Source organism: Streptomyces arenae (assembly GCF_022343545.1).
Classification (GTDB): domain Bacteria; phylum Actinomycetota; class Actinomycetes; order Streptomycetales; family Streptomycetaceae; genus Streptomyces; species Streptomyces humi.
In genome coordinates this window covers 1-57,183 of sequence record NZ_JAKQYH010000066.1, presented here as the reverse complement: position 1 = coordinate 57,183, position 57,183 = coordinate 1, and the positions used below count along the sequence as shown (strand labels likewise).

At 72.6% G+C, this 57,183-nt stretch carries 47 protein-coding genes, 1 pseudogene and 1 riboswitch; of the genes and pseudogenes, 24 read left to right on the top strand and 24 right to left on the bottom strand.

The features are described from left to right. Window positions 1-175 precede the first annotated feature (175 nt). Window positions 176-559, top strand: coding sequence for a BlaI/MecI/CopY family transcriptional regulator (locus MB828_RS30645; protein ID WP_301651009.1), 384 nt, complete (start codon window positions 176-178; stop codon window positions 557-559). Continuing rightward, entirely contained in the window at window positions 556-1,449 is an 894-nt protein-coding gene (locus MB828_RS30640) for a M56 family metallopeptidase (protein WP_301651008.1), read from the top strand. Before MB828_RS30645 ends, MB828_RS30640 begins: the two co-directional genes overlap by 4 nt. A 169-nt stretch (window positions 1,450-1,618) precedes the next feature. Here MB828_RS30640 and MB828_RS30635 read toward each other — a convergent pair. Together MB828_RS30635 and MB828_RS30630 are read right to left on the bottom strand one after the other, a co-directional pair. Then, window positions 1,619-3,962 (bottom strand): annotated as a pseudogene (locus MB828_RS30635) (glycoside hydrolase family 65 protein). Continuing rightward, window positions 3,959-4,693: a beta-phosphoglucomutase family hydrolase gene (locus MB828_RS30630; protein ID WP_301651007.1), complete on the bottom strand. Its 735-nt coding sequence runs from the start codon at window positions 4,691-4,693 to the stop codon at window positions 3,959-3,961. The pseudogene MB828_RS30635 and the gene MB828_RS30630 overlap by 4 nt, the downstream one beginning before the upstream one ends. A gap of 76 nt (window positions 4,694-4,769) precedes the next feature. Between MB828_RS30630 and MB828_RS30625 the strand changes: the two genes are divergently transcribed. Beyond that, on the top strand, window positions 4,770-5,420 hold the full coding sequence (locus MB828_RS30625; protein WP_301651006.1) for a nucleoside/nucleotide kinase family protein: 651 nt from the start codon (window positions 4,770-4,772) through the stop codon (window positions 5,418-5,420). Window positions 5,421-5,495: 75 nt separating this feature from the next. After that, on the top strand, window positions 5,496-5,864 hold the full coding sequence (locus tag MB828_RS30620; protein WP_301651005.1) for an antibiotic biosynthesis monooxygenase family protein: 369 nt from the start codon (window positions 5,496-5,498) through the stop codon (window positions 5,862-5,864). Here the strand turns inward: MB828_RS30620 and MB828_RS30615 are convergent. The 6 genes from MB828_RS30615 to MB828_RS30590 form a co-directional block, all read right to left on the bottom strand. After that, window positions 5,861-7,678 carry a hypothetical protein gene (locus MB828_RS30615; protein ID WP_301651004.1) on the bottom strand — a complete coding sequence of 606 codons (1,818 nt, stop codon included), beginning with the start codon at window positions 7,676-7,678 and terminating at the stop codon, window positions 5,861-5,863. The genes MB828_RS30620 and MB828_RS30615 overlap by 4 nt on opposite strands. Before the next feature lie 50 nt (window positions 7,679-7,728). Continuing rightward, window positions 7,729-9,447, bottom strand: coding sequence for a hypothetical protein (locus tag MB828_RS30610; protein ID WP_301651003.1), 1,719 nt, complete (start codon window positions 9,445-9,447; stop codon window positions 7,729-7,731). A gap of 2 nt (window positions 9,448-9,449) precedes the next feature. After that, window positions 9,450-10,352, bottom strand: coding sequence for a carbohydrate ABC transporter permease (locus MB828_RS30605; RefSeq protein WP_301651002.1), 903 nt, complete (start codon window positions 10,350-10,352; stop codon window positions 9,450-9,452). Next, entirely contained in the window at window positions 10,349-11,260 is a 912-nt protein-coding gene (locus MB828_RS30600; RefSeq protein WP_301651001.1) for a carbohydrate ABC transporter permease, read from the bottom strand. Before MB828_RS30600 ends, MB828_RS30605 begins: the two co-directional genes overlap by 4 nt. 121 nt (window positions 11,261-11,381) lie before the next feature. Beyond that, window positions 11,382-12,704: an extracellular solute-binding protein gene (locus MB828_RS30595; protein ID WP_301651000.1), complete on the bottom strand. Its 1,323-nt coding sequence runs from the start codon at window positions 12,702-12,704 to the stop codon at window positions 11,382-11,384. A gap of 276 nt (window positions 12,705-12,980) precedes the next feature. Next, the gene (locus tag MB828_RS30590) at window positions 12,981-14,114 is read right to left on the bottom strand and encodes an ROK family transcriptional regulator (protein WP_301650999.1); all 1,134 of its coding nucleotides are present in this window, start codon (window positions 14,112-14,114) and stop codon (window positions 12,981-12,983) included. Between the two features lie 566 nt (window positions 14,115-14,680). On the opposite strand from MB828_RS30590, the gene MB828_RS30585 reads away from it, so the two are divergent. From MB828_RS30585 to MB828_RS30560, 6 genes are all read left to right on the top strand, one after another. Then, window positions 14,681-15,586 (top strand): N-acetylglucosamine kinase, encoded by a 906-nt coding sequence (locus tag MB828_RS30585; protein WP_301650998.1) that lies wholly within the window; start codon window positions 14,681-14,683, stop codon window positions 15,584-15,586. A 345-nt stretch (window positions 15,587-15,931) separates the two neighbouring features. After that, entirely contained in the window at window positions 15,932-17,863 is a 1,932-nt protein-coding gene (locus tag MB828_RS30580; RefSeq protein WP_301650997.1) for a phosphatase PAP2 family protein, read from the top strand. A gap of 36 nt (window positions 17,864-17,899) precedes the next feature. Beyond that, on the top strand, window positions 17,900-19,660 hold the full coding sequence (locus tag MB828_RS30575; protein WP_301650996.1) for an ArnT family glycosyltransferase: 1,761 nt from the start codon (window positions 17,900-17,902) through the stop codon (window positions 19,658-19,660). A 131-nt stretch (window positions 19,661-19,791) separates the two neighbouring features. Then, a complete protein-coding gene (locus MB828_RS30570; protein ID WP_046733385.1) occupies window positions 19,792-20,715 on the top strand; it encodes a MurR/RpiR family transcriptional regulator in 924 nt (307 codons plus the stop codon). A 435-nt stretch (window positions 20,716-21,150) separates the two neighbouring features. Then, window positions 21,151-21,534, top strand: coding sequence for a hypothetical protein (locus MB828_RS30565; RefSeq protein ID WP_133022837.1), 384 nt, complete (start codon window positions 21,151-21,153; stop codon window positions 21,532-21,534). 109 nt (window positions 21,535-21,643) lie between these two features. Then, window positions 21,644-23,986, top strand: coding sequence for a SpoIIE family protein phosphatase (locus tag MB828_RS30560; RefSeq protein ID WP_301650995.1), 2,343 nt, complete (start codon window positions 21,644-21,646; stop codon window positions 23,984-23,986). Between the two features lie 19 nt (window positions 23,987-24,005). Here MB828_RS30560 and MB828_RS30555 read toward each other — a convergent pair whose 3' ends face one another. Next, window positions 24,006-24,761, bottom strand: a complete 756-nt coding sequence (locus tag MB828_RS30555) for a peptidoglycan-binding protein (protein ID WP_301650994.1) — start codon at window positions 24,759-24,761, stop codon at window positions 24,006-24,008. A 182-nt stretch (window positions 24,762-24,943) separates the two neighbouring features. Here MB828_RS30555 and MB828_RS30550 point away from each other — a divergent pair, with 182 nt between their 5' ends. The 3 genes from MB828_RS30550 to MB828_RS30540 all read left to right on the top strand — a co-directional run bounded on the left by MB828_RS30550 (window position 24,944) and on the right by MB828_RS30540 (window position 29,287). Continuing rightward, window positions 24,944-25,759, top strand: coding sequence for a TetR family transcriptional regulator (locus tag MB828_RS30550; protein WP_301650993.1), 816 nt, complete (start codon window positions 24,944-24,946; stop codon window positions 25,757-25,759). Window positions 25,760-25,952: 193 nt separating this feature from the next. Then, a complete protein-coding gene (locus MB828_RS30545) occupies window positions 25,953-26,372 on the top strand; it encodes a Zn-ribbon domain-containing OB-fold protein (protein WP_133022833.1) in 420 nt (139 codons plus the stop codon). Window positions 26,373-26,524: 152 nt separating this feature from the next. After that, window positions 26,525-29,287, top strand: coding sequence for a hypothetical protein (locus tag MB828_RS30540; protein WP_430381448.1), 2,763 nt, complete (start codon window positions 26,525-26,527; stop codon window positions 29,285-29,287). Between the two features lie 31 nt (window positions 29,288-29,318). Here MB828_RS30540 and MB828_RS30535 read toward each other — a convergent pair whose 3' ends face one another. Together MB828_RS30535 and MB828_RS30530 are read right to left on the bottom strand one after the other, a co-directional pair. Further along, window positions 29,319-29,714, bottom strand: coding sequence for a PPOX class F420-dependent oxidoreductase (locus MB828_RS30535; RefSeq protein WP_301650992.1), 396 nt, complete (start codon window positions 29,712-29,714; stop codon window positions 29,319-29,321). 50 nt (window positions 29,715-29,764) lie between these two features. Further along, window positions 29,765-30,937: a MalY/PatB family protein gene (locus tag MB828_RS30530; RefSeq protein WP_301650991.1), complete on the bottom strand. Its 1,173-nt coding sequence runs from the start codon at window positions 30,935-30,937 to the stop codon at window positions 29,765-29,767. A 190-nt stretch (window positions 30,938-31,127) separates the two neighbouring features. Between MB828_RS30530 and MB828_RS30525 the strand changes: the two genes are divergently transcribed. After that, the gene (locus MB828_RS30525; RefSeq protein WP_301650990.1) at window positions 31,128-32,501 is read left to right on the top strand and encodes a S1 family peptidase; all 1,374 of its coding nucleotides are present in this window, start codon (window positions 31,128-31,130) and stop codon (window positions 32,499-32,501) included. A 12-nt stretch (window positions 32,502-32,513) separates the two neighbouring features. On the opposite strand, the gene MB828_RS30520 is transcribed toward MB828_RS30525, so the two are convergent. Continuing rightward, on the bottom strand, window positions 32,514-32,702 hold the full coding sequence (locus MB828_RS30520; protein WP_046733395.1) for a hypothetical protein: 189 nt from the start codon (window positions 32,700-32,702) through the stop codon (window positions 32,514-32,516). A gap of 99 nt (window positions 32,703-32,801) precedes the next feature. Next, window positions 32,802-33,950: an ROK family transcriptional regulator gene (locus MB828_RS30515; RefSeq protein ID WP_301650989.1), complete on the bottom strand. Its 1,149-nt coding sequence runs from the start codon at window positions 33,948-33,950 to the stop codon at window positions 32,802-32,804. 141 nt (window positions 33,951-34,091) lie between these two features. On the opposite strand from MB828_RS30515, the gene MB828_RS30510 reads away from it, so the two are divergent. Next, entirely contained in the window at window positions 34,092-35,294 is a 1,203-nt protein-coding gene (locus MB828_RS30510) for a Gfo/Idh/MocA family protein (RefSeq protein ID WP_133022827.1), read from the top strand. A gap of 32 nt (window positions 35,295-35,326) precedes the next feature. On the opposite strand, the gene MB828_RS30505 is transcribed toward MB828_RS30510, so the two are convergent. Continuing rightward, a complete protein-coding gene (locus MB828_RS30505) occupies window positions 35,327-36,022 on the bottom strand; it encodes a L,D-transpeptidase (protein WP_133022826.1) in 696 nt (231 codons plus the stop codon). Window positions 36,023-36,215: 193 nt separating this feature from the next. On the opposite strand from MB828_RS30505, the gene MB828_RS30500 reads away from it, so the two are divergent. Next, the gene (locus MB828_RS30500; RefSeq protein ID WP_301650988.1) at window positions 36,216-37,613 is read left to right on the top strand and encodes a pyridoxal phosphate-dependent decarboxylase family protein; all 1,398 of its coding nucleotides are present in this window, start codon (window positions 36,216-36,218) and stop codon (window positions 37,611-37,613) included. Here the strand turns inward: MB828_RS30500 and MB828_RS30495 are convergent. Continuing rightward, the gene (locus tag MB828_RS30495) at window positions 37,599-38,417 is read right to left on the bottom strand and encodes an SDR family NAD(P)-dependent oxidoreductase (RefSeq protein ID WP_301650987.1); all 819 of its coding nucleotides are present in this window, start codon (window positions 38,415-38,417) and stop codon (window positions 37,599-37,601) included. The two genes, MB828_RS30500 and MB828_RS30495, sit on opposite strands and share 15 nt — an antisense overlap. A gap of 50 nt (window positions 38,418-38,467) precedes the next feature. Here MB828_RS30495 and MB828_RS30490 point away from each other — a divergent pair, with 50 nt between their 5' ends. Beyond that, a complete protein-coding gene (locus tag MB828_RS30490) occupies window positions 38,468-39,004 on the top strand; it encodes a hypothetical protein (RefSeq protein WP_133022823.1) in 537 nt (178 codons plus the stop codon). 89 nt (window positions 39,005-39,093) lie between these two features. On the opposite strand, the gene MB828_RS30485 is transcribed toward MB828_RS30490, so the two are convergent. Then, the gene (locus MB828_RS30485; RefSeq protein WP_301650986.1) at window positions 39,094-39,723 is read right to left on the bottom strand and encodes an MBL fold metallo-hydrolase; all 630 of its coding nucleotides are present in this window, start codon (window positions 39,721-39,723) and stop codon (window positions 39,094-39,096) included. Further along, complete coding sequence (locus MB828_RS30480; RefSeq protein ID WP_301650985.1) at window positions 39,723-40,811, bottom strand: S-(hydroxymethyl)mycothiol dehydrogenase; 1,089 nt, start codon at window positions 40,809-40,811, stop codon at window positions 39,723-39,725. The genes MB828_RS30485 and MB828_RS30480 overlap by 1 nt, the downstream gene beginning before the upstream one ends. A gap of 227 nt (window positions 40,812-41,038) precedes the next feature. Between MB828_RS30480 and MB828_RS30475 the strand changes: the two genes are divergently transcribed. Continuing rightward, window positions 41,039-42,808 carry an ABC transporter ATP-binding protein gene (locus tag MB828_RS30475; protein ID WP_301650984.1) on the top strand — a complete coding sequence of 590 codons (1,770 nt, stop codon included), beginning with the start codon at window positions 41,039-41,041 and terminating at the stop codon, window positions 42,806-42,808. A gap of 114 nt (window positions 42,809-42,922) precedes the next feature. Here MB828_RS30475 and MB828_RS30470 read toward each other — a convergent pair whose 3' ends face one another. Continuing rightward, entirely contained in the window at window positions 42,923-43,219 is a 297-nt protein-coding gene (locus tag MB828_RS30470) for a hypothetical protein (RefSeq protein WP_301650983.1), read from the bottom strand. A 172-nt stretch (window positions 43,220-43,391) separates the two neighbouring features. Between MB828_RS30470 and MB828_RS30465 the strand changes: the two genes are divergently transcribed. After that, window positions 43,392-43,757: a nuclear transport factor 2 family protein gene (locus MB828_RS30465; RefSeq protein WP_046733406.1), complete on the top strand. Its 366-nt coding sequence runs from the start codon at window positions 43,392-43,394 to the stop codon at window positions 43,755-43,757. Between the two features lie 172 nt (window positions 43,758-43,929). Continuing rightward, window positions 43,930-44,012, top strand: a riboswitch (ZMP/ZTP riboswitch). 26 nt (window positions 44,013-44,038) lie between these two features. Continuing rightward, window positions 44,039-44,896, top strand: a complete 858-nt coding sequence (locus tag MB828_RS30460) for a bifunctional 5,10-methylenetetrahydrofolate dehydrogenase/5,10-methenyltetrahydrofolate cyclohydrolase (protein WP_301650982.1) — start codon at window positions 44,039-44,041, stop codon at window positions 44,894-44,896. Window positions 44,897-44,932: 36 nt separating this feature from the next. On the opposite strand, the gene MB828_RS30455 is transcribed toward MB828_RS30460, so the two are convergent. Beyond that, window positions 44,933-46,912 carry a ricin-type beta-trefoil lectin domain protein gene (locus tag MB828_RS30455; RefSeq protein WP_301650981.1) on the bottom strand — a complete coding sequence of 660 codons (1,980 nt, stop codon included), beginning with the start codon at window positions 46,910-46,912 and terminating at the stop codon, window positions 44,933-44,935. A 309-nt stretch (window positions 46,913-47,221) separates the two neighbouring features. On the opposite strand from MB828_RS30455, the gene MB828_RS30450 reads away from it, so the two are divergent. Then, on the top strand, window positions 47,222-47,626 hold the full coding sequence (locus tag MB828_RS30450; RefSeq protein WP_301650980.1) for a VOC family protein: 405 nt from the start codon (window positions 47,222-47,224) through the stop codon (window positions 47,624-47,626). 49 nt (window positions 47,627-47,675) lie between these two features. Here the strand turns inward: MB828_RS30450 and MB828_RS30445 are convergent, their stop codons facing one another. Further along, on the bottom strand, window positions 47,676-48,122 hold the full coding sequence (locus MB828_RS30445) for a DUF1772 domain-containing protein (protein WP_301650979.1): 447 nt from the start codon (window positions 48,120-48,122) through the stop codon (window positions 47,676-47,678). Between the two features lie 93 nt (window positions 48,123-48,215). Between MB828_RS30445 and MB828_RS30440 the strand changes: the two genes are divergently transcribed. Next, on the top strand, window positions 48,216-48,794 hold the full coding sequence (locus MB828_RS30440; RefSeq protein WP_301650978.1) for a TetR/AcrR family transcriptional regulator: 579 nt from the start codon (window positions 48,216-48,218) through the stop codon (window positions 48,792-48,794). A gap of 111 nt (window positions 48,795-48,905) precedes the next feature. Here the strand turns inward: MB828_RS30440 and MB828_RS30435 are convergent, their stop codons facing one another. After that, window positions 48,906-49,571 (bottom strand): TetR/AcrR family transcriptional regulator, encoded by a 666-nt coding sequence (locus MB828_RS30435; RefSeq protein ID WP_301650977.1) that lies wholly within the window; start codon window positions 49,569-49,571, stop codon window positions 48,906-48,908. 174 nt (window positions 49,572-49,745) lie between these two features. Between MB828_RS30435 and MB828_RS30430 the strand changes: the two genes are divergently transcribed. After that, window positions 49,746-50,993: a YncE family protein gene (locus tag MB828_RS30430; protein ID WP_301650976.1), complete on the top strand. Its 1,248-nt coding sequence runs from the start codon at window positions 49,746-49,748 to the stop codon at window positions 50,991-50,993. A 60-nt stretch (window positions 50,994-51,053) separates the two neighbouring features. Here the strand turns inward: MB828_RS30430 and MB828_RS30425 are convergent, their stop codons facing one another. Continuing rightward, window positions 51,054-52,910: a cellulase family glycosylhydrolase gene (locus MB828_RS30425; RefSeq protein WP_301650975.1), complete on the bottom strand. Its 1,857-nt coding sequence runs from the start codon at window positions 52,908-52,910 to the stop codon at window positions 51,054-51,056. A gap of 77 nt (window positions 52,911-52,987) precedes the next feature. Next, window positions 52,988-55,030 (bottom strand): GTP-binding protein, encoded by a 2,043-nt coding sequence (locus MB828_RS30420; protein ID WP_430381447.1) that lies wholly within the window; start codon window positions 55,028-55,030, stop codon window positions 52,988-52,990. Window positions 55,031-55,281: 251 nt separating this feature from the next. Here MB828_RS30420 and MB828_RS30415 point away from each other — a divergent pair, with 251 nt between their 5' ends. Continuing rightward, on the top strand, window positions 55,282-56,388 hold the full coding sequence (locus MB828_RS30415) for an XdhC family protein (protein ID WP_301650973.1): 1,107 nt from the start codon (window positions 55,282-55,284) through the stop codon (window positions 56,386-56,388). Window positions 56,389-56,508: 120 nt separating this feature from the next. On the opposite strand, the gene MB828_RS30410 is transcribed toward MB828_RS30415, so the two are convergent. Beyond that, window positions 56,509-57,009 (bottom strand): metallophosphoesterase family protein, encoded by a 501-nt coding sequence (locus MB828_RS30410; RefSeq protein ID WP_301650972.1) that lies wholly within the window; start codon window positions 57,007-57,009, stop codon window positions 56,509-56,511. Window positions 57,010-57,183 lie beyond the last annotated feature (174 nt).

Below are 57,183 nucleotides of genomic sequence, written 5' to 3'. Positions count from 1 at the left end.
CCATCGACACAACCACCCCTGTTCCCCTACAGACTGTAGGGCCAAGCACCCTACAACCTGTAGGGCCACGGGCCGGATTCGTGGACAAACACGATCAAACTAACGTGTACCGTGCGCATCTGCCGCGCGGGCACGCCCAACGGGGCGGCGGCCCTACTGCTTGTAAGGTTGAGCCATGGCTGGCACAGGTTCCCGCGGCAGGGCGGAGCGGCGCAGCGCCGGAGAACTGGAGAGCGAGGTCCTGGCAGCCCTGTGGGCGACCGAACACCCGTTGACCCCGGCCGAGATCCAGTCCGAGATCGGCGGCGGCCTCGCCTACAACACGGTCCACACCATCCTGAAGCGGCTGTACGACAAGGGGCTGGTGCTGCGGGACGCGGACGGGCGGCGCGGCGCCTACCGGCCGGCGAAGAACGCGGCCCAGCTGACGGCCGAGGCCATGCACGAGGCCCTGGACCGGGGCCCGGACCCGATCGCGGCGCTCCAGCAGTTCGTTTCCGGGCTGAGCCCCGCGGAGGAACGGGCGCTCCGGAACCTGTTCGCCGGGGACGGCGTATGAGGTTCGACGTCTACACCCCGCTGCTGGTCTCCCTGTTGCTGTCGCCGGCCGCTCCGGTGATCGGCCGCCGGGTGGCACCGGCGCTGGCGGCACGGGTCCTGGCCTCCGCCGCCGTGCTGACCGCCGCCGCGACCACCTGGTCCCTCGTCCTGCTGACGACCGCGCTGCTGGGCGACGCCCCGCCGGTGGTCCGGGAGGCCCGTGCGGACGGGCACCGGCTGGCCGACCCGGTGCCCGAGGTGATCGGCGTCGCCGCCTGTCTCGCGCTGGTCGTGGTGGTGTGGCGGGTGCAGCGGGCGGTCCGGGCCGAACGCGGTACCCGGCGTGCGCTGCGGCGGCTGTGCGAGGGGCAGCCGCGGGACACCGAACTGGTGGTGGCCGCCTCCACGGTGCCGCAGGCGTTCGCGATACCGGGCCGGCCGGGACGGATCCTCGTCACCTCGGGGATGCTGAGCGCGCTGGCACCGGCGGAGCGGCGGGTGCTGCTGGCCCATGAACGGGCGCATCTGGCCCACCGGCACGGCCGCCTGGTGACGGCGGTCACCCTGGCCGCGGCCGCCAACCCGCTGCTCGGTCCGGTCCGTTCGGCCGTGACGTTCCTGGTGGAGCGCTGGGCGGACGAGCAGGCCGCGAGCGCGGTCGGCGACCGCGTGACCACCGCCCGCGCGCTGGCCCGCGCCGCCCTGAGCGCGGGCCGCGCCCGCCCGTCCTGCGCGCTGAGTTTCACGGACCGGGCGGTGTCCCGCCGTATCGCCGCCCTCCGGACGACCCCACCGCCCCCTCGCTGGCCGACCGTGGCACCCGTCCTCGCGCTCGGCGCAGTGGCGGCCCTGTTCGCGGCCGACGCGACCACCGACCTGGTGACCCTCCTCTCCAACGCCCTCGCATGAAGCACGCCCTCATGTGAAGCACGCCCCGCAGTGAAGCGGCCCCGAAGGGGCGCGGGGAACTGCGCGATCAGCCACGACGGCGCCGCGGACGACCAGGCCGCAGTGTCCACTGCCGGTCGAATCTGGCTGGTCGCGCAGTTCCCCACACCCCTTTTCGGGGCGCTGGTCCTCACGTCGGCCGGTGGGGTGCTCTGTGCAGCGGCTGCCCCGGCGTCGGGGCCGGGCGGATCGGCGGTACCGCCCGTACCGCCGGGGTGTCCGTGTCGACGGTGACCGGCTCCCCGTGGTGGTGGACGGTGAGCGGGGGGCCGTCGAGGAGGGTGTACGTCGCCTTGTCCGCACCGATCTCCACGCGCAGCCTGCTGCCCCGCAGTTGCAGGTTGAAGGCCAGCCGGCGCAGCCGCTCCGGCAGCCGGGGGGCGAACCGCGCCCCGTCGTCGTAGTGGCGCAGCCCCCCGAAGCCGGCGACCAGCCATCCAGGTGCCGGCGAGGGAGGCGATGTGCAGTCCGTCGCGGGTGTTGTGCTCCAGGTCGCCGAGGTCCATCAGCGCGGCCTCGGCGGTGTAGGCGTGGGCGAGGTCGAGGTGACCGGCCTGGGCGGCCACGACGGCCTGGCAGCAGGCGGACAGGGAGGAGTCGCGGACGGTCAGCGGCTCGTAGTAGGCGAAGTTGCGGGCGATGTGCTCCTCGTCGAAGTAGGCCTCGCAGGTGTACATCGCGAGCACCAGGTCGGCCTGTTTCACGACCTGTTTGCGGTACAGGTCGAAGTAGGGGAAGTTCAGCAGCAGGGGGTACTGCTCGGGGCGGGTGTTCTCGAAGTCCCAGCGCTGGTAGCGGGTGAACCCGGCGTGCTGTTCGTGGACGCCCAGTTCGTGGTTGTACGGGATGTGCACGGCCTCCGCCGCGTCCCGCCAGGCGGCGGACTCCTCCGCGTCGACGCCGAGCCGGGCGGCCTGCCGGGGGTGGCGTTCCACGGCGTCGGCGGCGGCCAGCAGGTTCGCCCGGGCCATCAGGTTGGTGTACGTGTTGTCGTCGGCGACCGCGCTGTACTCGTCGGGACCGGTGACGCCGTCGATGTGGAAGGCGCCCCGGCTGTCGTGGTGACCGAGCGAACGCCACAACCGGGCGGTCTCCACGAGGAGTTCGACGCCGGTGTCCCGTTCGAAGTCGGTGTCGCCGGTGGCGGCGACGTAGCGGACCACCGCGTCGGCGACGTCGGCGTTGACGTGGAAGGCGGCGGTGCCGGCCGGCCAGTACGCGGAGCCCTCCGAGCCGGCGATGGTCCGCCAGGGGAACGCGGCCCCGTCCAGGCCCAGTTGGGTGGCGCGTTCGCGGGCGGCGGGCAGCGTGTTGTGCCGCCAGCGCAGCGCCTCGGCGACGGCGCCGGGAGCGGTGTGGGTGAGGACGGGCAGCACGAACATCTCGGTGTCCCAGAAGGCGTGCCCGTCGTATCCGGAGCCGGTCAGCCCCTTCGCGGGTATCGCCCGCTGTTCGGCGCGGGCCCCGGCCTGCAGCACGTGGAAGAGGGCGAAGCGGACGGCCTGCTGGACCTCCTCGTCGCCGTCCACCTCCACGTCGGCGCGGGACCAGTAGTCGTCCAGGTAGCCGCGCTGCTCGTCGGCGAGCCCCTGCCAGCCCTCGTGCGCGGCGGCGGCGAGGGCCGCGTCCACCTGGTCGGCCATGGCCGGCAGCGACCGCACTCCGGACCAGCCGTGCGCGACGAACTTCTCCACCCGCAGCCGCTGTCCCGGCTCCAGCACGGAGGTGACGGTCAGCCGGGCCACGTCGATGTCGCTCTCGGCTCGCGTGGTGGTCCGCTCGGGGCCGGAGACCGTGTGGTCGGCGGCGACCGCGACCCGCAGTCCGCTGCGTTTCGTGCGGTGCACCAGACGCAGCCGGTGCCCGGCGGCGAAGTCGTCCTCCTGCTCCAGCGGCGACTGCAGGGCCAGCGCCGCGCGCGGATCGCCGTTCGCCTCGGGGAGCTGCTCGTTGGCGACGAGTTCGGACTGGACCACGATCCGGCAGCGCTGGTCGACGGCCTCCACCTCGTAGGCGACGGCGGCCACCGCCCGTTGGGTCAGGGACACCAGCCGGGTGGAGCGGACCCGGACCGTGGACCCGGCGGGCGAGGTCCATTCGCAGGTCCGTTCCAGGACGCCCCGGCGCAGGTCCAGCACCCGCTCGTGCGCGGTGAGCCGGCCGTAGCGCAGGTCGAAGGGCTCGTCGTCGACGAGCAGTCGAAGGATCTTGCCGTTGGTGACGTTGATGACGGTCTGCCCGGACTCCGGGTAGCCGTAGCCCGCTTCGGCGTACGGCAGCGGGTGCACCTCGTGCACGCCGTTGAGGTAGCTGCCGGGCAGTCCGTGCGGTTCGCCCTCGTCCAGGTTGCCGCGCCAGCCGACGTGTCCGTTGGACAGCGCGAACACCGACTCGCTCTGGGCGAGCACGTCGAGGTTGAGCGCGGTCTCACGGACCGCCCAGGGTTCCACGGCGTACGACCGGTGGGTGATCACTCCTTGCCTCCCAGTTCGGCGAGGTCCTTGACGACCGTGTCCGCGCCGTGGGCGTACAGGGCGTCGGTCTGCCCGACGCGGTCCACGCCGACGACGTACCCGAAACGGCCCGCGCGACCCGCGTCCATCCCGGCGAGGGCGTCCTCGAAGACGGCCGCGCGGGAGGGCTCGACGCCGAGGTCGTGGGCGGCGGCCAGGAAGGTGTCCGGGTGCGGCTTGCCGGGCAGCTGCCGCTCGGCGGCCACGACGCCGTCGATGCGGACGTCGAAGAAGTGCTCGGCGCCGATCGAGCGGAGCACGTCACGGCAGTTGGCGCTGGAGGAGACGATCGCCGTCCGCAGCCCCTGGGCCCGGACCGCCTCGAGATAGCGCAGGGTGCCGTCGTAGGCCTCGACGCCGTCGGTGCGGATCTTCGCCAGGAGCAGTTCGTTCTTGCGGTTGCCGAGGCCGTGCACGGTGGCGGCGTCCGGTGGGTCGTCCGCGGTGCCCTCGGGCAGGTGGATGCCCCGGGAGTCGAGGAAGGCGCGGACGCCGTCGGCGCGGGGGCGGCCGTCGACGTACTCGTCGTAGTCGGCGACCGCGTCGAAGGGCCGTTCGCCGTCGTAGCCGCGCAGGAAGGAGTCGAAGGTCTCCTTCCAGGCCGCTGCGTGTACGACGGCCGTCTTGGTGACGACCCCGTCGAGGTCGAAGAGACAGGCCTGAATGGTGTCGGGCAGACCGAGTGCAGTCATGTCCGGCATCTTCCCCACTTGGCGGCGACGAGGGGGTGGCGTGCGCCACATCCCGGGCCGGTGTCACACTTTTTGCGTGCCGCTGACTTTCGACGACCTCCTCGACCGCGCCCGTTCACTCGCCGGACGGCGTCCGCGCGCGATCCTCGGCATCGCGGGCAGCCCCGGCGCCGGGAAGACGACCCTCGCCGGGCATCTGGTGCGGGAGTTGAACGGCACGGGCGAGCCGTGGGTGGCGCGGGTGCCCATGGACGGCTTCCATCTGGCCGACGTCGAACTGGACCGGCTGGGCCTGCGGGACCGCAAGGGCGCGCCGGCGACCTTCGACGCGGCCGGGTACGCGGCGCTGCTGCGGCGGCTGCGCGAGGACAGCGGTGACGTGGTGTACGCGCCGGCTTTCGAGCGGGTGCTGGAGCAGCCGGTCGCGGGCGCGATCCCGGTGCCGCCCACGGCCCGGCTGGTGGTGACGGAGGGCAACTACCTGCTGCTGGGGGACGGGCCCTGGGCACGGGTACGGCAGGCCCTCGACGAGGTGTGGTTCTGCGAGATCGAGGAGGGCGAGCGGGTACGTCGACTGGTCGCCCGGCACGAGGAGTTCGGGAAGGGCCACGAGGAGGCGGTGGCCTGGGTGGCGGGCACCGACCAGCTCAACGCCGGCCTGGTCGCGGCCACCCGGGACCGGGCGGACCTGGTGGTGCCGGCGACCGCGTTGTCGGCGCTGCGGTGAACGGCTCGATCCCTCCGGTCTCCCGTTCGGGAAAGACGCTGGCCCGCCGGCCGCGGCACGCCCTACGGTGACGACATGAGCGATCACCCGGAAGCACCTGTCGCGCCCGTCGATGCCTTCGAACCCCCTTACTACGTGGCCGTCTTCAGCACGGTACGGACCCAGGACCAGGGCGGCTACGGTGAGACGAACGCGCGCATGGAGGAGCTGGTGAAGGACATCCCCGGGTACCTGGGGATGGACCACGCGCAGACCCCTGGCGGGCTCGGCATCACGGTCGGGTACTTCCGCGACGCCGACGCCCTCGCCGAGTGGCGTACCCATGCCGAACACCGTGCCGCGCAGCGGCGCGGCCGGGCCGAGTGGTACCAGAGCTACACGCTGCACGTGGCGAAGGTGGAACGCAGCCACGGGTTCACGCGCCCCGGTGCCGACCGGGGCTAGCGCGCGCTGAGGGTGAGTCCGGGATCGCCGTGGGCGTCCTCGGCTCCGATGACGGCCGTGAACGCCTCGGTGTGCACCGTCAGGTCGCCCTCGAACGACGGGGTGAAGTCACCGCCGGGTCCGTACCGTACGGCGAACACGTGCAGGTGTTCCGGCGCGCGGGGCGCCGGTCCGGCCTCGTAGGCGCTGGAGGAGACCAGGTGGCGCCAGCCCTCGTCCGGGTTGCCGTAGCCGCGCGGGTCGGCGGCCAGTGCGAACGCGGCCTGCTCCTGGGTGAGTTCGGCGCGGGCGTCGAAGTGGTCGGGGCCCTGCCGCTCGGGGTGTGTCAGGCGCAGGGCGCCCGCCGAGGCGACCTCGGCCGCGGCGGTCCGGCGGACCCGGTCGCCGTCGTCCGCCGCGTACGGCAGCCCGGCCAGCAGGTACGGCGTCCCGTCGAGGCGTTCCACGGCCACCGTCACCCACAGGGCGGTGCCGTCCGTGACGTACAGGGAGCGCACGTGGCGCAGGACGTGGTCGCGGCCCACGACCGGCTTGGTCACCAGTTTGGCGGTGAGGCCGCCGGCGGTGACGTCCCGGACCCTGACCGCGCCCATCGGCCGGCAGTACATGAAGCCGTCCAGGACCGGGCCGAAGCCGTGCTGCCGGTTGACCGCGGCGGGGAGGAGGTAGGTGCCGGCCGTCTCGATCAGGGCGGGGGTCATCCGGCTGTCGAAGGCCACCGAGACGCCGCCCGCGCGGAGCCGGTGGCGGGCCGGGGCGGTCGAGGGGGTGCGGTGCCAGGGGGTGGTGTCCTGGATCTGCCAGACCAGCATCCAGGCGAAGTGGCCGTCGACCCCGCCGTCCGGTCCGACCGCGTGCCGGCCCCAGAGGGTGTCGCCCCGGTAGCGGCCGAGGTCGGAGCCGATCCGGGCGCCGAAGTACCGCAGGCCGAGCACGGACTCGAAGGCGGAGTGCTGTTCGCTGTAGCGGGGGCCGCCGTTGTCGTAGCCGCCGTTCGGCAGCCGGGCGTCGATGTACCGGGCGAGGGCGTCGCCGTCCTCGGCGAACATCCGCGCGCCGCTGATCCGGTGGGCCTGGGCGAGGAAGGAGAGGGAGATCGGGCCGTAGTTGTTGTCGTAGGCGCCGCCGTGCTCGGGCGGCAGCAGGGCGCCCCGGTCGAGGACGCGGTGGGCCCGGATCTCCTCGGTGTACAGGGCCAGTGCCCGCTCGCGGACCGCTTCCCCGTCCGCCGGCGGCAGGTGGCGGGCCAGCATCAGACCGCCGACCACGCAGCCGATCGCCTGGTTGCCGGCCTCCTGCGGGTTGAAGAAGGTGGCCTCGGTCAGCCAGCGCCAGTAGCCCCGGGCCAGCGCCAGGAGTTCGGCGCGCTGTCCGTCGTCGACCAGGCCGTCCGACAGGTCGAGGATGTCGACGGCCTGGAGCAGCGCCCACACGGTGCTCGGCCAGTCCCCGATCGGGTGCGCGCCCGCCGCCAGGACGTAACGGGCGTACGGGAGGCCGGAGTCGCGGACGGTGAGGTTCGGGTAGCCGGGGTTGTCCTCGGTGTACACGCGTTCGCGCAGATGGAAGGCGAGACTGCGGTGCACCGCCGCCGGCAGCCGGGGGTCCCGGGTGCGCTGCCAGGCGAGGGCGAGCAGGGAGGTGACCCCGAGGGAGGTGTCACCGATGTCGTCGTCGGCGTCGGGGTGTTCCAGGCTGCCCTCGGCCGTGAGGCGGGCCAGGGCCTGCTCGGTGACGTCGGCGAGGACCGCGTCGTACGCCTCCGGGGTGTCCGGCAGGTCGTGCAGCGGGCCGAGCTGGCGCGGCAGGTGCATGGGAGGTGGTCAGCCCTTCGGTCCGGAGGTGGCCTGCTGGGTCGCCGGGTTCAGACGACAGGCGCGGGACGGCGGGCGCGCAGTGCGACTCTCAGTGTCTGCGGGCCCTGTCCGCCGAGGTAGACGCGCTCTCCCGTGGTCGCGTCGGTACCGCCCACCACGGTGTGGTCCTGGCCCGGGTCGTACCGCAGCAGATCGCCGCGGTCCGGCCCGGCGAGCGGTTCGCCCGCCTCGACGTCGGCCTCGACCCGGATCTCGTCCGCTCCGACCCGGTAGGTCATCGGCCCGCCGGTCAGGCACCAGCGTCCGTCGCCGATCGGCAGGGCGCCCGTCGGTACGCCACCCGGCCGGAAGGTCAGTTCGAGGGCCCAGGGCACCCGTGGTCCGCTGATGTCGATCCGCAGGTCGGCGCCGTCCTCCCGCAGGTTCACCTCGACGCGCGTGGTCTGGGAGACCTCGTCCCGAGGCCGGTCCGGGAAGGCCATGGCGGCCGAGAAGCGTCCCTCGTCCGCCACCCGGTAGGCGCCGTCGTCCCGCCGGTGGTCCGGCCGGAGCGGCTGGTAGTAGGCGGCCGTGAGGGTCTCGGTGAGCCGGTACCGGTGGTCGGCGAGTTGCTCCATGTCCGCGGCGCGGAACGGACCCAGGTCGAAGAACCCGCGTGAAAGCCGGACCGCGTCCAGGACGGCGTCGCCGGCGAACAGGCGCAGGAAGGTGGGGTTGCAGGCGAGGCCCGAGCGGATGCGCCGGTGCTCGGGCACGTCCGAGCCGCCGTACACGACGCCGTGCGCGGTGGCGGAGGCGCGTGCGGCGAGCCGGGCCGTGGCGAGGTACCGGTGGCGGGGCAGGGGTTCCGGGTCCGGCGCGGGCAGCGGGCGGCACAGGTCGGGGGTGAGGATGGTCTCGGCGAGCAGGCCGGGGTCGTCGATGCCGCCGGCGGCCGCCAGTCGTGCCGCCCGGCTGAGGTCGCCCCGGCCGGTGCGGATCGCTAGCAGCCGGTAGTGCGGCAGGTAGGGCGCCAGCGGGAACGGGTGGTGCTGGTCCTGCCGTCGTGAGTGGACGGTCTCGACCGTGCCGTCCGGTCTGATGAGGTCCAGCGTCGCGGTGAGGTTGCGTTCGACGGCGTCCCGCAGGTCGGGGCGGCCGAGGACGTCGGCCAGCAGCAGGAGCGACGGGTTGGACACGTGGGCGGCGTAGTTGGCGCTCCGCTCCGAGTACAGGCCCTCCGCGTCGATGTCGACGCCCTCGGCGAGCCACTGCGCCACCCGGTCGGGCAGCCGGTCGTCCGGGAACGACCGGTGCAGCCGGGCCAGGGCCGCGCACAGTTCCCAGCGGTGGTTCGGGGTGTGCACGCCACCGGTCAGGAGGCTGCCGGTGGCGGCGCCGGCGATCTCGGCGAGCGCGGCCGTGACCTCGTCCAGTTCCGGTCCCGCGCCGGCGGCCAGGACGTGCGCGTCGCACACGTCGTTGACGGTGAACGCGGAGTCGGGCGGTGACTGCACGTTGTCGCCGCCGGCGAAGAGGCCGGTGGACGTCTGCACGGCCCGTAGGGCGCGGAGGTGGGTCAGTGCGGCGGCGACGGCTTGGCCGCTGCCGTGCAGTGCCGAGTCCGGGGACCGGTACGCCGCGATCAGGATCTTCGCCCGGCGGGCCAGGGCGCGGTGGGGAACGCCGGCGGGTTCCTCGTCGGGGGCGGCCGCCAGCGGGGCGGCCGGCCGGTCGGCGGCGCCGGCCACCGCGCGGAGGAACTCGTGGTCGAGCGGGGTGGGCAAGGTCAGTCCTTCAGTCCGGCGTTGATGTCGGCGCTCATGACGTACCGCTGGAACACCAGGAAGACGAGGATCAGCGGGATCATGGAGATGACCGATCCGCCCAGCAGCACCGACCAGTTGATGTTCTGCGCCCCGACGAGGCTCTGGATGCCGATCTGCACGGTGAACTTGTTGGGGTCGTTGAGCATCAGCAGCGGCCAGATGTAGTCGTTCCACCGCCACTGGAAGGACAGGATGGCGAGGGTCAGCATGATCGGCCGGGAGATCGGCACCATGATCCGCAGGAAGATCGACAGTTCCCGGGCGCCGTCGATGCGGGCGGCCTCGACGAGTTCGTCGGGGACCGTCAGGAAGAACTGGCGGAACATGAAGCAGCCGGTCGCCGTGAGCACGGCCGGGAGGATGATGCCGCCGAACGAGTTGTAGAGGCCGAGGTCACGGACCACCAGGAACTCCGGGGCGAGCATGACCTCGGACGGCAGCATGGTGGTGGCCAGGATGCAGATGAAGAAGGCCTTGAGCCACTTGTTGTCGTACTTGGCCAGCGCGTACCCGGTGCAGCAGCTGACCCCCACCGTGAGGATCGTCGTGATCACGCACACGAGGGCCGTGTTGATGAAGTACTGGGAGAAGTTGGCGCTGTCCCAGGCCGCCTTGTAACCCGACAGGGTGGGGTGGTGCGGAAGCACCGTCAGCGGAAGGGAGAACAGGTCTCCCGCCGGCTTGAAGGAGCTGAGGACGAACCACGCCACCGGCAGCCCGTAGAGGGCGGCCAGGATCCACAGCAGGGTCGTCGCGGGTACCGCGCGCCGGAGCCCACCGTCGCGCCCGCCGCGGGTCCGCTTCTTGGAAAGGGCCTTCACGGAACCGGCGTCGACCTGACGCGGCGTGTCTGTGGTGGTCATCGGTTCTCCATCCGCCGGTTGGCGATCAGCTGGATGATCGCGACGGCCATCAGGATGAGCATGAGCACGAACGACGCGGCGCTCGCGTAGCCGATCTGGCCCCGGTTGAATCCGGTCTCGTAGATGTACTGGACGAGCAGGTTGTTCGACGTGCCCGGTCCGCCGTTGTTGAGGGAGACGAACAGCGGGTATTCCTTCATCGCGTTGATCGTGTTGAGGAGGATCACGATGAAGGACGTCGGCGCGATGCTCGGCAGCGTGATGCTGACGAACTGGCGCCAGGGTCCCGCGCCGTCGAGCGAGGCCGCCTCGTAGTACGAGGTGGGCACGTTCTTGATCGCCGCGATGAACAGCAGCATCGAGAAGGCCGTTCCCCACCAGGCGCCGGCCATCACGACCACGCCCAGCGACAGGTCCGCGTTCGACTGCCAGGCGATCGCGTGCCCGCCGAGCTTCTCGATGACGTAGTTGATCAGTCCGAAGTTCTCACCGAACAGCCACCGCCACAGCACACCGACGACGATGGGCGAGATGAGCCACGGGACGAAGAAGACGACACGGGCGATCGACGCGCCCTTGGCCTGCTTGCTCACCACCAGGTTGGCGACCAGCAGCGAGAGCACGAAGTTCAGCGGTACGACCAGCACGGTGTACAGCAGCGTCCGGAACAGCGCGTCGTAGAAGGTGGAGTCCCCGAACAGGTTCGTGTAGTTGTCCAGTCCGACGAACTGGAACGCCCCCACACCCGTGTAGTTCGTGAACGAGTAGACGAGCCCGATCACCGCCGGCCAGACGAAGAACAGCGCGAAGAGCACGACGTTGGCCGCGATGAGGACGAGCGGCGCGAGGGTGTAGGTGCTGCGTCGCCTGGGCGGGCTCCCGGACACGTCCGAGGCGCGTTTTGTCATCTTCCTGACTCCGTGCTGTGGGGATGGATTGCCGTGGGCTCAGGCCGTGAGCCCGTGACCGGGTGGGCGCCCGGGGCGGGCGGCGGTGTCTGGATCCGCCGCCCGGCCCGCCGGCCCCTGATCAGCCGCCGACCTGCTGGTTGTAGCCGGCCACGATGTTCTCCAGGGCCTTGTCGGCCGACTGCTGGCCGTTGATCGCCTTGCCGAGCTCCGTCTTGGTCGGGTCGGTGGTGAGGCTCTTGCCCTTCAGCACCCACGCCGTCTGCGCGTTGTTGAAGTAGCCGGAGATCGGGGCGTAGAGCGGGATCTCCTCGTTGTAGAGCTTGAAGGCCGCCTGCGCCGCGTCGGACGTGAAGGGGTACTTCGGGCTCAGGCCGCTCTCCACCGGGAGGAACCCGGAGGTCTCGACCAGCTCGGTGTACTGCTTCGGGTCGTACACCCACGACATGAACTTCTTCGCGGCGGTGGCCGCGGCGCCGTTGTTGTTGAAGCCGACCATCATGCCGCCGCTGTTGACGTCGCTGGCCTGCACCGGCTGGGCGGGGGTCGGGACGCTCGCCCAGTCGAACTTCTTGATGCTGTCCGCGAAGGCGGCGACCTGCCACACACCGGACCAGTAGGCGACCACGTCACCGCTCTGGAACATGGCCGACGGGTCGGCGCCGCTGGTCCACACCGACTTCGGCATGACCTTGTCGTCGTTCCAGCCGACGAAGGTGTTCACGGCCTTCTTGGTCGCGGCGTCCGTCGAGAACTTGCCGGAGGAGTCCGCGTGGACGTACTTCCCGCCCATCTCGTACACCATGGCGCGCAGCCGGGACGGCGACTGGTCGAAGGTCAGGGAGTACTTGGCGCCGGTCTTCTCGCGCACCTTGTTGGCGGCCGCGATGAACTCGGTCCAGGTCCAGGTGTCCGAGGGCGAGGCCGGGACGGCGACGCCGGCCTTCTTGAAGAGCGTCTTGTTGATGAACAGGCCGGACGCGGTGACGTCCGAGGGGATGGAGAGCACCTTCCCGGACGAGTCCTTGGCCAGGAAGTTGCCGTTGATGTTGTAGCTCTTGTTGTTGGCGATGGAGCTGAGGTCGATCAGCTTGTTCGACCAGATCGGGTCGAGCGCCGGCACGTCCGCGACGTCGGGCAGGGAGTTCGCCTGCGCGGCGTTGTGCAGCTTCGTGGGGTAGCCGTCGTAGGGGATGTTGACGAGCTTGACGCTGACGCCGGTTTCCTTCTTGTACTGGGCCACCAGCTTCTTCCAGCCCGCGTCCTGTCCCGGAACCGTGGAGATCCAGAACGTCAGCGACTTGGCGTTCCCGCCCGAGCCGGAGCCCGAGCCGCAGGCGGACAGCAGCAGGGCACCTGCCGCGGTCGCGGCAGCGAGGGGAACCAGGCGGCGCACACCGCCGCGGCCGAGTCGGCGGGAGCGCCGCACACCCACAGTGGTCATCTTCGATCCCATTTCTTCGGAGGGACGGAGCACGGCGCCGGCTGAGGCGGCACGGGTGCATTTCTGAAGGAAAAATCACTTTCCGGGGGTGCGGCCTCGCCCGGCCGCATCGTCCACGCGGGGCGAGCTCCCCGGCCGTCCTGGCCGTCACCGCACGGGCACGCCCTCGTGCGGTTGCCGTACGTCGTGTACGGGCTGGGTGGCTCACCCCAAGCCGGCGTCCCGACCGACTTAGAAAGCGCTTGTCCGGACATTGGCAGACCAACTCGGAGGCCGTCAATCCTTCATCTGCACGCCTTCGGTCACGTTTTGGACTCCTTGCGCCACGGCGAGCCGGGCGGCACCCACCACGGTACCGAGATCGCCGATCTGGCTGCTCACCACCTCGGTGGGCCAGCTCAGCCGCTCCAGCTCGGCCCGCACGCCGGGCAGCAGCTGCGGATCGGCGCCCGTGCTGCCGCCCAGCACGAGCAGCCCCGGGTCCAGTACGGCGGTCACGGCGGCGGCCAGCCGGCCCACGTCGGCGGCGTGCCGGGCGACGAGGGCCCGGGCGGGCTCCCGGCCCTGGGCGGCCAGCGCGAAGAGCCGGTCGGCGGTGCGCGGGCGGGGGCCGTCGGCGGCGCCCCAGGCCTGGGCGGCCCGGCGCAGCAGGGCCTGCGAGCCCACGTAGGCCTCCAGGGCCTCCTGGCGGGGCTCCCGGTCGTCGTCCCAGGGGTAGGGCAGCCGGGCGAGCTCACCGGCGGCTCCGTTGGCACCGCGCAGCACCTGGCCGCCGATGACGATGCCGAGGCCGATGCCGACGCCGATCCGCAGATAGCCGAACGTGCGGCGGCCCCGCGCGGCCCCCTCGTGGAGTTCGGCGAGGGCCGCACAGTTCACGTTGTTCTCCAGGTGGACGGGGACGCCCGGCGGCAGCGCGACGGAGACCGCGTCGAAGACGGGCCCCGCCTTGGCGGTGGCCGGACGCATGGCGCCGCTCGTCCGGTCGGGCTCGGTGACGTCACCGACGGCGACCACGATGGCCCGCAGCGGCGCGCCGGGCGGCAGCGCGGCCAGCGCCTCGCGGACCGCGTCGGCGGCCCGGGCCCGCGGTGTGCTGGCCTCGGCCAGCAGGGTGCCGTCCAGGGCACAGCCGCGCACCCTGGTGCGGGCCGGCCCGAGGTCGACGGCGAGCACCGAGCCGGCGGCGGGGCCGAGGCCGTACACGGCGGCGGAGCGGCCGGTGCCGCCGGAGGCGGTACCGGAGTGGGTGGCCAGCCGCGCCCCCTCCAGCTCCGCGACGGCGGCGGAGACCGTCGGTTTGGACAGGCCCGCGAGACTCGCCAGCTGCGGCCTGGTGGCGCTGCCGGCCTGGGCCAGCACGGCGAACACGGCTCCGGCGCTCTCGGTGAGACGGGGGGCTTCAGCCACGACGTGTTCCACAGTTCCCCCATGGGTCAGGGGCCGCGCTCCCGGATGTCAGGGAGGCGGCGATGCGGTGCCCTCGTGCCGCGCGGTTCTGTCCTCGACAGCGGCCCGTCGATCGAGAGCGCGACAACTCTTGACGCACTGTACTTCGTTAGTTAACTTCCTAACGAAGTACACGGTACTCGCCTGCCGTGCTCCGCAAGAAGCCCGTCCCGGGGCTTCCCGATTCGCTCAACTCCTGTACGGCCAGGCGCTGTTCGCCCGCCGTCACAGGCAGGCCCTGCCGTCGGATTCCCGCCTGCCCCGCGACGTCGTGCACTCCCGCAGCCCCGGCCCGGAGGACCCAAAGATCACGCACCCGACGCCGCCGGGCCGCCCCCCGGGCGACGACGGGAACGTGCCGACAGGGCCCAGGGCCCGGCCGGCGGACCAGGTCACAGGAATCAGCGGCGGCTGTCAGCGCCGGTGAGCGGCGCGTGCCACACCCCGCGTCCCCGGCCGGATCCGTCGGCCGGGCCCGGGGTCCCGTCATCTCCGGCGCCCTGTGCCCAGACGACGAAAGAGGATCCGTGCAGGACCTTCCTTCCTCCCCGCTCGTGGTCGGTGTCGACGTGGGCGGCACCAAGACCCACCTCCGCGCGCTCGCCGGCGCCGAGCTGGTCGCCGACCACGTCCGCCCGAGCAGCGGCTGGCGGCCGCACGACACGGACGCCGCCGCCCGCTGGCTGACCGCGCTGGTCCGTGAAGCCCTCCCCGCGGACGCCCGCCCCGCCGCCCTGGCGGTCGGCGGGCACGCCTGTGAGACGCCCCGTCAGTGCGCCGGGACAGCCGCCGCGCTGCGCGCGTCGCTCGGTGTGCCGGTCCGGGTGGTGGGCGACGCCGAGCTCCTCGTCCCCGCCGCCGGTCTGGACAAGGGCGTCGGACTGGTCGCCGGCACCGGCTCGGTGGCCGTCGGCCGGCTCGCGGACGGCAGCCCCGTGCAGGTCGGCGGCTGGGGCGCGGTGCTCGGCGACGAGGGCGGCGCCGCCGGACTCGTCCGGGAGGCCGCCCGTGCCGCCTGGGCCGCGCACGACCGCGGCGAGGCACCCGACGCCCTCGCGGCCGGCCTGGTCGCCGCCTTCGAGGTGGCCGAGGTACCCGCGCTGGGCGCGGCCCTGGAGAGCGCCACCGACATCTCGGCCCAGTGGGGCCGGCACGCGCCGGTGCTGTTCGCGGCGGCCGACGCGGGCTCGCGGATCGCCCGGGACGTGATAGCCGACGGCGGCCGCGCGCTGGCCGCCCTGGTGGCCCGGCTCGCCGCCCGCGGTCTCGCCGTGGACGACGTGGTGGTGGCGGGCGGCACGATCCTCTCCCAGCCGCGGCTGTACGACGCCTTCGCCGCCGCGCTCGCCGAGGCCGTGCCCGGCGCCCGGCCACAGCCGCTGCGCAGTCCGCCCGTGACGGGCGCGGTGGCCCTCGCGCGTTCGCTCCTGTGACGACGCCGGCCGGGGCCCCTTCCGCTGCGCGGGTGCGGACCTCTGCGCGGGTGCGGACCACGGGCCGTTCGATACCGCGAACACGCAGGTCCCGGCGCTGCTTCCGGTCGAACCACCGGGCTGCCGTTCAACTCCGGGCCATGTGGCGGTCGTCGGACCATGACCGCCAGGACACGGGCCGGTCCTAGAACTTCGCTCGGCCGGCTCTTCTCCCGCGCGCACCGGCACACGCCCGCGTGGAGCGCACCGATCCGTTCGTGAACTCCCCGCAGAACCCAAGATTCGTGACTCCCCGCAGAACCCAAGATTCGTGAACTCCCAGTAGAACTCAAGAGAGGCACCTCCATGCCGTCACCTGCCGGGCACCACTCCCCTTCTCCGGCCCGTGGACTCGCCGTCGGCCGACGGGGATTCCTGAAGACCTCGCTCGGCGCGTCGGCGGGCATGGTGGCCGCCCCGACCCTCGTCAGCTGGCTCGCCGCCGCCGACGCCAAGGCCGCGACCGCCCTCGCGTTCGTCGACGACTACAAGACGAACGTCAGCACCAACCTCACCGCCGACACCAACGCGGTGGTCCGCATCCTCGGCGGCTTCGCGCGGATCTGGAAGACCGGTCCGGCCTGGAACACCGGCAGCGTGCTGCGGGCCGACATTCTGCGCGCCAACATGCGGTACTGCGCCCGCGTCACCACCCGGCGCACCGCCGCCGAGGCGAAGAAGGCGTTCCTCTACGACCGCCAGCACCAGAGCTACGCGATGATCGCCGGCCTCGGCCCGCTCGCCGACCTGTACAAGGCCGGCTCCCTCGCGGTCACCTCGATCACCAGCGCGCCGGACACCACGCCCGCCACCACGATCAGCGACGCCGTGCCGGCCGACGCCCCGGCGGGCTCGGCGCTCGGCGCGGGCTCGCACGACTCGGCGCTCGGCAAGGTGGCCGAACTGGTGGACACGGTGCGCGGCAACTACGCCTCCGGCAACCCGTCCAAGTACGCCTACCAGTACCCGCGTCCCTGGCGGATGAACGAGGACAGCGAGGTCGTCGACACCGGCAGGACCGACGCCTTCGGCTTCCCGGTCTACGAGTCCGACGTGGTCGTCGCCCCGCAGCTGCTGCGCCAGCGCGGCACCTCCCCCGCCGACGACGGCGGTTTCCCGTCGGGCCACACCAACGCCTTCCACCTGGCCGGCCTGGCCTACGCGTACGCGGTGCCGGAGCGCTTCCAGGAGCTGGTGACCCGTGCCCTGGAGCTGAGCGACACCCGCATCGTCGCGGGCATGCACAACACGGTCGACGTGCTCGGCGGCCGGGTGATGGCCACCGCGCTGGCCGCCGCCACCCTCGCCGACCCGGCCAACGCCGACCTGAAGAGGGCGGCCCGCGCCCAGGCCCTCGCGTACTTCGAGGCGCGGACCGGCGCCACCGCGGACACCCTGTACGCCTACGCGCACTCGGCCGGCACCGCCACCGACCCGTACGCCGACCGCGAGGCGAACGAGCGCGCGCTCACCCCCCGGCTGACGTACGTCCTGCGCCGGGAGGGCCGCGACCTGCCGCTCACCGTGCCCAAGGGCGCCGAGGTGCTGCTGGAGACCCGCCAGCCGTACCTCAGCGCCGACCAGCGCCGGGAGGTGCTGCGGACCACCGGTCTGCCCTCCGGGTACGTACTGCTGGACGGCCCGGAGCAGTGGGGCCGCCTGAACCTGTTCGCCGCGGCGGACGGGTACGGCGCCTTCGACTCGGACGTCACGGTCACCCTGGACGCGGCGGCGGGCGGCTTCGCCGCGGCCGACAGCTGGCGCAACGACATCGACGGCCACGGCGGTCTGACCAAGAAGGGCACCGGCACGCTGACCCTGACCGGCGACAACCGCTACCGGGGCGGCACCGTGCTGGCGGGCGGCACCCTGGTCGCCGCCTCCGAGGACGCGCTCGGCCGCGGTGACGTCCGGGTCTCGGCCGGCACCCTGCGGGTCGCCGGGGAGCTGTTCGTGCGCGGCACGTACACGCAGGACGCGGGCGCCCTGGAGGTCACCCTGACGAAGGGCGGCAGGGCGCCGCTGACGGTGAAGCACCTGGCCGTCCTCGGCAGGGGCACCACGCTCGCCCTGAATCTCGGCACCGAGCACCCGCCGGCCGCGGGCAGCACCCTCGCCGTCCTGGCCGCACCGCGGCTGCGCGGCCAGTTCGACAAGGTGGAGCTGAACTCCACCGCGCTGCGGGCCGTACCCGTGTACACGGCAGAGGGTCTGTCGGTACGACTCGTGAAGCGGTGACGCGCCCGGTGGCGGGAGCGGTGCGACAGTAGGGCCATGACCGCCCAAGATCGCTCCCGTCACCGTGGGCCCGGTGTCCCCGCGGGGCGGATGATGGCAAGCGAACAGCAGTCGGTCCTCGAACCCGACGTCCCCGGTGTCCGGGTCGGCCCGGCCGGTTCCGGGCGCGCCCCACGGCCCGCCCCCGCGGCCCGGTTGACCGCCGCCCTGCGCGCCCGCCGCCGGTGGCTGGTGCCGGTCCTGGTGGTGCTGCTGCTCACCCAGATGGCGGCGGCGATGGTGACCACCGCCGTCGAGCAGACGCCCACCGTCGACGAGCCCGTCTACGTGGCCACGGCCGCCGACTACCTGCACGAGCACCGGCTGCGCTACAACCCCGAGCACCCGCCGCTCGGCAAGCTCGTCATCATGGCGGGCATCGCGGTCGCCGGCCCGCACTACGACCCCTCCTACCGGGGCGACCAGGGGCAGGTGGGCCGGCACCTGCTGTACTCGTCGGGCAACGACCCCTGGCGGGTCATGCTGTGGGCCCGGCTGCCGGTGATCGCGCTGACGCTGCTGTTCGCGCTGGTGGTGTTCGCCTTCGCGGGCGAGCTCCTCGGTACGGCCGCCGGACTGCTGGCCCTCGCGCTGTACTGCTTCTCCCCCGACCTGATCGCGCACGGCTCGCTGGCCACGCTGGACGTGCCGGCGACCGGGTTCGTGCTGACGTCGGCCTGGCTGGTGTGGCGGGCCCGCCGCCGGCCCCGGCTGTACCTGCCGCTCGCCGGGGCCGCGCTGGGCGCGTCGGTGGCGACGAAGATGAGCGCGCTGCCCGCCGTCCCGGTGCTGATGGCGCTGGCGGTGCTCTCGGTGTGGGGCCCGCGCCCGGGCCGTGCGCGGCGCGCCGTCGCGGCCGGGGCGGTCATGGCGGTGACGGCGGTCGCCGTGGTGTGGCTCTCCTATCTGGCGGTCGATCCCAGGCTGCGCTTCGTGCCCGCCGGACCCGTCCCCGCGGTGCACGGCCTGCGGGGCGCCCTGGTCGGCCTGATGCCCTTCCCGGAGGCCTACCGGGCCGGGATGCGGGTGCAGTTCGCCCTGGAGGACCTGCCCTGGCAGGGCTTCCTGTTCGGGCACCTCTACACGGGCTCCCGCTGGTACTACCTGCCGGCCGCCCTGCTGGTGAAGACGCCGCTCGGCATGCTGGCGCTGTGGGCGGCCGGTGCCGTCGCGCTGGTGGCGGTACGGCGGCTGCGGCCGGCCGCGCCGTACCTGCTGCTGCCGCCGGCCGTGCTGCTGGCCTCGGCGATGACCGGGTCACGGGACTTCGGGACGCGGTACGCGCTGTTCGTGCCGATGTTCCTGGCGGTGGCGGGGGCCGCGGTGGCGGCGGTGCGGTGGCGCTGGTCGCGGCCGGCGGCCGGGGCGCTGGTGCTGTTCGTGGCGGTGAGTTCGCTGCGCACGTTCCCGTTCTATCTGCCGTACTCCAACGAGGCGTTCGGCGGTCCGGCGAAGACGCATCTGCGGCTGCACGACTCCAACGTGGACTGGGGCCAGGACCTGGGCCGGCTCGCGGACCGGCTGCGGGACCGCTATCCGGGACAGCGCGTCTGGCTGGTCTACAAGGGCAGCGGTGTCCCGGCGTACTACGGCATCCACGCCTCGGATCCCCGCAAGGTGCCGCAGGGCGAGGTGCACGGGCTGCTGGTCGTGTCGGACTCGTGGGTCGCCAAGGCGCGAGGCCGGCTGGCCGAGTTGATCAAGAGCAGCAGGGCGGTCGACGAGGTCGGCCATTCGATCACCGTCTACCGGCGGTGAGCGCGCGCACCGGTGCCGTGCGCGCACCGCGCGCGTTCACCGGCGGGGCGGTTCGGTACGGCGCACAACCCCTGGTCACCACGGGCCGTGAGCTATGTTGAGTCCTCGTGGGAGACAAAGGAGGCGCTTCGGTGCCATCGCCGCAGCAGGCACGCGCTCAGGCGTCCGCGATCACCTCGGGCAAGACCGTGCCGGAGGCGGAGGCCGCACCCACCTCCCAGCTGCGCGAGCTGTTCGACGGCCCCCGGCTCTCCCCCGGGCAGCGGCGCATCGCCCAGTACCTGATCGACCACATCACCGAGGCGGCGTTCCTGTCGATCACGGATCTCGCCGAGCGGGCCGGGGTCAGCCAGCCGTCGGTGACCCGGTTCGCGGGCGCGGTCGGGTTCAACGGCTATCCCGCGCTGCGCGAGCGGCTCCAGTCGATCGCGCTGCGCACCCTGGCGGGCGGGACGGGACCCACCACCGAGCACCGCAGCAACGAGCTCCAGGCGGCCGTGGACGCCGAGATCGAGAACCTGGAGAACCTGCGCCGGGACTTCGCCGACCCGGACCGGGTGATCTGGATCGGCCGCGAGCTGTCCCAGTCGTCCCCGCTGACCGTGCTCGGCCTGCGCATCTCCGTCTCCCTGGCGGAGTACTTCGCGTACGCCGCCCGCCGTATCCACCCCGACGTACGGCTGGTGACCCGGGGCGGCAGCGTGGCGTACGACGCGCTCTTGCAGTCGCGCGAGGCGGGCGGCACCTGGGTGCTGGCATTCGGCATGCCGCGGCACGCGCAGGAGACGCTCACCGCGATCCGGGTGGCCCGCACCGCGGGGCTGCGGGTCGCCCTGGTGACCGACCTGGCGCTCGGGGCGCTGGCCGACGAGGCCGACGTCACCTTCAGCACCGGTATCGGCTCCCGCCTGGTGTTCGACACCTACGCGGCGCCGGGACTGATGGCCGCGGCGCTGCTCCAGGCCATGACCGACGCCGACCCCGAGCGCACCCAGGCGCGCCTGGAGGAGTACGAACAGGTCGCCGAGGAGCACCAGTTCTTCCTCAAGGACTGAGCAGAACCGGACGTCTCGGAACCGGACGTCTCCCCCTTTCCCGTCACATGACACACCAGGGGGACTATTCACGGCATTTCGCGCATGAATGTTTTCATACGTCTTGCAAAGCGGATCGCATATATAAATACTGCTCACGGATCATCCCGGCACCTCCCGGGCACGTTCCGCACCGAGGACGCACCACCCGCACCCGCCCCGAGAAAGCCGAAGGACCGCCCATGCGCACGCAGCACCACCCGCAGTGCCGGCGGCCGGTTCCCGGGGCCCTCGCACGGACGCCCCCAGCCGCCGTCTCCTACCCGCGTCGGCGCCCGGGGTGTTCGAACGGGCATCGCCTGCGCGATTCGCCCGCGGCGGCTCCGGTCATCCCCTAGGCCGGAGCCGCCGAGACATCCGTCGACCACCCGCCGCGACGCCGCACACCCGGAAGCGATGATCATGACTCTGACGACGACCACGCGCATCAGCCCCGACTGGCCCTGCCAGGTCAAGGCGCCGGGCAGCTACGACTGGGAGCGCTCCGCGGCCAAGTGGCTGCGGGAACTGGTACCGGCCCGCTACGCCAGCTACCCGGCGCTGATCCGGCACCCCGTGCTGCTCGCCCGGCACGCGCAGATCCAGGTCCAGCACGAGGTCCGGGTGGCGCGCACGGCGCTCCAGACGGCGCGGGCCGAACTGCCGGTGCTGGGCCTGCCCGAGTCGGTCATCGAGCACACGATCAAGCTGTACGCGGCCGAGGTCATGCAGCTCCAGCACATCGCGCGCAGCGTCCGCGCGGTCACCGAGGCACTGGTCGGACACAGCACCGGCCGCTGAGCTCGCCGGTCCGGGGCTCCGCAGCCGCCTTCACAGATCCCCCACGGGCGTGATCGGAAGGGCCTACCTGTGCCATGCTCGACCCGTGACGAGCGAGCACGTTTCCGCTGTGGACACCAGCTCCGCCGCCGAGGCGGCAGCGCTGGCCAAAGTGGTGTCGCGGCAACGCGCCGAGCTGGACCGGCTGCGGGACTCGTTGGCCACCTCCGCCGTGGTGGAGCGGGCCAAGGGGGCGCTGATGGCCACCACGGGCTGCACCCCCGACGCCGCGCACGAGGCGCTGGTGAGGCGGGCCGAGGGCGGCAACCGGACGCTGCTGGAGGAGTGCTGGCTGACCCTCGGCGCCCTGACGCCCAGCGCGCCGCCCGTCCCGGACCCCGGCGCGGAACCGCCCGCGCCGGCCGGTGAGCGGACGGCCCTGGCCGTGCCCGAGATCGCCGAGATCCTCGGCCGGCTCGGCAAGGCGCTGGTGCGCGTCACCACCCCGCGGGAACTGGCCGGGACACTCCTCGAACACCTGGCGCCCCGGCTCGGCGCCGACGCGGTGCTGCTGTACCGGCGGCTGCCGGACAACGGACTCGAACTCGTCGCCGACGCGGGCGTCGACGCGGCCCTCGCCGACCAGTGGCGGCTGGTGCCCCCGCTGAGCGGGATCGCCCCGCTGGAGGCGATCAAGGCGGGTGAACCGCTCTGGCTCGAGCACTACGCCGAGGACCGGCGGCGCTACCAGCTCATCGGCGAGCCGCACGGGCGCTGGCGGTCCCGGGCCTGGCTGCCGATGACGGCGGGCGGCGGGACCGAGGCGGCCCTCGGTGTGCTCCGCCCGGACCGGAGCGCCTTCCAGCCCGCCGACCGCGAGCTGCTGACGGCCGTCGCCCGGCTGTGCGCGGGGCGGCTCAGCACCCTGGGCGTCCCCGCCTCGCCGGTCCCCTCGGGGTTCTCCCGGGCGGTCCAGAGCGTGCTGGACGCGCTGCCCGGGGCGGTGGTCCTGCTGACCCCGCTGCGTTCCCCCGGCGGGACGGTGGAGGACTACCGCATCGACGCGGCCACGCCGGACGCCATGGACATCCTCGGCCGCACCGGCCAGGAGATGATCGGCGCGCACATCCTGGAGAGCTATCCCTCCGTCGCCGGCGAGTCCCTGTGGCAGGGGTACCTGAAGGCGCTCGGCGGGGAGCCGTACGAGGGTGAGCCGTTCGTCTACGAGGAGATCGTCGCCGGGGTGCCGCTGACCGCCACCTACTCGGTGCGGGCCGCGCGCCTGGGCGACGGCCTGCTGGTGAGCTGGCTGCGGCACGACACCGAGGAGCGCCAGGAACAGCGGCTGGCGGACATGCAGCGGCTGGGCAACCTCGGCTGGGCGAACTGGAACCTGATCACCCGTCAGGTCACCTGGTCCTCACAGGTGTACACGATCCTGGGCCGCGACCCGGGGCGCGGCGCGGTCCCGCTGGACCTGCTGCCCGACCTGGTGCTGCCCGAGGACGCGCACACGCTGGCCCGGGGCGTCGCCGAACTCGCCCGTACCGGCCGCCGGCTGGACGTGCCGTTCCGGCTCAGGTCCGGGAACACCGTCCGGCATCTGCGGGCCGTCGCCGAGGCGGTGAACGCGCCGGACGGCACGGTCGTCGAGGTGCACGGCTTCGTGCAGGACCTCACCGCACAGCGCAGTGCCGAACTCGCCCTGGTGGACAGCGAACGGGCGATCCTCGTGCAGCGCGGTGTCCTCGACGCCGAACGCGCGCTGGCGACCCGGCTCCAGCACGCCCTGCTGCCGCTGCCCAGCGAGCCGGTGCGGCTGTGCGGGCTGCGTGTCGAGGTCGCCTACCTGCCCGCCCAGGCCGGGATCCATGTCGGCGGCGACTGGTTCAGTGCCGTCGAACTGCCCGGCGACGCGGCACTGTTCGTGGTCGGCGACGTGGCGGGGCACGGTGTGGACGCGGTCGCGACCATGGCCCAGCTCCGGTTCACGGCCAAGGGCATGGTGTCCACCGGCTCCTCGCTGACCGGTGCGCTGGCCCGCCTGAACTTCCTGCTCCTGCACTCCCGCGACAGCCAGTCCACCGCGACCCTGATCCTCGCCCGTTACGAACCGGCCGGACGCCGTCTGGTCTGGGCCCAGGCGGGTCACCTGCCGCCCCTGCTGGTGCGCGACGGAGAGGTGCGCCGGCTCGACCGACCGGACGGCATGCTCCTCGGGGCCCACGCCGAACCGTCCTACGAGTCCGCGGAGTTCCGGCTGGAGCCCGGCGACCGGCTGCTGATGTACACCGACGGCCTGGTGGAGCGCCCCGGCGAGGACATCGACGCGGGTCTGACCCGGCTGGCCGAGGCCGTCCGCACCGCCGGACCCGACTCCCTGGCCGCGTTGCTCGACGCGATGCTGGTCGGCGAACGACGCGACGACGTGTGCGTGCTGGACATCCGGGTGCCGCTGGAGGGCGAGGAGTGACCACGGCCCGGCCGGCGGGTCAGCCATCGGTGGTGGTGAGGGTCGTGCGGGACTCAAGGGCCTGGCGGGTGTCGTTGCCGTAGACGCCGCGTTCGTCGCCGCTGATGCCGTACCAGATCTGGAACCGCTCCACGGCGGCGGTGAGGGCGGAGTCGTAGGTCCCGCCGGTGGAGCCGTCGCGGTAGACGTCCGGGATGCGCAGCAGGCGCTGCTCCAGTTCGACGACCTCGGGGCCGGTGTCGCCCTGGCGGAGGGTGCCGGCGCCGTCGGGGTCGTCGGCGGAGTCCGAGGCCGGCGGGGTGCTCGCCGGTGCCGTGCCGGCGGACTCGGACGGCTGGGCGGCGGCCGCGGTGCCCTCCCGGCCGGGCAGCAGGAGCGCGCTGCCGAAGCCGACCAGGGCGGCCGCGCTGACCGCGACCACCACGGCGGCCCGGCGCAGTCCCGGTCCGAAGCCGAAGGCGCGGGACGGGCCGCCGCCCCGGCCGTGTCCCCGGCCCCGGCCGCCGTACCCGGTGCGCGGGCCGTCGGTGACGGGCGGCAGTTCCTGGGTCTCGTCCTCCGTGCCGCCGCCGGACGCGCGTGCCGAGTCGAACGCCTCGAAGTCCGCCGGGCCCCGGGTGCCCTTGGCCGTCCTCTCCTTCTCGTCGGCCTCCGCCTCCTCGCGTATCTCCCGCATCAGCTCCGCGAGGGCGTCGAGCCGGCGGGGGCGCAGCACCCGTACCGGTTCCAGCACCGGTCCGCGGTGCGGCTGTTCAGGGTCGGGCGGTGTCGACACACTGCTCTCCTTCCACGTCCCGTGTCCCGTGCGCACGGGTGTCCGCGATCCCCGAGAACACATACGGGGAGACCGGCCCGCCGGTTCAGCCGACCGGGCGAGCGGGGTCGCGGGTGCACTCAGTTCCCCGAACGGCGTGCACTGAGTGCCATGAGGGCGGCCGGAATGCTACGTTCGCGTCCATGAGCTCCAGCAGTGCGGCACCGCCCGCCAAGCCGCCCATGCGGGACGCCCTGGTCGCGGCGGCCTTCCGGCTCTTCCTGGAGCGCGGCTACGAGCAGACGACCGTGGACGACATCGTGGCCCTCGCCGGGGTCGGGCGCCGCTCGTTCTTCCGTTACTTCCCGTCCAAGGAGGACGTGGTCTTCCCCGACCACGAGGGGTGCCTGGCCGACATGACCGCCTTCCTGGCGGCGAGCGACCCGGGGACCGAGCCGGTGCGGCGGGTGTGCGACGCGGCCCGGCTGGTCCTGCGGATGTACGCCGAGAACCCCACGTTCTCCGTACAGCGCTACCGGCTCACCAGGCAGGTCCCGGGGCTGCGCGCGTACGAGCTGTCGGTGGTGTGGCGCTACGAGCGGGCGCTCGCCGCGTACCTGCGCGGCCGCTACGCCGGCCGGCCGGACGGGACGCTGCGCGCGGACGTGGTGGCGGCGGCGGTGGTGGCGGCGCACAACAACGCGCTCCGCTCCTGGCTGCGTTCGGACGGACAGGGCGACGCGGGCGAGACGGTGGACCACGCCCTCGGCCATGTGCAGGCCGCGTTCGGCACCGAGCGGGGCGGCACCGAGCCGGGCGGCACAGGGCCGGGCGGCACCCGGGAGGATCCCCCGGACGGCACCCGGGAGGCCCCCGCCGCCCACGGCGGGGCGCCGGCGGCCGCGCTGTTCGGCGGGGCCGTGGAGCACCCGGAGGACGTCGTCGTGCTGGTCTCCCGGCGGGACGCCCCGCTGTGGCGGGTGGTCCAGGAGATCGAGACCGCGTTCGGCCGCGCCTGACGGAGGCACCGCCGTGTCCGGCGTGGCCGACGGTCGGCACGCTCAATTTCAGGGCACCCAGTACCTTTACTGCTGGCACTGAGTGCCATACTCTGACGGCGTGCACGGTGGCACGGCGAACCGGGCACACGCGCGTCCGGCCGGCCCGGGTGCGCGATTCCGGATTCCGGGCGAGCGCAGGGAGTTGACCAGCGTGTACCACCACTCGGCGAGCGCCGCACAGTCGGCGGTCGGATTCGCGACGAGCGTTCTCGACCCCAAGCCCGCGGACCACCCCAAGGACGCCATCACCTTCCAGCGCTGCACCTGGTGCGGCACCGCGATGTACCACCGCCTGCTGTGTCCGGTGTGCCAGGGCAGCGACCTGCGCGCGGAGCGCAGCGAAGGGGTGGGCACGGTCCGCCACTCGACGGTGGTGCACCGCAACACGCCCGCCGCACGCAACGTCTCCCTCATCGAGATGGCCGAGGGCTTCGTCGTACGCGGCCGGGTCATGGGCCCGCCCATCGGCATCCACAGCGGCGACCGGGTGCGGCTCTCCACCGCCAAGGACCCGGTGCGGGGCGAGCCGGTCTTCCAGCTCCTCGACGAGCCGTACCGCGCCTGGAGCTGACGGCCGGGGCCGACGGCCCCCTCCCTTCCTCCCGTTGACCCGATCCCCCCTTCCTCACAGGCAACCCACAGACTGTCGGCTCCGTCCTCCGGAACGCGAGGGCCTCCCGGGACGGCCGGGGTGGGCGTGCTCGCCTTTCGAGGAGGGGAACATTGGTCCGTACCGGGCGAATATGGGTCACCGTGGCGACGGTGCTCGCGCTCGCGGGAGGAGTGTCCGGCACCACCGCGCACGCCGAACAGGCCCCGGCCACGGCGGTGTCCGGCGGGCAGCTGCCACCGGGCTGGCGCCTCGACGACGGGCGGTCGGCGCCCGGGCTGGTGTGGCGGTCGGGCAGCCGGGTGCCCATGGGGGACGCGCGGGTGGAATTCCGTGCCGAGGGGCGCCTGTTGGGGGTGCCGAAGCCGGAACGGGACGGTCACACCTTCCGGCTGGGGCTGGCGGGCACCCGGGCCGGCGCGCTGAGGGATCTCCAAGTGTGGTCCGGCGGGCGGCGGTTGGACCGTCACCAGGCCACCGCCGCACCCGGGGCGGGCGCGGCCCGGCTCCCCGCGCCGCTGCCCGCGGGCCCGGTGGATCCTGGCAGGCCCGGCCCCTATCGCACGGTCAGCGGCTCGTACCGGCTGAAGTCGGTGCGGCTGCCCGGATTCTCCGTACCGGTCGAGATGCGCGCCGTGGTGGTCGCACCGGCCGGGGCGCCCGGCGCCCGTCCGCTCGCGCTGTTCCTGCACGGCCGGCACGCCACCTGTTACACCCCGCACGGCGGTGCCGACGGCGTCTCGGGCGCCTGGCCGTGCCCGGCCGGCACGCTTCCGATCCCCAGCCACCGGGGTTACCTCCGCGACCAGCGGCTGCTGGCCTCCCAGGGCTACGTGACCGTGTCCGTCTCGGCGAACGGGATCAACGGCCAGGACTGGCAGGCCGAGGACGGCGGCGCCCAGGCCCGTTCGTCCCTGGTACGACTGCACCTGGCGCACTGGGCGGACTGGGCGCGGCACCCCCGGCAGGCACCGCGGATCGTACGCGAGGCGCCTCCCGCCGATCTGTCCCGGGTGCTGCTGGTCGGTCACTCGCGGGGCGGCGAGGGGGTGAACCGGGCCGCGCTGGACAGTCTCTATCCGCCGCCGGCCGCACAGGACGGCTACCACGGCGCGGTGCGCTGGCACATCAGCGGGACCGTGCTGATCGGTCCGACCGTCTTCGGTCAGAACCCGGTGCCGGACGTTCCCTCGCTGACGATCCTGCCGGGCTGCGACGGCGACGTCTCCGACCTCCAGGGCGAGGTGTACGTCGACGGCACGCGCGCGGTCAGCACCGGCCGGGCCCTGCACAGCGCGGTGTACGTGATCGGCGCCGACCACAACTTCTTCAACACCGAGTGGACGCCGGGGCAGTCGCAGGCCCCCGCGGAGGACGACTTCTACGACGACCCGGACCACCGGGACCCGGTGTGCTCCCCCGGTACGGCGACCCGGCTGACCGCCGACCGGCAGCACCGCGCCGGATCGGCCTACATCGCCGCCGCGGCCCGGCTGTTCGTCGCCGGGGACGACAAGGTCCGTCCGCTGCTGGACGGTTCGGGGCGGCGGGCGCCGTCGGCGGATCCGGCGCGGGTGCTCAGTCACGCGGTCGGCGCGAACCGCGGGGCCGGGTTCCTGCCGGACGGCGGGGTGACCGTGACCGGCGGCCGGCTGTGCTCGGCGGTCGATCCCGACCCGGCGGCGGCCTGTCTGGGCCAGGGTGCCCGGGGGACCTCACCGCACTTCGCGCAGTGGGAGACGGCACGCGAGGCCGGGCGGCACGCGATCGCGCTGCGCTGGACGGCCGCCGGTGCTCCGGCGCGGGTACGGCCGGCCCGGCCGGTCTCCCTGTTCGGTGCCAAGGCACTCGCGCTGCGGGTCTTCGTGCCGCCGAACTCCCGGGGCACGAAGCTCGACGTGTCCGTCACCGACAGCCACGGGCGGCGGGCGAGGCTGGGCCGGGTCACGGTCGACGGGCTGCCCGGCAGCGACCGCACCGCCTCCTACTGGGCGCGCGAGGTGCACGTGCCCCTGACCGCCGCGCGCGGCGCCCGGCTGGACCTGCGGTCCGTCGCGTCCCTCGAACTGACGCCGCGTTCGGCGTCCGGTCAGGCCTGGCTGATGGACGCCTGGGGCTGGCGTCCTGGCACCCCTGCGGTCCGGGCGGCCGAGCTGCCGCGCGTGGACGTCGGCCGGCTCACGGTCGACGAGGGCGACTCCGGTGTGCGCACGTACCGGGTCCCGGTGACGGTGTCCGGCCGGGGCAGCGGCCAGGTCCGGGTGTACGTCCTCGACCCGGCGACCGGCACCGTCGAGGACCGGCTGGTCACCGTCCGGCCCGGCGGCGATGACGTCGACATACCGGTGCGGGTGACCGGCAATACCCGGTACGGCCTCGACGTGCCGCACGACGTGCTGGTCAAGGCGGTGCACGGGGCTGTGGTGGGCTCCTACCGGGGCGGGGTGACCGTGCACGACGACGACCCGGCGCCGAAGGTCACCGTGACCCCGCTCGCTGACCGGGTGACCGAGGGCTCGGCCCTGAGGTGGCGGATCTCGCTGTCGGAGGCCGCCGACACGGACCTCGGCGCGCTGTTCGTGCCGGTACCGGTCGGCGGCGGTGCGGAGCTGTCCACCAAGGACGTCGACCCGGCCTGGCTGGCCGGGGTCTCCGGCGCCCGACCGGACCCGGAGCGGCCGCTGTCGAAGGTGGACGGCCTGTATCTGTGGCTGGACATGCCCGCCGGGAAGACCGCCCTGGACGTGGCCGTGCCCACCGTCGGGGACCGGGTCAGGGAGCCGGCCGAGTCGGTGAGCTTCCGGGAGACCGGCGACGACGGCCGGCCGCTGCCGGACGGGCTCGCGCTGAACGGCACGGTGCTGGACGCCTCGTAGGCACGTCGGCCCTGGGGAGGCGGCGGCCTCCTCAGGGCTTCAGCGTCACCCGGATGCCGACGGTGCCGTCCAGGCCGCGCCGCAGCCTGCTGCCGAGGAGCGTGAGACGGCCGGTGACGCCGTACTTGCGGGCGATGAGCCGGCGGTAGCGGGCGGTGGTGGCCGCGTCGACGATCTCGGCGGTGGCCGGGACCGGCTCACCGGTCGGGCGCCCGCGCAGGTCGCAGGGGCCGACCTGGACGTCGGCGCGGCGGCGGATCCGCTTGACCTTCCAGCTGTCGGTGGTCGTCCAGACGCCGAGGCCGTCCCCGTCCCGCACCACCCACACCGGGGTCGGCACCGGGGTGCCGTCCTTGCGGTAGCTGGTGACCAGCAGGTACTTTCCGGCGCCGAGCCGGTCGAGTGCCGTCCCGGAGGTGTCGTCCATGCCGGAAGTGTAGGCGGCCCGCGGCTGTCCGGGCGGACCGGCCGGCGGGCTCAGCCCAGTGCCGTCGCCATGCGCCGTACCGCCTCCGTGATCACCTCGGGTGAGGTGGCCAGGTTGAACCGGACGTGTCCGGCGCCGCCCGTCCCGAACGGGATCCCGGAGTTGACGGCGACCCGGCCGCGCTCCAGGAACACGGCGGCCGGGTCGTCGCCGAGACCGAGGGCGCGGCAGTCGAGCCAGGCGAGGTAGGTGGCCTCGGAGGGCCGGTACCGGATGCCCGGCAGGTGGCGGTCGAGCAGTCCGGCGAGGAGCCGCCGGTTCTCGTCGAGGCCGGCGAGCAGCGCGTCCAGCCAGGCGGTGCCGTCGGTCAGCGCGGCCGTGTGGGCGAGGACGCCGACATGGCTCGGGCCGTGGCCCACCTCCTCCGGCAGCCGGGCGAGGTCGGCGGCGGCCCCGGGTCCGGCGACGGCGAGGGCGGCCTTGAGCCCGGCGAGGTTCCAGGCCTTGGACGCCGACATCAGCGACAGCCCGTGCTCCGCGCCCGGCACGCTCAGGTACGGCACGAAGACGGTGCCCGGCGCGGTCAGCGGGGCGTGGATCTCGTCGGCGACGACCCGGACGCCGTACCGCTCGGCGAGGGCTGTCACGGCGGTGAGCTCCTCGAGGGTGTGCACCGCGCCGGTCGGGTTGTGCGGGCTGCACAGCAGATGGGCGGCGCGCGCACCGCCGAGGCCGCGGAAGGTGTCCTCCAGGACTCCGAGGTCGAGCCGTCCGTCGGCGCCGAGCGGGGCCTCCACGACCCGCCGGTCCAGGTTCCCGACGAACTGGTAGAACGGCGGGTACACCGGCGAGTTGACGACGACCGGGTCGCCGGGCCCGGTCACCAGCCTGAGCATCTCGACGATGCCGAGCATCACGTCGGGGACGATCGCGGTGCGGGTCACGTCCAGCCCGTCCCAGTCCCAGCGTTTCGCGGCGAACGCGGCGAGCGCCTCGGCGTAGGCGGTGCCCGCGGGGTAGCCCGTGTCGCCGAGTTCCATCGCGTCGGTGACCGCGCGGACCACCGCTCGGGCGAGCGGCACGTCCATCTCGGCCACCCACACCGGGAGTACGTCCTGCGGATAGGTGCGCCATTTCATGCTGGTACGACGTCGCAGCCGGTCGAGGGTGAGGGCGCGCAGCGGGTTCGGTTCGCCCGGATTCTCCTGCGGGATGCTGGTCATGGGCTCAAGATAGGCGGCCGGCGCGGGCCCGGGAACGAGGCGGGCGGTCACGTCGTACCGCCACGGGATCGTAAAGATCACCACCCCGGTGAACGCCGTTGCGCCCGGCCTCGTATGAAGAGCCGGGCGCTCGACGACCGGAGGGCCCCGCGGTGTCCGCACCGCGCGTTCGGGGTTTCGGGAGCCATGGATGAGGCACGCACGACGACGGGTCGTCCGGCGGGGGACACAGCTGGCGGCGGTCGGCGGACTCCTTCTGGGAGGCGCGATGGTCACCACGGCCATGGCGAGCGAGACTCCCGGCACGTCCGCCGTCCCGTTCAGCTCGGCCACGGCGGCCGGTGACACCGGTGCCGCGCTGGTGGCGAAGCTCGGCACGGCCCGGACGGCGGGCAGCTGGATCGGCGCGGACGGCAAGCCGGTGGTCGCGGTGACCGACGAGCGGGCCGCGGCGGCGGTCCGGCAGGCGGGTGCCGAGCCCAGGATGGTCTCGCACAGCATGAACGAGCTGAAGGCGGCGACCGCCACGCTGCGTGCCGCGCCCCGGGTGGCCGGCACCGCGTGGGCCGTGGACTACCGGACCAACCGGGTGATGGTGGAGGCCGACAGCACGGTCTCCGCCGCCCACTGGTCGGACCTCAGCAGGGTCGCGGCGGGCATCGGCAGCTATGTGCGGATGCAGCGGTCCTCGGGCACGTTCAGTCCCCGGCTCAACGGGGCGCAGCCCATCCTGTCGACGGGCGGCCGGTGTTCGGCGGGGTTCAACGTCACCAACGGGACGACCGACTTCATCCTCACCGCGGGGCACTGCGGTCCTGCCGACACCATCTGGTTCGACGAGGGCCAGGGCAGCAACACGCAGGTGGGCACCACCGTCAACACCCAGTTCCCGGGCAACGACTTCTCGCTGATCCAGTACGCGAACGGGAAGGCCGGTGACAACGCCGACGTGGTCGCGATCGGCAACGGCCAGGGCGTGCACATCACCGGGGCCGCCGATCCGACGGTGGGGCAGAAGGTGTTCCGCAGCGGCAGCACGAGCGGTCTCCACGACGGCACGGTGACCGCGCTCAACGCGACCGTCAACTACCCGGAGGGCACGGTCACCGGGCTCATCCAGACGAACGTGTGCGCCGAACCGGGCGACAGCGGCGGGCCGTTGTTCTCCGAGGGGATCGCGCTGGGCGTGACCTCGGGCGGCAGCGGTGACTGCACCTCCGGCGGGGTGACGTTCTTCCAGCCGGTGACCCGCGCGATGGCCGCGCTGAACGTCCAGCTGATCGTGCCCAAGCAGGCCGCCGCGGGGACGGGTGCCTCGGCCGCGCCGTCCACCTCGGCCACCCACAGCGCGATCGCCCCGAACGGGGCCTCGCCGGGCTCGGCCGCGGCGGTCGGCACCTCGCAGGACACCGGTCTGGTCGCCCGGCTCACCGACACCCGCAACGTGGGCCCGGGCCTGCTGGTGATCGGGGGCAGTCTGATCGCCCTGGTCGGGACCCGCTTCATCCGCGCGGAGCAGGACCGCAAGGCGTACCAGCGCTACTACTCGGCGACGTGGGGCTGACGGGAGAGGTGGTCAGGCCGCCCGGTCCGGCTGGTGCGGGGACGCGGCCGCCCACTCGAGGACGAGCCGCTGGTACTCCTCGCGCTGCTCGGTGGTCAGTGTCCCGCCCGACCGGAGCCACAGGGCCCGGATCTCCTCGTTGACCTCGTCGGCCGATCGCTCGGTGACGGCTTCAACAGTGGTGGACATGGTGTGAAGCATATGCCGATGGACGTGAAGGCGCCGTGAGTAAGTACGACCGATACGGACATATCGGACCGTGTTACTCATCACGTCAATGTGTCGAGGAGCAGGCGCAGTTCAGCCGCCCGCGCCGCCGAGCACCAGTACCTGGATCGCCAGCACGGCGGCGCCGCGCGCCCAGTCGTGGAAGTCGGAGACCTTGGTCTCCAGGCCGATCGGGGCGGCGAGCGGATGCCGGTGGGAACGGACGGCGTCCCACACCGTGTCCCCCGCCACGTCCATCAGACCGACGCCCTCTCCGGCCAGCAGGATCTTCTGCGGCATGGCGAAGTTGGCGATCTGGGCGAGCAGGACGCCCAGCGCCCGCCCGGCCTCGCCGATCACCCGCGCCGCCATCGGCTCTCCCGCCGCGGCGCCGGCGAGGATCTCCTCGTACGACGCGTCGCGGCCGGTGGCGGCCCGGACCTGGTAGCGGATGCTGGGGACGGTGAGCAGTGACACGGCGCTGCCGCGTTCGCCCTGCGGGGTGAGCGGGCCCTGCGGGTCGATGATCCAGTGCAGCCCGAAGCCGCGGTCCTCCTCGGCGTACGGGACCCGCCGGCCGCCGAGCACCAGTCCGTAGCCGATCCCGGCACCGATGGTCAGGACCACGAAGCGGTCGAGTCCGCGGCCGGCGCCGAACCAGGTCTCGGCCTCGACCAGGGCCGCCACGTCGTTCTCCACGACGACGGGCAGCCCGGTGCGCTCCCGGACCAGCTGGGCCAGCGGCACGTCGCGCCAGCGCAGGTACGGCGACTCGCCGACCACCGCGTGCGCGCGCACGAACCCGCCGACACCGATGCCGATGCCCGCGACGGTGGGGTGCCGGCCGGTCAGTTCGGCGGTCATCGCGGCCACCAGATCGGCGACGTACCCGGGGTCGTGGCCGGTGAGGGGGCGGTCGAGGCGGGCGACGATGTCGCTCCTGAGGCTGGTGACGACGCCGTAGACCATCTCGTCGGTGATCTTGAAGCCCAGGAAGGAGCGGGATTCGGCGACCACGTCGAGCGGCTGCGAGGGACGGCCCTGGCGCGCCTCCGCCGGAGCGCCCGCCCAGGGCGCCTCGACGAGCAGGCCGGACTCGATGAGCGGCTTGGTGAGGCGGGTGAGGCTGCCCTGGGAGAGGCGCAGCCGGCGGGCCAGCTCGGTCCGCGAGAGCGGGCCGTGGACGAGCACCTCGATCGCCACGGAGCGCTCCGCGGGGCTCAGCGGCAGCCAGTCGCTCACGGCATCCCTTTTCTTCCGGAACTGAAGTAACACGGTCACCCTACTGCGCAGCGGGCACGCCACAGAAGCGCCCTGCTGAGGTCTTCCCTGCTTCCTTCCGCCCCTTGACGGCGAGATTCTTCCGCAGCAAAAGTTAACCCCATGACTTTCTCACTCGGCATCGTCGGAGCCGGTCAGTTCTCCGGCCAGTTCGCCACGCTGTTCCAGGCCCATCCCGGCGTCGGCGACGTGTACGTCACCGACCTGCTGCCCGAGCGGGCGGAGCAGCTCGCCGCCGCCCAGAACCTCGCGGGCACCTTCCCGTCGTACGACGCGATGCTGGAGTCGCCGGACGTCGACGCGGTCGCGATCTTCACCCAGCGCTGGACGCACGGCCCGCTGGTGGTGCAGGGCCTGAACGCCGGGAAGCACGTGTACTCCGCGGTCCCGATGGCGATCACGACGGAGGAGATAGCGGCGATCATCGACACGGTCAAGGCGACCGGGCTGACGTACATGATGGGCGAGACCAGCCAGTACAACCCGGCGACCGTGCACGCCCGCAACCAGATCGCCGAGGGCGCCTTCGGGCGGCTGTTCTACGCCGAGGGCGACTACGTCCACGACATGGACCTCGGGTTCTACGACGCGTACCGCTACAGCGGCGGCGAGAACTGGAAGGCGACCGCCAGCTATCCCCCGCTGCTGTACCCGACGCACGCGGTGGGCGGGGTGCTCGGCGCCTGGCAGACGCACGCGGTCAGCGTGTCGGCGATCGGCGTGGTGGACGAGCGCGGGGACGGCGTCTTCGACAAGGACGTCAGCCAGTTCGGCAACGACGTGTCCAACGCCACCGCGCTGTTCGAGGTCGCGGGCGGCGGGTCGTTCCGCACCAACGAGTTCCGGCGGGTGGGCTACCCGTCCCACATCCGTGAGTCACGGTTCCGGTTCTTCGGGACCGAGGCCAGCATGGAGCAGCTGGCGACGGTGGCCCTGTGGCAGGACAAGAAGGGCGTGCAGGACATCAGCGAGCTCCTGGAGCCCAAGCCCACCATGTCCCCCGACGACCCCTCGCTCCAGCACATCGCGCCGGAGCTGCGGGCGGCCTTCACCTCCGGGTCGGCGCCGGTGCACGACCGGGAGCGGCTGCCGCGCGAGTTCGACACGCTGCACAACGGACACGAGGGCAGCCACCACTTCCTGGTCGACGACTTCGTGACGGCCGTGAACTCGCGCACACTGCCGTCCGTCAACGCCTGGGTGGCCGCCCGCTACACCCTGCCGGGCATCATCGCGCACGAGTCCGCGCGGCAGGGCGGGGCCAGGCTGGAGATCCCGGACTTCGGGGACGCCCCGGAGAGCTGAGCCGGGGGCCCGCAGGCCGGGGCCGGGTACCGTCAGGTGCCCGGCTTGCGGCCGTACACGTAGACGTCGTCGCCGGTCTTCAGCAGCGACCAGTACTTCTTGGCCGTGGTGGGGGTCATGTTGACGCAGCCGTGCGAGCCCGGCGGGTTCCACATGCTGAGGTTCACCGAGTGGAAGGCCTGGCCGCCGTCGAAGAACTGGCTGTAGGGCATCGGCACGTTGTAGACGGACGACACGTGGTCGATGTCACGCCAGTAGATCTTCTTCAGACCGGTGCGGGTCACGAACCCCTTGCGGCCGGTGCGGACCGGGACGGGGCCGTAGACGAGCCTGTTGCCGTCCTGGATCCAGCTCAGCTGGAGGGTCAGGTTCACACAGGCGATACGGCCCTTGTTCGTCGGGCACTTGCCGTCCTTGTTGGGCGTGTTCCCGACGGCCTTCTGCTTGTTCATCAGGTCCATCACGCCCCAGGTGACGGAACCGGCGTAGCCGACGGCGGGCGTGATCCCGTGCTTGTTCTGGAACGCCTGGATCGCCTTGCAGTCGGCGGTGGACTGCTTCCCGTCGACCGGCCGGCCGAGGAACTTCTCGACCTGCTTCTGGTACGGCCCGGCCTGCGTGGTGCAGCTCGCGGCCTGCGCCGGGGCGGAGGTGAGTGCGAGCGTGAGCGGCGCCACCAGGCCCGTGACACCGAGCACTACGGCACTTCGTCTGCGTATGTCCCCCATATGACGTCCGTCTCCTTTTCCTGCGCTGTGGTCTCGTCGTACTGGACCGCCCGATGCGCGGCATTGGTTGTAGCCCGGGGCGGGCTGTGACGAAACGGTTAACTTACCCGCCGCGGCCGCCCTGGCCGGCATCGGTCCACTTACCCGGAAGTGGCCCGCGCCACAGCGTCGTGGCCGACCTAGTGTGCGGGTCATGCACCCCGCACTCGCCGACGATCTCGCCCGGCTTCCCGAACTCCTGCGGTCCGCACGCGACATGGCAGCCCGGGAGGTGTCCGGGGCAGCGGCCGAGCGGCCGGTCGTGGCACTCGGGCCGGCGCCCGCGCGGGCGCCGTTGCCCGAGCGGGGGGAGGGCGGGACCGGCGCGCTGGCCCGGTTCACCGAGCGGTGGGCGCCGGGTATGTCCGCCTCGGCCGGCCCACGCTACCTGGGTTTCGTCACCGGCGGCGTGACCCCCGCCTCCCTGGCCGGGGACTGGCTGACCTCGGCGTACGACCAGAACCTGTCCGGGGCGGCCGGCTCCTGGGGTGCCGCCCTGGAGCGCGAGACCGTGTCCTGGCTTGGCGAGCTGTTCGGGCTCGGCGAAGCCCACAGCGGGGCCTTCGTGACCGGGGCCACGGTGTCGAACACGGTCGGGCTGGCAATCGGCCGCGCCTGGCTCGGCGAACGGCTCGGGGTGGACGTCTCCCGGGCGGGCGCCGCCGCGCTCGGCGCCGTCGACGTGCTCTCCGGCAGCCCGCACTCCAGTGTCGGCAAGGCGCTCTCGGTGCTCGGCATCGGCCGGGACCGGCTGCGGCCGGTGCCGCTGCTGCCCGGCGGCCGGGAGGCGGTGGACGTGACCGCGCTCGACGCGGCGCTGGCCGCGCTCGACGGGCGGCCGGCGATCGTGGTCGCCAACGCGGGCACCGTGAACACCGTCGACTTCGACGACCTGCGGGCGATCGCCGCCCTCAGGGAGCGGTACGACTTCTGGCTGCACGTGGACGCCGCGTTCGGCGCCTTCGCCGCCCTCTCCCCCGCCCACGCCCACCTGGTGGCCGGCCTGGACGAGGCCGACTCGGTCTGCGTCGACCTGCACAAGTGGCTGAACGTCCCCTACGACGCGGCCGTGCAGTTCACCCGCCGCCGCGACCTCCAGGTGGCCGTCTTCCACAACGAGTCCCCGTATCTGGGCCCGCCCGCCGACGAACCCGACTTCCTGCACCTCACCCCGGAGAACTCCCGCCGGCTGCGGGCGCTGCCCGCCTGGTTCTCGCTGACGGCGTACGGCCGGGAAGGGCACCGGGAAGTCGTCGAGCGCAACGTGGCCGAGGCCCGCCGCCTGGGCGCGGGCGTCGAGGCGCTGCCGGCGCTGCGCCTGCTCGCGCCCGTCCGGCTCAACGTGGTCTGCTTCACGCTCGCCGAGCGGCCCACGCCGGAGCGGCTGGCGGCGCTCGCCGGGGCGGTCGCCGCGTCCGGGGAGGCGTTCGTCACACCCACCGTGTACGCCGGGGTGCCCGCGCTGCGGGCGGCCTTCAGCAACTGGCGGACCACCGAGGACGACACCCGGCGGGTGCTGGCCGCGCTCGCCACGGCGTCAGCGGCCCTCTGAGGCGCGCCGGGCCTCCTGGTGCGGTCGCAGCGCCGCGTGGAAGCCGCCGTGGACCGCGGTGAGGCCGCCGTCGACGCGCAGGGTCGTGCCGGTGATCCAGGCGGCGTCCCGGGAGGCCAGGAAGGCGACGGCGGCGGCGATGTCGGCCGGCTCGCCGACCCGGCCCAGGGGGTAGAGCGCGGTGAGGGCGTCGACCTCGTCGTCGCGTCCCTCCCAGGCGGAGGTGCGGACCGTCCCCGGCTCCACCAGGTTGACCCGGACCCCGCGGGCGGCCGCGTGCCCGGCGAGGGTGCGGGTCAGCGAGACCAGCCCCGCCTTGGCGGCGCTGTACGCGTGGTTGCCGAAGTCGGCCTCGGCGTTGACGGAGCCGATGCTCACGATCGCGCCGCGGCCGGAGGCGGCGAGGTGCGGGAGGGCGGCGCGGCAGCAGCGGTGCACGCCGGTGAGCGTGACGTCCAGGTCGAGGGCCCACGCGTCGTCCGGCTGGTCCTCGAAGAGCGGCTGGTCGGGGGTGCAGTGGGCGGCGCAGTTCACCAGCACGTCGAGTCCGCCGAAGGAGGCGACGGCGTGGTGGACGGCCGCCTCCACCGAGTCCCGGTCGGCCACGTCGCAGGCGAACGCCTCGGCGGCCAGGCCCTGGTCGCGCAGCCCGGCCGCCGTCCGCCCGGCCTCGGGCAGGTCGCGGTCGGTCAGCAGCACCCGGCCGCCTTCCTCGGCCAGCCGCCGGGCGACGGCCGCGCCGATGCCGCGGGCCGCGCCCGTGACGAGAATCCGGTGTCCCGCAAAGCGATTGAGTCCGGTCATGGGGACGACCGTACGGGCGCGACGATCAACAGGACAGATAACGTGCGCACATGTCCGCCTTCTTGCAGCAACTCCCGGCCCTGATAGGCGTCGTGATCGGCGCGCTCGGTTCGTATCTCGCCGTGGTGCGGGGTGACCGAGCGCGGTTCCGGCGTGAGCAGGAGGCGCGCTGGGAGGAGCGGCGGCTGGTGGTGTACAGCGAGTACGCGCGGGCGCTGAAGAGGACGGTGAACCTCACCTACCGCGTCGCGGCCCATCTGGGCAACGACCCTCATCCGCACCCGATCTCCCCGGCCGAGGCCGAGTCGCAGCTGGCGGCGGCCACCGACGGCCGTGATCCGGCTGGGGAGGCGCTGATCATGCTGGGCAGCCGGGAGGTGGTGGAGCAGGCACGGGAGTGGGTGACCGCGGTGATGGCCATGGAGCGGTTCATGCGCTCCGGGACGGTCGACCCGGAGGCCTGGCAGGACCTGCTGGCGCGGCAGCGGGCCTGCCGGGAGCGCTACTACACCGCCGTACGCGAGGATCTCGCACTGCCTCCGGGACACCCGGCGCTCTGGCCCACCCGACCGGTGCCCGACAGCTGAGGAACGTGCCGGCACCGCGGTGCCCGCGGCGGGCCCGCCACGGAAGTCACGGCCGTGGCGGGCGTCGCGGAAGCCGCGTCACGTGCGGTTCAGTGGCCCCGGGTGATCCACTCCTCCAGGTGCGGGGCCTCGGCGCCGATGGTGGTCGGATCGCCGTGGCCGGTCAGGACCTTCGTCTCCGGCGGGAGGGTGAGCAGCTTGTCCCGGATGGAGTCGATGATCGTCGGGAAGTGGGAGTACGACCGCCCGGTCGCGCCGGGGCCACCCTGGAAGAGGGTGTCGCCGGTGAAGACGGCGCCCAGTGCGGGGTCGTACAGGCAGACGGCGCCGGGCGCGTGACCGGGCGTGTGCAGCACGGTCAGGTCGGCGCCCGCGGCCTCGATGACCAGCCCGTCGGACAGGTGGTTGTCCGGATCGCGGTCGGGGTGGGTGAACTTCCACAGCGGCAGGTCGTCGGGGTGCAGCCAGATCTTGGCGCCGGTGAGGTCCGCGAGGGCGGGCGCGGCGTCGATGTGGTCGTTGTGGGCGTGGGTGCAGACGATCGCCTTCAGCGTGCGGTCGGCGACCGCCTCGGCGATGGCCTCGGCGTCGTGGGCGGCGTCGATGACGATCGCCTCACGTTCGTCGCCGACGATCCACACGTTGTTGTCGACGTCCCAGGTGCCGCCGTCGAGGGTGAACTGCCCCGAGGTGACGAGTCGTTCGATGCGCGTGGTCATCACAGCACCACCACCGAACGCAGCACGTCGCCGCCGTGCATCCGCTCGAAGGCCTTCTCCACCTCGTCGAGCTGGATGGTCTCGGTCACGAAGGCGTCCAGCGGCAGCCGGCCCTGCAGGTGCAGGTCGATGAGCATCGGGAAGTCCCGGGACGGCAGACAGTCGCCGTACCAGCTGGACTTGAGGGCCCCGCCGCGCCCGAAGACGTCGAGGAGCGGGAGTTCGAGCTTCATCTCGGGAGTGGGCACGCCGACGAGGACGACGGTGCCGGCCAGGTCACGGGCGTAGAAGGCCTGCCGGTACGTCTCCGGGCGGCCCACCGCCTCGATGACGACGTCGGCGCCGAAGCCGCCGGTCAGTTCACGGATCGCCTCGATGGGGTCGTCCTCACGGGAGTTGACCGTGTGGGTGGCGCCCAGGGTGCGGGCCTTCGCCAGCTTCCGGTCGTCGATGTCGACGGCGATGATCTTCGCGGCGCCCGCCAGGTTCGACCCGGCGATCGCCGCGTCGCCGACCCCGCCGCAGCCGATCACGGCGACCGAGTCGCCCCGGCCGACGTTGCCGGTGTTGATCGCGGCACCGATGCCCGCCATCACCCCGCAGCCGAGCAGCCCGGCGACGGCCGGGGAGACGGCCGCGTCGACCTTGGTGCACTGCCCGGCGGCGACCAGCGTCTTCTCGGCGAAGGCGCCGATCCCGAGGGCCGGGGAGAGTTCCTGCCCGGTCGAGGCGAGGGTCATCCGCTGCTTCGCATTGTGGGTGTTGAAGCAGTACCAGGGGCGGCCGCGCAGACAGGCCCGGCAGTTCCCGCACACGGCACGCCAGTTGAGGATCACGAAGTCGCCCGGAGCCACGTCCGTGACGCCCTCGCCGACCGCCTCCACGACACCGGCGGCCTCGTGACCGAGCAGGAAGGGGAACTCGTCATTGATCCCGCCCTGCTTGTAGTGCAGGTCGGTGTGACAGACCCCGCAGGCCTGCACCTGTACGACGGCTTCGCCCGGGCCGGGGTCCGGCACCACGATCGTCTCGACCCGCACCGGCTCGTCCTTGCCCGGTGCGATCACGCCGCGTACTTCCTGCGCCATGGTCCTGACCTTTCGTCGCTCTGCTGACGTGCTGTCTTCCGACCCTACGCGTGACCGATCGGTAACGGCGCGGAGCGCGTCCGCCCTTCCTGATCTTTCCGTCCCGGCCGCGACCGGGTCACACCGGGGGCTGAGCGGGCGTCGGGACCGGGGGCCGAGCGGGCGTCGGGACCGGGAGGGACCGTCGTAGCCTGGGGGCGCCGCCCACCGCCCGGACGAGGAGCACCGTGACCGCCGCAGCCGCAGTTCCGCCGACAGACCGGAGCGGTCCGTCCGTGTTCCGGCTGCTCCTGTCCTACGTACGGCCGCACCGGTGGGCCCTGCTGGCGGGCGCGCTGCTCTCGCTGGTGACGGGCGCGACCGGGCTGCTGCTGCCGCTGGTGGCCCGCGGGTTGATCGAGGACCTCTCCCAAGACCGTTCCATCACCGGGAAGTTGCTGGCGATGGCGGCGCTGGTGGTGGCCAACGCCGGAGTGGGCGCGCTGGGCGCCTACGTGCTCAGGCGCACCGCCGAGTCGGTGGTGCTGGGGGCGCGGCGGACCCTGTCGTCGTACCTGCTGCGGCTGCGGATCGCCGCGGTGGACCGTACCGAACCCGGTGACCTGATGGCACGGATCACCTCGGACACCACCCTGCTGCGCGAGGTGACGACGGACTCGCTGGTGGCACTGGGTACGGGCGGACTCACCCTGGTCGCCACCGTGGTGATGATGGGGGTGGTCGACCCCGTGCTGCTGGCCGTCACGCTCGTGGTGATCGCCGCCGCGGGCACCGTGCTGGGCACGATCGTGCCGCGGATCAACCGGGCCAGCCGCCGGGCGCAGGACGCGGTCGGGGTGATGGGGGCCTCGCTGGAACGGGTGCTGGGCGCGTTGCGCACGGTGAAGGCGTCGGGTGCCGAGCACCGGGAGGAGCAGTCCCTGCACGCGGCGGCCGAGGAGTCCTGGCGGCAGAGCGTGCGGGCCGCCAAGTGGTCCGCGGCGGCGGGCAACACGGCGGGGCTCGCGATGCAGCTGGCGTTCATCACGGTGCTGGCGGTGGGCGGGGCACGGGTGGCGACCGGTGCGATCGGGGTGGGCACGCTGGTGGCGTTCCTGCTCTACGTGTTCTACCTGATGCAGCCGATCCAGCAGGTCGTCGGGGCGATCACGCAGTACCAGACCGGTGCCGGGGCGCTCGCCCGGATCCAGGAGGCGCTGCGGCTGCCCGCCGAACCGCCGTCCGCGCCCGCCGAGCTGCCGTCGGCCGGCGCCGAACCGGCCTCCGTCGCCTTCACGGACGTGCGTTTCCGCTACGCCGACGACCTGCCGTACGTCCATCACGGGGTGAGCTTCGACGTTCCGGCGCGGGGCATGACGGCGTTCGTCGGGCCGTCCGGCGCGGGCAAGACCACCGTGTTCTCGCTGATCGAGCGGTTCTACGACCCGGAGTCCGGCACGATCGCCGTCGACGGCCGCCCGCTGGACGAGTGGGAACTCCCGCTGCTGCGCTCGGCCATCGGGTACGTCGAGCAGGACGCGCCGGTGCTGTCGGGGTCGCTGCGGGACAACCTGCTGCTGGGCAACCCGGAGGCGGACGAGGACGCGGTGGCTCGGGTGGTGAAGACGACCCGGCTCGACGGTCTGGTCGCCCGGCTGCCGCAGGGGCTGGGCACCCTGGTCGGGCACCGCGGGACCAAGCTGTCCGGCGGTGAGCGCCAACGGGTCGCGATCGCACGGGCGTTGCTGCGCCGGCCCCGGCTGCTCCTGCTCGACGAGGCGACCTCGCAGCTGGACGCGGTGAACGAGGCGGCGCTCCGGGACACGGTCGCCGACGTGGCACGGTCGACCACGGTGCTGGTGGTCGCGCACCGGCTGTCGACGGTGACGATGGCGGACCGGATCGTCGTGATGGACGCGGGCCGGGTCCGCGCGGTGGGCACGCACCGCGAGCTGGTGGCGGCGGACCCGCTGTACGCGGAGCTGGCGGCGACCCAGTTCCTGGCCTCGGAGCACTGAGCCGGCGGAAGACGGGGAGAGTCGTGCGGGCCGCGAGGCCCACGAGAGTCGTGCGGGCCGCGAGAGCCGCGAAGGCCGCCCCCTTCGGGGACGGCCCTCGGTGTGGCGGTGGGGTCAGGCCTCGATGCCCGGCAGCAGTCCCGTGGCGGGCGCGGCCAGGTCGGTGACCTGGTGCAGTTCGCTGAGCTTGTGGACTCCGTTGAGCCCCTGCACCTGCTCCGAGACCTTCGGCATCCTGCCCTGGTACTCCGTGGGGATGTTGCTGCTGGAGACCGAGTCGAGCACGCCGAGCGCGGTGAGTTTCCCGGGGTGCTGCGCGCTCGCGTCGGCCGCGTTCGCCAGCGGCGCGGCGAGGCCGGTGACCCCGACGGCCAGACCGACGGCGGCGACGATACGTCGTGTTGAGATCATGTCCTCAGCAACGGTGCCGGCGGCGGACCGGACACGGGCAGCGCACCGCCCTCACCCGTCAGGAGGAGCGCCCGGCCTGCGTTTGCCGAGCCGGGCGCGGCGGAGGAGCCTCGGAGTGAGGGGCTCTCGCCGCCCGCTCCGCGTCGGGTCGCGGGCCCCGCAGGAGGTCATCATGGGCACCGCGACAGGCTCCACGTTCGACACTGACACACTGCGCCGGGCCATCGAGGGCAACACCGGGAACTCGCTGCTCGCGCTCTACGCGGACGACGCGGAGATCCGCATCGTCGACCGCAACACCCAGCCCAGCCACCCCAAGGTCCTGCACGGCCGTCCGGACATCGCGGCGATGCTGGACGACGTCTACAGCCGGGACATGACGCACAGGCTGGACCGGTGCGTCGTGCAGGGCGACCGGGCCGCGTACAGCGAGTCCTGCGAGTACGCGGACGGCGTCCGGGTGCTCGCCGAATCGATGATCACGCTGCGCGACGGCAAGATCGCCGAGCAGATCATGATCCAGGCATGGGACGAGTAGTCGGCCGAGGCCGGAGGGTCCAGGTCAGCACCCGTGTGACCTGGACCTTCTCGGCGCACGCGGGGCTGGGACGCACCCGCCGCAGCTTCCCGCGGCCGTCACCGGCGCTGCTGCGGGCGATCCTGCGGGCCGCCCGTCGCCGCAAGGTGCGCCGACGGCCTCGGTTACCCTGGGGGCGGGCCGTGACTGGCGCTGAGGTGGAGCACCACCGGGGAGCGGTCCGTACCGTCGATGCCGTGCGCCTGGGCGATGAACCTCGCAGCAGCCCAGGAGTGTGCCGTATGACCCAGACCGCCCAGGCCCGTCTCATGGACGGGACCGCCGTCGCCCGCCGGATCGTCGAGGAGACCGCGCGTCGGGCCGCCGACCTCACCGCACGCACCGCTGTCACGCCGTGTCTGGCGACGGTGCTGGTGGGCGAGGACCCCGCGTCCGTCACGTACGTCCGGATGAAGCAGAACCGCAGCCGCAAGGCGGGCATCGCCTCCCGGCACGTGGCCCTGCCCGCCACCACGACCACCGCGGAACTCGTCGGCGTGCTGCGGGAGTTGTCGGCGGATCCGACGGTGCACGGCATCCTGCTCCAGCACCCGGTCGGCGAACACGTCGACGAGCGAGCCGCGTTCGAGGCGATCGCCCCGGAGAAGGACGTGGACGGCGTGACCTTCGCGTCGTTCGCGACCATGAGCTTCGGCCTGCCGGGCTTCGTCTCCTGCACGCCCGGCGGCATCCTGCGCCTGCTCGACGCCTACGACGTCGACCCGGCCGGGAAGCGCGCGGTGGTGGTGGGCCGCAGCGCGATCCTGGGCAAGCCGGCCGGCATGCTGCTGCTCGCCCGGGACGCCACCGTCACCTACTGCCACTCCCGCACCCGGGATCTGTCGGCGGCCGTGCGCGAGGCGGACATCGTGGTCGCCGCGGTCGGCCGGCCCCGGCTGATCCGGGGCCAGGACATCAAGCCGGGCGCGGTGGTGCTCGACGCCGGCTACAACGAGGGCAACGTCGGTGACGTCGACTTCGACACCGCCGTGGAGCGGGCCTCGCTGATCACGCCGGTGCCGGGCGGCGTCGGCCCGATGACCATCGCCGTACTGCTGGAACAGACGGTGACGGCGGCCGCCCGGCAGCTCGGGGTGTGAGGCCCGGCCGGGCAGGCCCGCCGCCCGGCTAGCGGCTCAGTTCTGGCTCCACTGCTGGTTGGTCCCGCCGTTGCAGGTCCACAGCACCAGCGAAGTGCCGTTGGCGGTGGCCGCGTTGTACGCGTCCAGGCACAGCCCGGCGTTGACGTTGGTGATCGTCCCGTCGGAGTTGACGTTCCACTGCTGGTTGGTCTGGCTGTTGCAGTCCCAGATCACGACCTTCGTGCCGTTGGCCGTGCCCTTGTTGTAAGCGTCCAGGCACTTGTTGCCGTACACCACGAACTCCTTGCGGGAGGTGTACGTCCAGGCCTGGTTCTGGCCGCCGTTGCAGTCCCAGATCTCCGCCTGGGTGCCGTTGGTGACGGTGTTGTTGTAGACGTCGGCGCAGCGGCTGGACGCCTTGCCCACGAGGAGCGTGCCGTTGGTCCCGGGTATCGGGCTCACCGCGATCGATCCGAGCGTCGGGAGGGAACTCCCGGTGAAAGTCAGGGAGTTGGTCGACCCCTTGCTCAGGTCGACCTGTACCGAGACGGTGCCCTGCGAGGATCCGGTCGGCGGGAAGGAGACCGTCGTGGCGGTCTGGCTGTTGACCTGGAGCGTGCCGGTGACGGCGGTGGAGCCGGTGTTGGTGTAGGCGACGTCGACGACGTCCAGGCCGGTGCTCGCGGCGCTCACGCCGGTGTACTTGCCGGTGGCGGAGGCGCTGTAGCCGGTGCTCGACGCCTCGGTGCCGCCGCTGACCTTGAGCAGCACGGAGCCGCCGGCCGGGACGCTCGCGGTGTAACCGGTGCTGTACGAGCCGAGGTTCGACTGCGCCCACAGGTCACGGACCGTCGCGGAGGCGCCGGTCAGACCGAGGTCGGACCAGCGGGCGGTGATGTTCGCGGCGGCGGAGGTGCGGTTGAGCAGCACGACCGCGCGGTTGCCGGTGCCGGAGAGGACCTTGCTGTAGACCTGGAGACCGGTGGTGTCCTCGGCGACCTTCACGCCCTGGAGGCCGCGCGCGTCCTGGTCGACGGCGATGACGTCGGAGTTCTTGAGGATGGCGGCGGTCTCACCGGTCATGGTGGTGAGGTCGTTGCCGGCCAGCAGCGGGGCGCCGGAGATCGCCCACAGGGCCATGTGGGTGCGGTTCTGGGCCGCCGTGAGTCCAGTCATGCCGACGGTCAGCATGTCGGGGTCGTTGTAGTAGCCCGTGTGCTGGGCCGCCGGGTGCAGGGTCTGGTCGAAGTTGGACAGGACGGCGGACTGCGAGGCCGTACCGCCGTAGTAGTAGATATCCGTGCTGGTGCGCCACATGGGGGCCAGGCCGGTCGCCCAGTTCCAGGTGTTCTGGTAGCCCCAGTTGCAGATGGACAGGGTCAGCGGTCGGCCGGTGGTGGCGGCGGCCGTGGTGACGGCCGAGCTGATCGACTTGTAGGTGGTGGCCGCGTCCAGGCCTTCGGCGTCACCGCCGCACCAGTCGACCTTCACGAAGTCGAAGCCCCACTTGGAGAACTGCAGCATGTCCTGGGCGTAGTGCCCCTCGCTGCCCGTGTCGGCGGCGGCGGGACGGCCGGTCGGGTAGTAGTAGCCGCAGCCGTTGTGGCCGGCGTCGGTGTAGATGCCGGCCTTCAGGCCCTTGCTGTGGATGTAGTCGGCGATGGCGCTCATGCCGCCGGGCCATTCGCTGGTGTCGACGGTGATGTTGCCGGCGCTGTCGCGGGTGCCCTGCCACCAGCCCTCGTCGATGTTGATGTACTTGTAGCCGGCGGCCGGCAGCCCGGCCGCGACGAACGCGTCGACCTGCGCCTTGATGACGGCGTAGTCGATCTTCGCCGCGAAGCTGTTCCAGGAGGCCCAGCCCATCGGGGCGGCGGGCACCGAGACCTGGGAGACCGTCGCCGCCCGGGCCGGACCCGGCGTGGCGAAGAGGAGCGCGGCGGCGGCCGTGAGGGCCAGGGCGAGGGTGCGTACGACGGCGGCCCACAGGTGGCGTACGGGACCGCTGCCGGTCGATCGGGGCGGGGGGTACATGCGGCTCCTCCACGGGGGGTGCAGGGGGGTGTCCGACCAGAACCGTTCGTCATATCGAACGGGGATCGATGTTCCGAACGTGTCGCGCGCCGAACGTAGAGCCGCCGGGGGATGAAGTCAACGGCTGGGACAGGAGTCAACTCGGGGCCGCGGCAGGGCCGTTCCTCCCGCGTCGACCGGCACCGGGGGAACGCTCTCGACGCCGTGGGCGGTGCTGTTTAGGATCACGGGCACGGCATCGCGTGTCGGTCACCGGCCGGGTGAGGCATGGAGGTGCCCGTGAGATTGCCTTGCGGAGGCATTCCACACATGTCAGTCGAGTTGAATCACACGATCGTCCACGCCCGGGACATCCGGGAGTCGGCCGAATTCCTGGCGCACGTCCTGGGGCTCGAGGTCGGGACCGAGTGGGGCCCGTTCCTTCCCGTGACCACCGGCAACGGGGTCACCCTGGACTTCGCCGCCGTCCCGGCGGAGTCGATCACCATGCAGCACTACGCGTTCCTCGTCTCCGACGAGGAGTTCGACGCGGCCTTCGGGCGCACCCGGCAGGCCGGGATCACGTACTACGCCGATCCGCACCTGAAGCAGCCCGGGGAGCTCAACCACCATCACGGCGGACGCGGCCTGTACTTCATGGATCCGGCCGGACACGGCATGGAGATCATCACGCGGCCCTACGGCAGTCACCGGGAACAGCCGACGGAGTCATGAGACGGTGGCAGGCCGGGGTACTCCCCGGCCTGCCACGTCGCCGGGACCCTCAGGCGAGGGCGGCGGCCAGCAGGGCGAAGGCGCCGATGATGACGGCGACACGTACGTAGTGCCAGCGCTCCCAGCGGTGCAGCTGCTCCTTCCAGTCCGCGGGCCGGTTCCCGGGGGTCCACGACTTGTTCCGGTTGTTGATCGGGACCAGCAGCAGGACCGACATGACCACGCTGAGGACGAGCAGCGCGGCGGCGGTGACCACGAGGCCGGCGCCCCGGTGGTGCCATCCGGCGACGGCCCAGACCGCGACGAGGACCATCGAACCGATGTACCAGACCGGCATGACGGCACCGAGCATCCGGCCCCCGTGGGCGTGACCGAGCTGGCCGGCGTCGCCGGGGAGTGCGTTGAGGATCGGGTTCATGACGAAGGCGACGGAGAACTCCACTCCCACCATCACGCCGACGACCACGACGGTGAACACCTCGAATGCGCTGAGCATGACGACGACCTCTCTGGAATCTAGCGTTGCTAGCAGACAAGGCAACGCTAGTACTGTCGGCGCTCACTTGTCTAGCAGTGCTAGGATCGACGCATGTCGGTACAGGAACGCAAGGAGCGCGAGCGGGCGAACCGTGAGCGCCTCATCGTGGCGACGGCTCGCGAACTCGCCGAGCAGCAGGGCTGGGACGCGGTGACCACGCGCCGGCTCGCCGAGCGCATCGAGTACAGCCAGCCCGTCCTCTACAGCCACTTCCGCGGCAAGCGCGAGATCATCGGCGCCGTCGCCCTCCAGGGCGCCACCGAGCTGGCCGTCGCGGTGCGGGCCGCGACCGCCGCCGCGGACGGTCCGCGCGCCCGGGTCACCGCCCTCGCCCGCGGCTACCTCGACTTCGCCGAGCGCAACCCGGCGGTCTACGACGCCCTGTTCCAGCTCAGCAACGGCCTGCCGTACGCGCGGGAGGACACGCCGGAGCCGCTGAAGGACGCCTTCGCCGCACTGCTGGAGTGCCTGGGCGAGGTCGCCGGGGAGGGCGTCGAACCGGGGCTGTACACCGAGCTGTTCTGGGCGTCCCTGCACGGCCTCGCCACCCTGACCCGGGCGGGACGGCTGCCGCCGGCGGACACCGAGCAGCGGGTGGAACTGCTGGTGGACCGGCTCGCCGAGCTCTGACGCACCGCCCCGGCGGGCACGCGGTCACGGCCGGACGGCGGCTCCGGCAGCGCTCCCCCCGGGGGGCGCGGCCACCGCGTGACCGGCCGCCACCCGCCGCCACCGGGACCACTATCGGGCCGCCTGCGGCACCCACCCCTCCGGCCGCAGCATCCCCACGAGCAACCGGACCAGCTCCCCCACCACGTCGTCCAGCGACGCGTCCACCCACCCCGCACTCCAGTCGTGCAGCAAGCCGTTCACACTCCCGATGAACGCGGCCGCCGCCAGCCGGTAGTCACGGGGCGCCGCGTCCCCGCGCGCCACCGCCGCGTTCGCCTCCGCGCATATCAGCTGCACCCAGCGCGCCCGCCGCGCCAGCCGCTGCTCCTCCAGCCGGGGACTGACCCCGATGATCTCGACGAACGCGATGCGGATGCGCCGCGGATCCGACGTGACGTCCCGCGCGTAGGCGCGGAACAGCACCGTCACCCGCTCGACCAGCGGCAGGTCCTCGGCCTCCGCGAGAGCCTCCCGCACCGCCTCCTCGGCCCACCCGTTGACCTCCAGGTGCAAGGCGGCGAGCACGTCCTCCAGGGTGTGGAACTCCTCGTAGAACTGACGGGTCGACAGGCCCGCCGTCTGGCTCAGCGCGGCGACGGTCGTGGCGCTGAACCCCGGTGCCGCACCGAAGAGTTGGAGCGCCGCCTCCAGGAAGCGCCGACGCCGCTCGGCCTTGCGTTCCTCGGCGGACCGGCCGCCGTAGCGACCCGTCGGCGCCTTGAGCCTGCCCGCCAAGATTGCCCCCTCCGTCGTCCACCCGTTGGCCAATTTTGTCGTGTACGCCTCTTGTGGAGTAAGGCCGCCTCTCCTTACTTTTCAGTAAGTTCGCTTTGAACGCGCACGTGTTCAGATTCCGCGACCCGCGACCGCACGCGCGCCCCACACCCCCCATCAGAGGAGAGAGCAGTCATGCCTGCCTTCAGACCCAGGCACCTTTGCTCCGTGGCCGCCGCCCTCGTCCTGACCGTCACCGCGCCCGCGACCGCCGCCACCGCAGCGGCGGACGCCTCCCTGCGCGAGGTGCTGTTCGTCGGGAACAACTGGGACGGCACCGCGACCGTCCTGAACTCGACCGGCGACTTCGCGAAGGTCGGCCAGCTCAACGTGATCCCCGACAAGGACGCGCGGATCGCCGAGATCAACGCCGACCCGATCAAGTGGATCTACTACACGTCCATCCGGAACGAGGTCGGCCAGGGCCACGACCAGTACGTGGACGACATGTACTCCACCCCGGACGGCAGGTCGGTGGTGGTCTCGCGTCCCAGCTTCGCGGACGTCGTCTCCATCGACCTGGCCACCGACAAGATCAACTGGCGCTTCCCGGTGGCGGGTTACCGCGCCGACCACATGGCCGTCTCCCCCGACGGCACCAAGGTCGCGGTGTCGGCCTCCACCGCGAACAAGGTGCAGGTGCTGAACATCAACACCGGCGCGGAACTGGGCGAGTTCAGCACCGGCGACAAGCCGCACGAGAACGTCTTCAGCCCCGACGGCAAGTACATCTGGAACATGTCGATCGGCGAGGTCACCACGTCCCTGGACGACCCGGCCTGGGACTGGACGAAGGGTGACCGGCACATCACCGTCGCCGACGCCACCACCTACAAGCAGGTCAAGACCATCGACATGCGCGCCCGGCTGGACGCGTTCGGTCTCACGGACTTCTCGGACGCGGTCCGGCCCGCCGCCTTCACCCCCGACTGGTCGAAGATGTACTTCCAGGTGTCGTTCTTCAACGGCTTCCTGGAGTACGACATCGCCAGCGACCGGATCACCCGGGTGAAGACGCTGCCGGCGAACCCCGCGACCAGCACGGACCGCACCACCTGGCTCCTCGACTCGCGTCACCACGGCATCTCGATGAAGCCGGACGGCACCAAGCTGTGCGTGGCGGGGACGATGGACAACTACGCGACCGTCGTCGACCGGGCCACCCTCCAGGAGGGCCCGCTCATCACGGCGTCCACCCCTTACTGGGCCACGGTCAGCGGTGACGGAAAGGACTGCGTCATCTCCGAGAGCGGCGCCGACCAGGTGACGGCGATCGACTTCGGCACCGGCCAGAAGGTCACCTCGGTCCCGGTCGGCGACCACCCGCAGCGCGTCCGGCTGGGCCATGTGCGGGCCGACTGGACGGGCACGTCGTCGAGTTGACGCGCCCTCACCCACTTCGGCCTCCGGGGTCAGGCGGGACTCCGGAGGCCGAGGCATGGCTCAGAACTTCGCCGCCACCCAGGCGGCCAGCTCCGCCCTGGCCGCGTTCAGCAGGGTGGTGCCGGGCGCGGTCGCCCCGTTGGTCACCAGCGCGAAGTGCGGCACGCCGGAGTCCGAGTCGGTGAGCAGCAGTCGGCGGCTGCCCGTCCCACCCGGTTCGGCGGCCACGCCCACGGGGGTCGAGGACGTGTACGCGGGAGGCCCGTAGGCCGTGCCCAGGTCGGAGACGACGGTGGTGGACGCGGTCGGGAAGGAGGCCGGGAGGTGGAGTTCGGTGGGTGCGGTGGCGCTGCCGGAACGCCAGACCTGGAGGGCGTACTGGCCGGAGCCCACCAGTGCGGCCACGTTCGGCAGCGAACTGGGAACCGGGTTCCAGGTCAGGGTCGTGGAGCCGTCGCGGGAGCGGTCCTCGTAGGTGAAGGCGAGCGTGGCCCCGGAGGTGGCGCCCGGATAGATCCGGTCGAGCAGCCGGGCGTCCTGACGGAGCGTCACCGTACCGCTGTCGTCCGTGTTCACGGCCGAGAGGTCCTCGTCGTTCCAGGCGTCACCGGCGGTGAGGACCTTGCCGGCGTTGTCGTTCATCAGCTCGTGGTGGCGGCCGTTGTAGATGTCCCACTGCCACTGGGTGCCGGAGAGCACCGGGCCCGAGGAGGCCGGTGTGGACCACCAGTTCGCCCCGGAGAGACGGGAGTCGAGGGCCTGGTACATGGCCTTGTCGACGGTCGGCGCCTTGCCGGCGGTGGTGCCGGACAGCGGGTGCCCGAACTCGCTGACGAGCGCGGTGGTCCCGGCGGCCGAGGCACGGTCCCGGATGGTGCCGAAGGCGGTCGAGTACTGGCCGTCGGCGGCGTTGCCCCACATCAGGACGCCGGAGATGGCCTTCTGGTCGTAGAAGTGGGTGTTGAAGACATAGCGCGAGCCCAGGGTGCCCGTGTCCAGGAGGCCGCCCTCCTGGTTGGTGACGTTGCCGTTCCAGTAGAGGTTGGGCTCGATGAGCGCGGGCTTGCCGCTCCAGCCGGCGGCGTCCATCCGGGCGCGGAACTTCTGGTAGAAGGGCCAGAGCCGGTTCTGCTCCCAGGTGCGGGAGGTCTCGCCGGAGTCGTAGGAGCCGGCGTACGGCTCGTTGTAGGGGTCGAAACCGACGACGCCCGCGAACTCGTCGGACGTCAGATGCCCGGCCAGATAGGTCATGGTGGTCTGGGCGGTGGCCAGGAAGTAGTCCTGGAGGCCGTAGTTGTTGTGCCAGAAGTCGTACTGGGCTTTCTGGACGGCCGCGTTCTGGGTGATGTTCTGGCCCCAGAAGAGGCAGATGCCGCACGACTCGGTCGGATAACCGCCCAGCGCGACCGCCCACTTGGGGGCGCCGTCGCCGGTGTACCAGCTGCCCGAGTTGAACAGGTAGCGGGAGTAGAGGTCCTGGTGGAAGTCGGGGAAGACCCGGATGCCGGCGTCGAGGAACGCCTGCATCTGCGCGGTCACGGCGGCCAGGTAGGTGGTGCTGACCTGACCCTGCACGGGTTCGGCGTACGCCCAGGAGAGCAGGAAGCGGACGGCGTTGCCGCCGCCGAGGGCACGCAGCGCGGTGGCGGACTTCTTCGCGTCGGCGACGGAGGCGAAGGGCAGGCCGCCGTTCTCCGCCAGCTTGGTCTCGCCGGAGACGTTGTAGCCGCGCAGGACGACCTCACGGCCCTGGCCGTCGACGAAGCGGCCGTTCTGCACGGTGAGCGGGGTGCCGTCGAACGAGAGGGAGTCGGACGGGGTGGCTGCGGTGGCGGACGGGGCGCCCGCCACCGCGAGGAATCCGCAGAGGACAACCAGGACAACGATCAAACGCGCCCGGATACTCGTCATGTTCATTACAGTCCGGTGATTTCCGGACACCGTCAATACTTCTGACTCATGAGTAAGTTGAATACCTGCCTGGCACTTGGCGCTCACCCGCCCACACGGCCGGTCACGTTCAACAGATACTCCTTGCGGTCGAGCGGGTTGTGATCGGTGCGTGGACGCTCGGGAACCGTCCCGCGTGCCACGGGCGCGTAGTGGTCGAAGTCGCTCTCCAGCTCCCCCTCGCCCCGGGTCAGACCGGGCAGCAGCTGTTCCAGCCGGTGCACCCGGGCGGCGGGCACCGCGCCCTCCAGCACGCAGAGCGCGCCGTGCGTGTCCGTCCGCCGGGGCAGCGCGCCGAGCCGGGTGAGCACCGGGAGCAGCGCGCCGAGCGTGTCCACGGGGGCCTCCAGACGGAAGCGGTGCATCGGCTCGTGCACCCGGGTACCGGCCCGCCGCAGCGCCTCGGTCAGCACCAGCGGGGTCAGTCCGCGGAAGTCCTGGCCGGTGCTCGACATGCTCTTGTCGAAGCGCTGGTGGGCATGGCTCTGCCGGGGTGAGTAGCCGGAGTGGGTCATGGTCACCGTGCAGTCGGGGATCCGCCAGCCGTGCAGCCCCTGGCCGAGGGTCTCGCGCACGGTGTCCTCGACGGCCTTGAAGAAGGCGTACGGCATCGAGCCCAGCTCCACCTCCAGGCCGAAGCCGACGCCCGAACCGACCGGTGCCGGCGCCACCCGCAGGCCCACCGTCGCGAGGAACGGGTTGCCGTCCTTCTTGTTGAACTCGACGGCCGCACCCGTCCCGGCGAGCCGCTCGACGTAGACGGTGGTGGTCTCCCGGAAGGTGACGTCGAGGCCGTACTCGTCGGCGAGCGTCGCCTGGACGACCTCCTTCTGCACCTCGCCGTAGAGGGAGACGGAGGTCTCCTTGCGGACCTCGTCGTGCCGGACGTCGATCAGCGGGTCCTGCTCGGCGAGCTGGGTGAGGGCCAGGTGCAGGGCGCGCCGGTCGGTGCCGGGGCACGGGACGACGACGGTCTCCAGGGTCGGGGGCGCGAAGTGGTGCTCGTACGCGCGAGCCGGCCGGCCGAGCGCGTCGCCGATCCGGACACCGCCGAGCCCCCAGACCTTGACGATCCGCCCGGCGCCGGCGCTGTCCCGGCGTTGTTCCGCACCCCGGTCGAAGACGGAGAGCCCGGTGACCCGCCCCTTCACCCGGACGCCCGTACCGCCGCCCTCCGCCGGGACGCCGGTGCCGCCCTCAGCCCGGACGCCGGTACCGGGGCCGGGTTCGGTGTCGGCCCCGAACGGGATCCGGTCCCGCACCCGGAGCGTGCCGGAGAAGATCCGCGCATAGGCGATCTGCTCGCCCGCCGGACCCCGCTCCACCTTGAAGACCGTGCCCGAGACCGGGCCCGCCGGATCGCCGCCGGCCGCCGGCAGCAGCCGTTCGACGCCGGCGATCAGGCCGGGCACACCGGCGCCCGTCACGGCCGAGCCGAAGTACACCGGATGGACCAGGCACCGCCGGGTCTGACCGGCGAGGGCCGCCCACAGCTGGGCGTCGGGGACGCCGCCGTCCAGGTACGCGGCGAGCAGCGCGTCGTCGTGGTCGGCGAGCACCTCCGGCGCGGCCGGCCCGAGGCCGGGCACGAACCGGGCGGCGGGGGTGCCGAGCGCGGCGGCGCGGCCCATGGGGACGAGCGGGACGGCGAGCCTGCGGGCCAGCTGCGCGAGCACGGCCTCGTCCCGGGCGCCCCGCCGGTCGATCTTGTTCACGAAGATCAGCGTGGGGATGCCCAGCCTGCGCAGGGTCCGCATCAGGATCCGGGTCTGCGCCTGGACGCCCTCCACGGCCGAGACCACCAGAACCGCGCCGTCGAGGACGCCGAGGACCCGTTCCACCTCGGCGATGAAGTCCGGGTGGCCGGGGGTGTCGATGAGGTTGACGGTCACCCCGTCCAGCGGGAACGACACGACCGCCGACCTGATGGTGATGCCGCGCTGCCGTTCCAGCGCGAGCGTGTCGGTCCGGGTGCTGCCCGCGTCGACACTGCCGAGTTCGTCGATGACCCCGGCCGTGTGCAGCAGCCGTTCGGTCAGACTGGTCTTACCCGCGTCGACGTGCGCGAGGATTCCGAGATTGAGCATGTGCACCGTGCGTGACGTCCTTCGGCATGGATGGGATTCCTTCCTGGGTGGACATGCACGCAGTGCGCATCGGTGATCCTCTCCGGGTGACGTCGGGACGGGAGCAGTGCAGCAGGGCGGGCCGTCCGGCCGCAACGGATTAACGCCCGCCGGGAGCCCAGTCGGGAGTGCCGTCGGGAGTGCCGTCGGGAGCGCTCGCCGCCTCGAGGGCGCGGTCCTAGAGTGATCTGCACGGTCGAGAGGAGCCGAGGGTGCGTGAGATCCTGCCGGCGCTGGCCGACTGGCACGCGGCCGGGATCCCGTTCGGCCTGGCGACGGTGGTAGAGGTCAGCCGCAGTGCGCCGCGCGGGCCCGGCGCGGCCATGGCCGTGGGCCCGGACGACGAGGTCGTGGGCAGCGTCTCCGGGGGCTGCGTGGAGGGCGCCGTCTTCGAACTGGCGCGGGAGGTGGTGGCGAGCGGCGAACCGCGGCTGCGGACCTTCGGCTACAGCGACGAGGACGCGTTCGCGGTGGGGCTGACCTGCGGCGGCGAGATCACCCTGCTGGTACGGCCGGTGACCGCCGGCTCCGACCCGGCGTTCGGCGCGGTCGCCGCGTCGGTGGCCGCGGGCGAGCCGGTGACGGTGGCCACGGTGGTGGACGGCCCCGCGCCGCGCGGAGCGGCCCTCGCGGTGTGGCCGCACCGGGTGGCGGGCACCCTCGGCGCGACCGGCCTCGACGTCGCGGTCACCGCCGACGCGCGAGGTGAACTCGCCCTCGGCGCCTCCCTCCTGCGGCACTACGGCCCGCACGGCGAGCGCCGCGAGGACGCGGTCACGGTGTTCCTCCAGTCCTTCGCGCCACCACCCCGCATGCTCGTGTTCGGCGCGATCGACTACGCGGCGGCGGTGGCCCGCGTCGGTGACTTCCTCGGCTATCGGGTCACCGTGTGCGACGCCCGCCCGGTCTTCGCCACGCCGAAGCGGTTCCCGGCCGCCGTGGAGGTGGTCGTCGACTGGCCGCACCGTTACCTGAGCGGCACGGACACCGACGACCGCACGGTGGTGTGCGTCCTCACGCACGACCCGAAGTTCGACGTGCCGCTGCTGGAGGAGGCGCTGCGCCGGCCGGCCGCCTACATCGGGGCGATGGGCAGCCGCAGGACCCACGAGGAGCGCCGGGCACGGCTCGTGGAGGCCGGTCTCACCGCGGCCGAGCTGTCCCGGCTGCGCTCGCCGCTCGGCCTCGACCTCGGCGCCCGCACCCCCGAGGAGGTCGCCGTGTCCGTGGCCGCCGAGATTGTCGCGCTGCGCTGGGGCGGCAGCGGCGCGCCCCTGACGAACACCAGCGGGGCCATCCACGCACCCACGGCCGACTGAGACGGCGAGGACGGCGCGCCGGGACCCGGGTGTACCGGGCGGGGTCGTCGCGCGGCGGAGCACAGTGCTGCCGGGGGTGTCAGCCCTGCCCGGGTCGCCGCCCGGCACGGTCGGTCCCCGTCAGCGGGGCGGCAGCCGGTGCAGGGTGACGTCGGTGAGCGTGCCGTCCGCGACGGTCGCGGTCAGGTAGGTGCAGTGCGGCTGACGGCGGCGGTCGGTGGGTGAGCCGGGGTTGAGCAGGCGCAGGCCGCCCGGGGCGGTGGTGTCCCAGGGGATGTGGCTGTGCCCGAACACGAGGACGTCCAGGTCGGGGAAGCGGGCGGCGCAACGGGCCTCGCGGCCCTGCGCGGCACCGGTCTCGTGGACCACCCCGAAGCGCAGGCCGCCGAGGTCGGCGCGGGCCACCTCCGGGAGGCGGGCGCGCAGGCCGGGGCCGTCGTTGTTGCCGTACACGCCGATGAGGCGGTGGCTGCGGCTCTCCAGCAGATCGAGGGTGGCCTCGTCGACCCAGTCACCGGCGTGGATCACGACGTCGGCGCGCGGAAGGTCGCCGAGCAGCCGGTCCGGAAGCCGCTTGGCCCGCAACGGGAGGTGCGTATCGGAAGTGATGAGCAACCGCACCCCACCACCCTAGCCACCACCCCACCGCCCACCACCCCGCCGCCCCACAGCCCACCGCTCACCGCCCCACCGCACTTCCGCCGCGGAACGCCCACCACCGATCGCCACCGCACGGCCCACCGATCATCACCCCACCGCCCACCGACTGCCTCGCCGCCCTCCGCTCACCACCCC

Bases quoted from the DNA above. Each gene is read 5' to 3' on its own strand.
- MB828_RS30645 (WP_301651009.1), top strand. From the start codon at position 176: ATGGCTGGCACAGGTTCCCGCGGCAGGGCGGAGCGGCGCAGCGCCGGA.
- MB828_RS30640 (WP_301651008.1), top strand. From the start codon at position 556: ATGAGGTTCGACGTCTACACCCCGCTGCTGGTCTCCCTGTTGCTGTCG.
- MB828_RS30630 (WP_301651007.1), bottom strand. From the start codon at position 4,693: ATGACTGCACTCGGTCTGCCCGACACCATTCAGGCCTGTCTCTTCGAC.
- MB828_RS30620 (WP_301651005.1), top strand. From the start codon at position 5,496: ATGAGCGATCACCCGGAAGCACCTGTCGCGCCCGTCGATGCCTTCGAA.
- MB828_RS30615 (WP_301651004.1), bottom strand. From the start codon at position 7,678: ATGCACCTGCCGCGCCAGCTCGGCCCGCTGCACGACCTGCCGGACACC.
- MB828_RS30605 (WP_301651002.1), bottom strand. From the start codon at position 10,352: ATGACCACCACAGACACGCCGCGTCAGGTCGACGCCGGTTCCGTGAAG.
- MB828_RS30600 (WP_301651001.1), bottom strand. From the start codon at position 11,260: ATGACAAAACGCGCCTCGGACGTGTCCGGGAGCCCGCCCAGGCGACGC.
- MB828_RS30595 (WP_301651000.1), bottom strand. From the start codon at position 12,704: ATGACCACTGTGGGTGTGCGGCGCTCCCGCCGACTCGGCCGCGGCGGT.
- MB828_RS30580 (WP_301650997.1), top strand. From the start codon at position 15,932: ATGCCGTCACCTGCCGGGCACCACTCCCCTTCTCCGGCCCGTGGACTC.
- MB828_RS30575 (WP_301650996.1), top strand. From the start codon at position 17,900: ATGACCGCCCAAGATCGCTCCCGTCACCGTGGGCCCGGTGTCCCCGCG.
- MB828_RS30565 (WP_133022837.1), top strand. From the start codon at position 21,151: ATGATCATGACTCTGACGACGACCACGCGCATCAGCCCCGACTGGCCC.
- MB828_RS30550 (WP_301650993.1), top strand. From the start codon at position 24,944: ATGAGCTCCAGCAGTGCGGCACCGCCCGCCAAGCCGCCCATGCGGGAC.
- MB828_RS30535 (WP_301650992.1), bottom strand. From the start codon at position 29,714: ATGGACGACACCTCCGGGACGGCACTCGACCGGCTCGGCGCCGGAAAG.
- MB828_RS30530 (WP_301650991.1), bottom strand. From the start codon at position 30,937: ATGACCAGCATCCCGCAGGAGAATCCGGGCGAACCGAACCCGCTGCGC.
- MB828_RS30525 (WP_301650990.1), top strand. From the start codon at position 31,128: ATGAGGCACGCACGACGACGGGTCGTCCGGCGGGGGACACAGCTGGCG.
- MB828_RS30520 (WP_046733395.1), bottom strand. From the start codon at position 32,702: ATGCTTCACACCATGTCCACCACTGTTGAAGCCGTCACCGAGCGATCG.
- MB828_RS30510 (WP_133022827.1), top strand. From the start codon at position 34,092: ATGACTTTCTCACTCGGCATCGTCGGAGCCGGTCAGTTCTCCGGCCAG.
- MB828_RS30505 (WP_133022826.1), bottom strand. From the start codon at position 36,022: ATGGGGGACATACGCAGACGAAGTGCCGTAGTGCTCGGTGTCACGGGC.
- MB828_RS30500 (WP_301650988.1), top strand. From the start codon at position 36,216: ATGCACCCCGCACTCGCCGACGATCTCGCCCGGCTTCCCGAACTCCTG.
- MB828_RS30495 (WP_301650987.1), bottom strand. From the start codon at position 38,417: ATGACCGGACTCAATCGCTTTGCGGGACACCGGATTCTCGTCACGGGC.
- MB828_RS30490 (WP_133022823.1), top strand. From the start codon at position 38,468: ATGTCCGCCTTCTTGCAGCAACTCCCGGCCCTGATAGGCGTCGTGATC.
- MB828_RS30485 (WP_301650986.1), bottom strand. From the start codon at position 39,723: ATGACCACGCGCATCGAACGACTCGTCACCTCGGGGCAGTTCACCCTC.
- MB828_RS30480 (WP_301650985.1), bottom strand. From the start codon at position 40,811: ATGGCGCAGGAAGTACGCGGCGTGATCGCACCGGGCAAGGACGAGCCG.
- MB828_RS30470 (WP_301650983.1), bottom strand. From the start codon at position 43,219: ATGATCTCAACACGACGTATCGTCGCCGCCGTCGGTCTGGCCGTCGGG.
- MB828_RS30465 (WP_046733406.1), top strand. From the start codon at position 43,392: ATGGGCACCGCGACAGGCTCCACGTTCGACACTGACACACTGCGCCGG.
- MB828_RS30460 (WP_301650982.1), top strand. From the start codon at position 44,039: ATGACCCAGACCGCCCAGGCCCGTCTCATGGACGGGACCGCCGTCGCC.
- MB828_RS30455 (WP_301650981.1), bottom strand. From the start codon at position 46,912: ATGTACCCCCCGCCCCGATCGACCGGCAGCGGTCCCGTACGCCACCTG.
- MB828_RS30450 (WP_301650980.1), top strand. From the start codon at position 47,222: ATGTCAGTCGAGTTGAATCACACGATCGTCCACGCCCGGGACATCCGG.
- MB828_RS30445 (WP_301650979.1), bottom strand. From the start codon at position 48,122: ATGCTCAGCGCATTCGAGGTGTTCACCGTCGTGGTCGTCGGCGTGATG.
- MB828_RS30440 (WP_301650978.1), top strand. From the start codon at position 48,216: ATGTCGGTACAGGAACGCAAGGAGCGCGAGCGGGCGAACCGTGAGCGC.
- MB828_RS30430 (WP_301650976.1), top strand. From the start codon at position 49,746: ATGCCTGCCTTCAGACCCAGGCACCTTTGCTCCGTGGCCGCCGCCCTC.
- MB828_RS30425 (WP_301650975.1), bottom strand. From the start codon at position 52,910: ATGAACATGACGAGTATCCGGGCGCGTTTGATCGTTGTCCTGGTTGTC.
- MB828_RS30420 (WP_430381447.1), bottom strand. From the start codon at position 55,030: ATGCTCAATCTCGGAATCCTCGCGCACGTCGACGCGGGTAAGACCAGT.